The sequence below is a fragment of the Nocardioides sp. Z50_6 genome, assembly GCF_058215755.1.
The window spans coordinates 113,581-169,425 of sequence record NZ_JBZAJB010000001.1 but is presented as its reverse complement, the minus strand read 5'-3'; the positions used below and the strand labels follow the sequence as shown (position 1 = coordinate 169,425).

The following is a 55,845-nucleotide window of genomic DNA, read 5'->3' as shown; positions in this document are numbered from 1 at the left end:
TGGCTCTTCACCGACCTCCAGCTCCCGGGGCGCCCGATCGACGCCCTGCGGGAGAACCGCGGGTCGGAGGTCAAGCGGCGCGCCCAGGCGATGGCTCTCTAGGCCCTCGCCGGGGGCTCCGGGTTCGCGCGGGGCTGCGCCGAGGTCCGGCCGCCTCACACGGAGCGCTGGGTGACGGCCGTGGCCAGCTCACGCAGCACCTGCCGGGCGTCCGGGTCGAGGTCGGCGTCCTCCAGGGCGGCGAGCGCCTCCTCGACGAGCCGCTCGATCAGCGTCTCCACCTCGGCCCGCGCCCCGGAGGTGTCGATGGCCTCCCGGAGCCGGTCCACCGTGGCCGGGTCGAGCGGGGTGCCCAGGGCCGCGTCCAGCTCGGCCGCGGCGTCACCGCCGGCGGCCAGGGCCTTGGCCACCAGCACCGTGCGCTTGCCCTCGACCAGGTCGTCGCCGGCCGGCTTCCCGGTGACCTCGGGGTCGCCGAAGACCCCGAGGACGTCGTCGCGGAGCTGGAACGCCTCGCCCAGCGGCAGGCCGAACGAGGTCAGCTGCTCCAGCACCTCCGCGGTGGCGCCGCCCAGGGCGGCCCCCACGTGCAGCGGCCGCTCCACCGAGTACTTCGCCGACTTGTAGCGCAGCACGGTCATCGCCGTCGCCTCGTCGGCGTGGGCGCGGGCCTGCACGGAGACGTCGAGGAACTGTCCCGCGATCACCTCCGAGCGGCACAGGTCCAGCACGCCGAGCGCGGGGACGACCCGGTCCAGCGGCAGGCCGCAGCGGCGCAGCAGCTCGTCGGACCAGGACAGGAGCAGGTCGCCGAGGAGGATCGCGGCCGCGGCGCCGTACTGCTCGGGGTCGCCGCCCCAGCCCGCAGCCCGGTGCTCGGCCTCGAAGCCGCGGTGCGTGGCGGGGCGTCCGCGCCGGGTGTCGGAGGCGTCCATCAGGTCGTCGTGGACCAGGGCGCTGGCGTGCAGCAGCTCGAGGGCGGCAGCGGCGCGGGCCAGGGCACGCTCGTCGGGCACCTCGGGCTCCAGCGCCCGGTAGCCCCACCAGCAGAAGGCCGCCCGGAACCTCTTGCCGCCGCCGGTGGCCGCGCGGGCCTCGGCGACCAGTCGGGCAGCGTCGGGGCCCAGGGGGGCCAGCCGCGCCTCCTGGAGGGTGAGGAACTCGTCGAGCTCGTGCTGGACGCGGGCGCGGAAGTCGGTGGGGTCCCAGGCCTCACGCACGCTCGCGGGCGGACGGGGCGAGGAGGATGGCTCGGGCACGCGGCCAGACTAGCCAGTGGACCGTCCCCGAGCCGGGCACGGTCTCCTCCCTAGGATCGCGGCATGACTGCTCCGCGTCCGGCACGGATCGGCGACCTCCTGCGTCAGGGGGAGCGCTCGTTCTCCTTCGAGTTCTTCCCGCCCAAGGACGCGGCGGGGGAGCAGGTGCTCTGGGACTCCATCAGCGACCTCGAGCCGCTGCGTCCCACCTTCGTCTCCGTCACCTACGGCGCCGGCGGCTCCACCCGCGACCGGACGGTCGCGATCACCGGCCGGATGGCGCGGGAGACGAGCCTGCTGCCGATGGCGCACCTGACCTGCGTGGGCCACACCCGCGCGGAGATCGGCACCGTCCTGGCCGCCCTCCAGGAGGCCGGGGTGCGCAACGTGCTGGCCCTGCGCGGTGACCCGCCTGCCGGTCCGGGGACCCCGTGGACCGCCACCGAGGGCGGGGTCGACCACGCCTGTGACCTGGTCACCCTGGTCCGGGAGCACGGGGACCTCTGTGTCGGGGTGGCGGCCTTCCCCGAGGGCCACCGCGATGCGGAGAGCCTCGAGGCCGACGCCCAGGTGCTGCGGGCCAAGTACGACGCGGGCGCTGAGTTCGCGATCACCGACATGGTGCTCCGGGCCTCGGACTACTTCGGCCTGGTGCAGCGGGCCCGGGAGCTCGGCGTCGACTTCCCGATCATCCCGGGCATCATGCCCATCCTGGGCCTGGCCTCCATGCGACGGATGGTCGAGATGTCGGGCCGCCAGATGCCCGTCGAGGTCGAGGCCCGGATCCGGCCGCTGGCCGAGGACCCGGCCGCGGTCCGCGGCGAGGGGATCCGGATCGCCACCGAGCTGTGCGACGACCTGCTCGCCGGCGGCGCACCGGGCCTGCACTTCTACACGCTGAACCGCTCCCGGGCCACCCGGGAGATCTGGAAGGCGCTCCGGCTCGCCGTCTGAGTCGGCCTGAGGGGCCCGAGCGGGTGAGCGGGCCCCGGGCCGGGCTCGGCCGGGCCCCGAGGGGGCTACTGTCTGGCCATGCCTCGCACAGTGTCGGTCGTCGGTCACGGCGGCGTCCGCGCCGTCCCCGACTCGGCGGTGGTGCGCGTCGCCGCGACCCACCGGGCGCGCACCGTGGCCGAGGCGGTGGCAGGGGTGGACTCGGCCGTCACCGCCATCGGACGGGTCGCCCGCGGCCTGGCGGAGGTGACGGTCTCCACCACGGGGCTGACCCTGTGGCCGCTGCGGGACCCGGACGGGGCCCTCGAGGCGTTCGAGGCCACCCACCAGCTGACGATCGGCTGCCCCAACCTGCCGGTGGCCTCCGCCCTGGTGGTCGGGCTGGCCGAGGAGGTGGGCGAGGCGCTGCGGATCGAGGGAGTCCAGCTGGAGGTCGCGGAGCAGTCCTCGCTGCAGGACGAGGCCAGGGAGGCCGCCTACCTCGACGCCCGGCGCCGTGCCGCCCATCTCGCCGGCCTCGAGGGGCTCTCCCTCGGCGACCTGCTCGAGGTGGCCGAGGAGCCGGGCGAGGGAGCGGGCCCGGGCCTGATGCGGGCCGCGACGTTGGAGCCGGGCGAGACCATCCTCACGGCCCGGGTGCGGGGCACCTGGCAGGTCGTCTGACCCGCGGGCACTGCGAGGTCCTCCGCCGGAGGTCTGGGGCGGGGGCTCAGGCCGGCCCGACGACCTGCGCGACCAGGGCGGCGGAGAGTCCCACGAAGGGGATCCCGGCGCCCGGGACGGCGTGGGCCCCGGCCGCGTAGACGCCCGGGACCGGTGTCGTGGGACCAGGGCGGCGGCGTACGGTGCGGCGGCCCTGCCACCGCGGGCCGAGCGGCGAGCCGCCCCACTGCTCCAGCAGGTCGCCGGGACGGCGGTCCACCCGGACCACGACGGAGCCGCGGACGTCGAGGCCGCGCCGGGCCAGCACCTCCAGCACGTCCTCGCCGGCGACGCCCCGGTGCGAGACCGTCCAGGAGACGGCGCCCTCGGGGGCGCTGCCCCCCGGGCGGACCACGAGGTCCGGGTCGCCGTGCAGCACCAGGTCGTGGCCGAGCGGCGGCACGTCGCCGGCGAGGCCGAGGTGGACCACGGTGGGTGGCGCGGCGACCCGGGCCCGGGCGACCCGGCTGCGCAGGGCCGGGAGGTGGCCGGGATCGATCGCGCACACCACGGCGTCCGCGTCCAGGTCGCCGGCGGAGGTGGCCACCGCGACCGGCCGGCCGCCGCGCAGGACGACGTCGTGCGCGGTGGTGCCGAGCAGGACCTCGACCTTGCGGGTCGCCAGCCGGCGGGCCAGGGCCTCGCCCACGGCCGCGAGGCCGCCGGGGACGGTCCAGGCGCCGAACTTGTGCTCCACGTAGGAGACGGTGCCCAGCCAGCTCGGCACCCGGCGCAGGGCGTGCCCGTCGGCGGTGAACGGGTGCCCGGCGACCAGCCGCAGCCGCTGCTCGCCCAGCACGGCGCGCAGTCGCCGGTCCAGCGACTCTCGCCGGCGCAGCAGGCGGACCGTCTCGCGCTCAGCCAGGGCGGGGTCCCACGGACGTTCGAGGTAGTCGCGGCGCAGCAGCTCCCACTCGCGGCCCAGCATGTCGACGTAGGCCGTCCACCGGCTGCCGAGGCCCGGGCCCAGCCGGTCGAAGGCCGCCTTCTGCTCGGCCCTCGAGCCCGCGGTGACCAGGACGCTGGTGCCGTCGGTGAAGCGGTGCTCGCGGACGGCCTCGACCGGGACGAGGTCCAGCTCTCGTTCCAGGGGGCGTCCGGTCTTGCGGAAGAGGTCGCGCAGCACAGCGGGCAGCAGGGTGGTGCTGGGGCCGGCATCCCAGGTGTGGTCGCCGGCCCGCACCGTGGCGAGGGCGCCGCCCACGGCCTGGGACCGTTCCACCACCACCACCTGGTGGCCGAGCTTGGCCAGCCGGGCTGCGGTGGCGGCGCCCCCGAGGCCACCGCCGATCACGACCACGCGCATGGCCGCGAGGCTAGCTGTTCGGGACCCGGCGACCGGCGGGCGGCTCCTCCGCGGCGATCACCCGGGCCAGGGACTCGGGGTCGCGGCCCACCACCGTGGTCCCGTCGGCGGCGGTCAGGATCGGGCGCTGGATCGCCTGCGGGTGGGCGGCGAGCGCGGCCAGCCACCGCTCGCGGTGCTCGGGGTCGCGGGGAAGGTCGATGCCCGCCTCCCGCGCCTCACGGGGCCGGGCCAGGTGCCACGGCTCGACCCCGAGGCGCGCCGTCACGTCGGCGATCTCCTCGGCGGTGGGGGGCTGGTCCAGGTAGCGCCGGACGGTTGCCTCGATGCCGGCCTCGTCGAGCGCCGCGGCCGCGGTCCGGCACTTGCTGCAGGCGGGGTTGAGCCAGATCTCCATCAGAGGACCCCGGCCCGCCGGGCGCCGACGGCCTCGGGGAGGAGGGCGTCGGCGCCCGCCCCTGCCCCGCCGGTACGGTTGCGGCGCGCGTGCTCGTCCCGGAACGCCGTGATGGATGCGTGCTCGGTCGCCATGACCGCGACCTTAGCCAGTGCCGTCCTCCCGGCTCGCCCGGCGGGGGCGGTGCGTCCCGTCCAGCCCGACCCTTGCAGGGAGTCACATGATCGTCCGGCCTACCTCGGTGGTCCTCGCCACCCGCGTCGCCCTGGCCCTGCTGGTGATGGCGGGGATCACCACCGTGCTGACCTGGTGGCGGCGCGAGGACCTGCTCACCTCCTGGGCCGAGGGCAACGCCGGGGCCCGGGTGATCCTCCGCCAGGGCGGCCTGGAGGCGGTGGAGGCCTCGCTGGCGGTGCCGGCCCTCGTGCCGGTGGCGGTCACCTCCTTCGTCGTCCTGGCCATGCTGGTGGGCGTGCTGCTCGCCTTCTTCGTCGAGGGCTTCGGCTGGGCCCGGCTCTCGCTCGCGGTGATCGCCCTCTTCGGGATCTTCCTCGCGGTGCTGTGCGTGGCCAGCGGGATCCCGACCCTCTTCGTGGTGATGTCGGTGCTGATGATCGGGCTCTGCCTGGCCCTGCTGGTCCTCCTCTTCCACAAGGACACCAACCGGTTCATCCGGGAGGTCTGAGCCTCCTCGGCCCCGGACGTCGAGCCTCTCGGGTCCAGACGTTGACCCGTTGTCGGGGGAGAGGTGTACCTTGGTCCCGTTCGAACAAATGTTCGAAGGCGGACCCGGTGGCGGTGCCTCGACCCCACCGGCACCGGGTCCGGCAGGTGGGTCGAGCGACGCTTCCGAGGAGGAGCCATGAGGCGGTACGACGATCCCGTGGACGTGCGCAGGGGCCCGGTGCCCGGCAGTGGTGAGGAGGCCCCGGAGCAGTTCCTGTGGCGGGGGAGGCTGTGGAAGGTCCGGGCCGTGGTGGCCCACTGGGTGGAGACGCCGCCCTGGTGGCACTCCGCGACCGCCACCGTCCTGGCGGCGGGAGGCGCGCCGGCTCCGGGTGCCCCGCAGGCCGACCTGCTGACGGAGCGCCAGATCTGGCGCGTCGAGGCCGGTCGCGGCCCCCTCGGCGAGGGATCGGCCGGGGGAGTCTTCGACCTCTCCTTCGACGGCAGCGACGGCCGCTGGCAGCTCGTCGGGTGCGTGGACTGAGATGACGGATCCCACGAGGCCCACCAACCCCTACCTGCTGCCCGCCACCACCCACTCCTACCTCGCCCGAGCGGCGGAGTCGCTGCAGGAGGCGATGCTCGCCCGCGACGTGCCGAGCCGCTACGCCTGCGCCCACGTCGCCGCCCTCCGGGCGGCGGCCGCCCTGCTGGCCGCCCGCGCCCACCCCGCCGCTGGGGCCCGGCGCCGCCAGAAGAACGCGTGGGTGCTGCTCAGCGAGGTGGCACCGGAGCTCACGGAGTGGGCGACCTTCTTCGCCGCGGGTGCCGGCAAGCGGGCGGCGGCCGAGGCGGGCTCCGCCCGCGCGGTGAGCGAGCGGGAGGCGGACGACCTGGTGCGCGACGCGGACCGCTTCCTGGCGGTCGTCGAGTCGACGCTGGGCCTGGTGCCGCACACCGCGGCCCCGGGGCGTCTGCTGGCTGCGACAGGGCCGGGCGGTCGGGCCGGTGTCGCCTGATCCCTTCGCCCACCTCCACGTCGCCTCCGGGTACTCCCTCCAGTACGGCGCCTCGCACCCCGGTGGGCTGGTCGAGCGGGCCGCCGACCACGGGATGGACCTGCTGGCCCTCACCGACCGCGACGGCACCTACGGGGCGGTGAAGTTCGCCAAGGCGTGCGCGGCGGCGGGCATCAGCCCGGTGCTGGGCGTCGACCTGGCGGTGGAGCCACCCGGCGTCCCCGGGCGCCCCACCGGTCCGCGCCGCCGCACGCCGGTACGGGGCGGAGCCTTCCGGGAGGAGGGGCGGCCTCGCGTCACCCTGCTCGCCGAGGGCCGGGCCGGCTGGACGGCGTTGTGCCGCCTGGTCTCCTCGGTCCACCTCGCCGGCGAGCGCGGGCGGCCGGTGGCGACCCCCGACCTGCTGGCGCCCCACCTCGCCGAGGGGCGGCTGCTGGTGCTGCTGGGGCCCACCTCCGAGCTGGGCCTCGAGGTGGCCCGGCACCGCGACGACCTGGCCCGCGAGGTCGTGGCCTCCTGGCTGCGGCTGGTGCCCCGGGAGAACCTGCTGGTCGAGCTGGTCTCCCACCGCCTCCCCGGCTCCGGGGGCGGGTGGGGGCCCGGGTCGACCCCGCACGCGGCCCGGATGGCCGGGCTCTCCCGGGAGCTGGGCCTGGGTGCCGTCCTCACCAACGCGGTCCGCTACGCCGACCGCGCCGACGCCCCGACCGTGGATGTCCTCGACGCGGCCCGGCGGCTGGTGCCGCTGGACCGCCGGCACGTCGACCGGGGCAACGCCGAGGGCTTCCTCAAGTCCGGCCGGCAGATGCGGGAGGTGGCCGAGGAGGTCTGCCGGAACGCCGGCCTGGGGCCGCGCGAGGTCGACCGGCTGCTCGCCGGGACCCGTGCCGTGGCCGAGCGCTGTGCGCTCGACCCGGGCGCCGACCTGGGGATCGGGGAGGTCCACTTCCCCGAGCTGGAGACGGCGGCCGGGGCCGGCGAGCCGGTGGCCCGGCTCGCCGGAGAGACCCGGGCCGACGCCGCGCTCCGGGTCCGGTGCGAGTCCGCGATCGGGTGGCGCTACGGCAGCTCCCCGCGGCAACGGATCTGGAAGCGCCTCGACGACGAGCTGCGGGTCATCGCCTCGCTCGGCTACGCCTCCTACTTCCTCACCGTCGGGGACGTCACCGACCTGGTCCGGGAGATGGGGGTGAGGTGCGCGGCGCGCGGGTCCGGGGCCGGGAGCCTGGTCAACTACCTCCTCGGCATCTCCGGGGTCGACCCGCTGCGGCACGGCCTGCTGATGGAGCGGTTCCTGTCCCCGCTGCGTCAGTCGCTGCCCGACATCGACATCGACGTGGAGTCGGCCCGCCGGCTGGAGGTCTACGAGGCGATCCTGGACCGCTACGGCGCGGAGCGCTGCGTCTGCGTCTCGATGATGGAGACCTACCGGGTCCGGCATGCGGTGCGTGACGTGGGAGCGGCCCTGGGGATGCCTCCCGGCGAGGTCGACTCGATCGCCAAGGCGTTCCCGCACGTGCGGGCCCGGGACGCCCGGCGGGCGCTGCAGGACCTCCCCGAGCTGCGGGCCAGCGGGCTGGCCGAGGAGCGGCTCGACCTGATGTTCTCCCTGGTGGAGCGGCTGGACGGCCTGCCCCGCCACATCGCGGTGCATCCCTGCGGGGTGCTGCTCTCCGACGCCACGCTGCTCGACCGGACCCCGGTCGAGGCCAGTCATGCCGGCTTTCCGATGAGCCAGTTCGACAAGGACGACGTGGAGGACCTGGGCCTGCTCAAGCTGGACGTGCTGGGCATCCGGATGCAGTCGGCCATGGCCCACGCGGTGGCCGAGATCCAGCGGGTCGACGGGGTCGCGGTCGATCTCGACGACGAGGGGCAGGTCCCCTTCGACGACCCCGAGACCTTCGAGCTGGTCAGCTCAGCCAAGACCCTGGGCGTCTTCCAGATCGAGTCGCCGGGGCAGCGCGAGCTGGTGGGGAAGTCAGGGATCGAGACCTTCGAGGAGATCGTCACCGACATCTCCCTCTTCCGGCCCGGACCGGTCAAGAGCGACATGATCACCCCCTACCTGGAGGTGAAGCAGGGGTGGCGCCCCGCCTCCTACCTCCACCCCGACCTGGTCCCCATCCTGGCCTCGACCCACGGGGTCGTGGTCTTCCACGAGCAGGTCATCGAGATCATCGCCTGCTTCGGCGGGGTCTCGTTCGCCGAGGCCGACGAGAGGCGTCGCGCGCTCGGCGACGTGGAGGGGATGGCGCGGACGCGCGAGTGGTTCGAGCCGACGGCGATCGCTCGCGGCTACCCGCCCGAGGTGGTCGCGCAGGTGTGGAAGGTGCTCGAGGCCTTCGCCTCCTTCGGCTTCTGCAAGGCGCACGCGGCCGCTTTCGCGCTGCCCACGTTCCAGTCCGCCTGGCTGAAGACGCACTGGCCGGCCCACTTCCTCGCCGGGGTGCTGACCCACGATCCGGGCATGTACCCCAAGCGGTTCATCCTCGACGACGCCCGCCGGTTCGGGATCGGGATCAGGGGGCTCGACGTCGACCGCTCCGAGGGTCACTACGCCGTGGAGTCCTCGCCGGACGATCCGGCCGGCTACGCGATCCGGCTGGCACTGAGCGAGGTGAAGGGGATCAGCGAGGCGGAGACGGCCCGCATCGTCGCGGCTCGTCCCTTCGCCTCGATCAGCGACTTCTGGCATCGGGCCGCGGTCTCGCGGCCCGTGGTGGAGCGCCTGGTGCTGGCCGGTGGCTTCGACCGGGTCCACCGGATCGGCGGCTCCGAGCAGACCGTGCGGTTGCGGACCGGACCGACCCGTCGCGACCTGCTGCTGCAGGTCGCCGAGCTCGACCGGCACAGCCGGGTGCTGCAGAGATCGGCCCGAGGGCGCGGGCTCGGGGCGCGCCCGGCGGTCGACCGGGCGGCGGGGAGGGCGGCCCAGGCGACCTCGCGCAACAGCAGCGACCAGGTCACCCGCAGCGGGGTGTGGGGCCAGGCCTCGGCCCAGGCCAGGTCCTCACGGCCCGTCCACGTGGAGTCGGTCCAGCTCGCCCTCGGGCTCGGCGACGAGCCCGTCGAGGACCAGCCCTCGGGGCTGCCGGAGCTCACGCCGGCCGAGCGGGTGGCGGCCGAGCTGGAGATCCTCGGCCTCGACGTCAGCCGGCACGTCGTCGACGGCTACGCCGACCTCCTCCGGGCCCTGGACGTGGTCCGCAGCCAGGACCTGCTGCGGTGCCGCAGCAAGGCCGAGATCCTGGTGGCGGGGGTCAAGGTGGCCACCCAGACCCCTCCGGTCCGCTCGGGCCGACGGGTGATCTTCCTGACCCTCGACGACTCGACCGGTCCGGTCGACGCCACCTTCTTCGAGGACGCCCAAGGGCCCTACGCGGCCACCGTCTTCGGGTCCTGGCTGCTGCTCGTCCGCGGCGAGCTGCGCCGCACGGGCCGGCGCGGGGTCTCGCTCCGGGCCACCGGGGCCTGGTCCCTGCCCGAGCTGCGCGCCCTCTGGGAAGGCGCGCCCTCCCTCGAGGAGGGCCTGGGCGCGGTCCGCTCGGTGCTGGCGGGCCGCCCGGCGACCGGGCCGGATCCCGCCCGGCGCCGGGTGCTGGTGCACAGCAGCGGGTTCCGGATGTCCCCCTATGCCGACATCAGGCCCGCCGGTGAGGACGCCGCGAGCGCGGGGGCGCTCAGCCGGGCCCTGGAGGGTGAGGCGCACGGTCAGGGGCAGGCGCCTTCGCGCGCCCTGTGGCACCGGAGCCCGGGGAGCCCGGGGTGAGCGCGATGGCATCCGTCCACGTCCTAGGGTGTTCCTCATGCCAGCGAGTGAGCGGACCGACCGACCCAGCGAACGACGCAGCGCAGCCCGCTCCTCGGTGGTCTGGGACGCACTGGAGCCCCTCTTCGCCGGAGGCGGAGGGCTGGAGGTCCTCGACATCGGAGGCGGGACAGGGGGCTTCGCGGTCCGAGTGGCCGAGCTGGGCCACCGGGTCACCGTCGTCGACCCCAGCCCGGATGCACTGGCGGCCCTGGACCGACGGGCCCGGGAGCGTGCGGTCGACGTCACCGGCCGCCAGGGGGACCTCTCCGACCTGCTGGCGACCCTCGGGCCGGACACGGCCGACGTGGTGCTCTGTCACGGGGTGCTGGAGGTCGTGGACGACGCCGCCGCCGGCCTGGGCGTCCTGGCGGAGGTGCTGCGTCCCGGTGGCACGCTCAGCCTCCTGGTCGCCCAGCGCCACGCGGCCGTGGTGGCGCGTGCGATGGCGGGCCACTTCCAGCAGGCCCGCGACCTCCTCGAGGGCGCCGATCCCGTGCGTGGAGGCCACCGGTTCACCCATGAGGAGCTCCTCGAGCTGCTGGCCGAGGCGGGCTTCGAGCCCTCGATGGTGCACGCGGTCCGGGTCTTCGCCGACCTGGTCCCCGGCACCCTCCTCGACCTCGAGCCCGGCGCCACCGCCGCGCTGGTGGAGCTCGAGCGGGCCGTGGCGGAGCGCCCCGAGTACCGACCCCTCGCAGCGCAGCTGCACGTGCTGGCCTCTCGCTGACCCCGGCGCCCGGGCGGTGGCCCGGTGAGCCGTGCCCCGCAGTCGCCGTCCCGTCCGGCGATCCTGCACGTCGACATGGACGCGTTCTACGCGTCCGTGGCGGTGCGCGACCGCCCGGACCTGGCTGACGTGCCGGTGATCGTGGGGGGTGGGAGCCGCGGGGTGGTCCTCTCGGCCAACTACCTCGCGCGCGCCTACGGCGTGCGGTCGGCGCTGCCCATGACGCGGGCCCGGCGGATGTGCCCCGACGCCGTGGTCCTGGCGCCCGACTTCGAGACCTTCGGCCGGGTCTCGGCGGCCGTGATGGAGAACTTCCGCAGCATCACCCCGGTGGTGGAGGTGATGTCGCTGGACGAGGCGTTCCTCGACGTCTCGGGTGCAGCTCGGCGGCTGGGGTCCCCCCGGGAGGTCGCCGAGCGGCTGAGGGCGACCATCCACGACGAGCAGCGCATCACCTGCTCGGTGGGGATCGCCGCCACGCCCACCCTGGCCAAGCTGGCCAGCCGACGGGCCAAGCCCGACGGCGTGGTGGTGGTCCCGCCCGACGAGGCGATCTCCTTCCTGCACCCGCTCGACGTGGGTGAGCTGTGGGGGGTGGGGGAGAAGACCCGGGCCCTGCTGCACCGGCTCGGTCTCAGGACGGTGGCCGACCTGGCCCACACGCCCCTGCGCACCCTCCAGCGGGCGCTGGGTCCCGCACTGGGCACCCAGCTGCACGAGATGGCCTGGGGGGTGGACCGGCGACAGGTCGTGGTGCGCCGGGGGCCCGACGAGCCGGATCGGTCGATGGGGGCGGACGAGACCTTCGCCCGGGACACCGACGACCGGGAGCGGGTCCTGCGCGAGCTGCTGCGGCTCTCGACCCGGGTGACCGGCCGGATGCGGACCGCCGGCGTGGCCGGGCGGACCGTGACGCTGCGGGTCCGGTTCGCCGACTTCACCACGCTCACCAGGTCCCGCACCCTGCCGGAGGCCACCGACGTCACGGTGGAGGTCTACCGCACCGCGGTGCGCCTCTTCGACGCGCTGGGGCTCCAGCGCGCGCGGCTGCGACTGGTCGGGGTCAGGGTCGAAGGACTCGTCCCGGTCGAGCGCGTCCAGAGGCAGCTGGTGCTGGGGGAGCCGAGCCATGGCTGGGAGGCCGCCGACCGGGCCGTCGACGCAGCCACCCGGAGATTCGGATCCGGCGCGGTGCGTCCAGCCACCCTGCTCGGGTGAACGACGACCGGGAACCGGTGGTGATCATTTTTTCCCCTGCGGCTACCGTGGTGGGAAACCGCTGCCTAGACTTCACCTTGCGGATGTGCCGCGCATCACACCGGTCGGGAGGAAACGTGCCGCTCTCGGAAGAAGAGCTCCGACTGCTCGAGCAGATGGAACGTGCTCTCGTCGAGGAAGACCCCAAGTTCGCCCACACGTTGCGGGGGACGGCCTTCCAACGAGCCGCCCGCCGACGTGCCGTTCTCGGCGGCGTCGTCTTCGTCACCGGCATCGCGATCATGATGACGGGCGCCATCGCCTCCATGCCCGTCGTCGGGGTCGTCGGCTTCGTGGTGATGCTGGCCTCCGCCACCGTGGTCGTCACCTCGCTCCGCAACCCGGGCCGCGCCGCGCAGCCCATCCCGTTCAAGGACGCCCCCCAGGGCTTCAGCGTGATCGAGGGCGGGCGCAGCCGTCGCCGGTCCCGCTCCGGGCAGTCCTCGCAGGCTCGCTCCTCCCACTCCTTCATGGAGCGGATGGAGGAGCGGTGGCGCCGTCGCCGCGAGTCCGGCGGCTACTGAGCCTGCGCAGCACCCGACGAGAGTGCTGTCTCTCGGCCCGGTCAGTCGACGTGGTCGACCAGGTCGGTACGCCCGCTCGAGACGAGTGACGCCGGGCCCTTCGCGGGCTGCCGGACGAGCGAGAGGGGCCACCACCCGGCCAGTCGCGCCCGGCGCGGGCCCACCCCGGCCCTGACCGCGGCCACGCACGTGGCCAGGTCCCTGGCCCAGCTCCGCTCCGCGGGCTGGAGCGCACCGGGGCGGCCGAAGCGCGAGCGCTCCAGTGCGTCGACCAACCGGCCCAGGGCGGCCTCGGCCGCGACGGTCGGCGCGGGACCGCCCTCCGGCCACCCCGCCGAGGGGCCGGGCGCGGTGGCACCGAACCAGCCGGTCACGACCTCGGACGTCACTCGCGGTGACCGCCCCACGGGCCAGGGCCGCCCCAGGTCGAGGCACTCGTCGCGCAGCTCCGCCCACACGCTCTCGATGTCGCCGCGACGCTGGCGAGCCTCGCGGCGCCGGGAGCGCACGAGCCGCGGCGCCAGGACGAGCGAGACCAGCAGGACCAGCAGCGCCAGCGAGGCCAGCAGGCCGGCCCAGGACCTCCCGCCGTCGTCCCCCTGCTCGCCCTCGTCCTCGGACGGGGCCAGGGCCTGGGTCCGGTCCTGCGGTGACTGGCCGGTGGTCTCGCGCGGCAGCGAGGGACGCTCCACCTCGTCGAGCACCGGGAGCTGGCCGGTGGTGTAGTCGGGCGCCAGGCGGGCCCGGTCGGGCGGGGTCGGCTCGAAGCGCACCCACCCCGAGCCGGGGAAGAAGAGCTCGGGCCAGGCGTGCAGGTCGTGCGAGGAGAACTCCCACCGGCCCTGCCCGACCTCGGTCGGCTCCAGGAAGCCGACGGCGACGCGGGAGGGGATGTCGAGGACACGCGCCATCACGGCCATCGCCGCCGCGAACTGCTCGCAGTAGCCCTCGCGGCCGCCCTCGGCGAGGAAGGCCCCCAGCTCGTTGCTGCCCACCGCGTCCACCTGGGCCAGGCTGTAGGAGAACTCGGTGCGGAACCAGTCCTGCAGGGCGCGGGCCTTGCGGAAGCGACTGGTCTCCTCACTCGTCACGCTCTGGGCGAGCGCGCGCACCACGCCGGGCAGGTCGGCCGGGAGCTGGACCATGTCGCTGCCGACCTGGGAGACCCCGGAGGAGGCCTCGTCGAGGGAGTCGATGTCGTACTCGAGCTGCACGCCGCGCATGGACCACGCCAGGCCGGCGACGGTCGCCTCGTCGTCGCCGGCGATGAAGTCCATCGTCTCCCGGTCGTAGCGCCAGTCGCCCGGCGCGTCGATCCGCGAGACGTGGGAGACGGTGGGCAGCCACTGCGACTCCAGGCCCGCCCTCGCCACGAACTCGTGGCGGGCCTCGGTCCGGTCGAGCTCGGCGGCCACCCCCAGCAGGGGAGGCATGTCGCCCCGGGCCACCTGGTCCGACGGCACCTCGCGATCCCCGCTGCTCCACTCCTCGCCGTTGAAGCGGGTCAGCACCGAGAGCTTCACGTAGGTGGGCCGCGGGCCGTTCGTGGTGACCTCCAGCAGCGGGACGTCGGCCCCGCGGGAGAGGTCGCGGCGCATGTCGACCAGGGGGTTCTGGATCGAGATGCCGTCCCCGCCGTTGCCGCGGCCGGGGCCGTCCCACACTGCCAGGTCGAGGGTCGGCAGCAGGGCCGGCAGTGCCACCGCCAGTGCGGTGGTGCCGGTCCCGATGACCAGGGCCGAGGAGAACAGGGGACCTCGGCGCCCGCTCCTGGTGGTGAGCGCGTCGTCGCCGGGCCCGCCGGCTGCCCGCCCCCAGCGCAGGACCGCGTCCTCCTGCTGGAGGAAGAGCAGAGCCAGGAAGCCGGCCGCGACCGCGGCGAAGGACCACCACGCCACGCTCTGGTCGACGAAGGTCACCGGCACGCTGTAGAGGGCCAGCAGCAGCAGGCCCGAGGAGCCCACCAGGCGCAGGGAGACCGCCACCAGGTCCATCACGACCAGGGCCACGGCGCCGACGACCAGGACGAGCGGGGCCAGCGGTGCGCCGGTGGCAGGGATCGGGGCCACGTAGCGGTTGGCCGACGCCACGGAGTCCCGGACCGCCTCGGTGAGGGCGGCGACGCCCTCGCCGGTCGGCAGGGGCGAGCCGGTGACCTCGAGCAGGAGGAGTGATCCGAGGAGCAGGCACTGGGCGGCGGCGATCGCCAGGACCGGCAGCTCGAGCCGCCGCAGCACGGTGCCGAGGCCCGCGCTCGCGGCCGCGAGCAGGAGGAGCGGGCCGAGGAAGTCCCCGCGCACGGTGAGGGCGCCCCAGGTGGAGACGGCCAGCCAGACGGTGAGGGCGGCGACCGCGGAGACCAGCAGGCCGCGGCCCAGCGAGCCCTGCGAGCCCGTCACGGCGCGGTCCCGGCGGGCGCGGCCCGCACCGTCGCGGCGCCCCGGCCCGCCTGCCGGCCCAGCTCGGGCCAGACGCTCTCCAGACGGTCGTCGGGCCCCAGCGACGTCGCGCGCCAGCCGCAGGTGGTCAGCAGGTTCCGCGCCCCCTCGCCCGTGGCGGGCAGGTGGGGTGCCCACGCGTCCACGTCGAGAGCGAGCGCCAGGGCGGTCCCGGCGTGGTGGTGCAGGCGGGTCAGGAAGGGGCGGTCGACCGGGTCGAGGGCGCCGACGACGGCGACCACGAGGCCGTGGCCCGCCTCCGACATCCAGCCGCTCTCCATCAGGTGACGCGGCTCGAGGCCGACCACCGCCAGCGCCTCGAGCAGGGGCGCGGTGTTCGCCCGTGAGTCGCGGGCGTGCCAGGCCGTGCTCGGGTCCTCGCCGGCGGCGGTGACCAGGCGCACCGCGTAGCCCCGCTGGGCGAGGTGCACGGCGACCGACGCCGCGGCCGAGACGGCCGTCTCCAGCGACGAGGCGGCGCCGTGACCGCGGTGGGCGTTCAGGCGGTTGTCCAGGAGCACGGTGGCCCGGGACTGCCAGGGCTGCTCCTCGCGGCGCACCATGAGCTCGCCCATCCGTGCCGAGCTGGGCCAGTGGACGCGGCGCAGGTCGTCCCCGCGCCGGTAGTCGCGCACGGTGACGTCCTCGGCGCTGCCGGTGGCGAACGAGCGAGGACGGTTGTCGCCCGCGCCCGACCAGACGCCGTCGAGCGGGATCGCGGGCAGCGGGGCGACCCGGGGCGTCACCGTCAGGGAGGCAGTGGTGTGGAAGGCCCGGCCCAGCTCCACCAGGCCGAACGGGTCGGTGACGCGGATCGACATCGGGCCGACCTCGTAGTGGCCGCGCACCTCCGAGCGCAGCCGGTAGGTCACGTTCCGTCGCCACCCGTGGGTGATGCCCTCCAGGACGAAGCGCGGCCGGCCCCCCAGGACGTAGGGGATCTGCTCCTCGAGCAGCAGCACGCCGGTGGGGGTGCGCCCCTCGTTGGTCAGGGTCAGCGACACGGTGGCCGGCTGCCCGGCGGAGACCAGCCGGGGCGAGACCTCCCGCTCCAGGGCGAGCCGGTAGCGGGAACGGGCCAGGACCAGGGCGGAGACGAGGGGGAGCAGGGCCACCAGGATCCCCACCCGGACCAGCGAGGACTGGCCCAGCACGACGGCACAGGCGATCGCGGTCAGCCCGCCGGCGAGGAAGGCCCGTCCGCGCAGCGTCAGGGCGCCGAGGGCCTCACGCACGACCGGGGTCCGGGACCGGGACGGTCGCCACCAGCTCGGCCAGCACCGCCTGGCTGGTGCGGCCGCTCATGGTGGCCTCCACGGTGGGGATCAGTCGGTGCGCGAGGACCGGCTCGGTGAGGCGGTGGACGTCGTCGGGCAGCACGTAGTCGCGCCCGGCCAGGGCCGCCACGGCCTTGCTCGCCCGGACCAGGTGGAGGGTGGCGCGGGGAGAGGCGCCGAGGTTGAGCTCGCGGGAGTGCCGGGTCGCGGTGGTCAGGGCGACCGCGTAGTGGCGCACCGCGTCCGAGACGTGCACCTGGCCGACGATGTCGACCAGCTTGCGCACCGCCCCGGCGTCGGTCACCGCCTCGAGGTCGTCGAGCGGGTTGCGGCTGGTGTGGGAGTCGAGCATCGCGATCTCCGCGGCGGCGACCGGGTAGCCGACGGAGACCCGGGCCATGAAGCGGTCCCGCTGAGCCTCGGGGAGGGTGTAGGTGCCCTCCATCTCGATGGGGTTCTGGGTCGCGATCACCATGAACGGCGCCTCGAGGTGGTAGGTGGTGTTGTCCACGGTCACCTGGCGCTCCTCCATGCACTCCAGCAGCGCCGACTGCGTCTTGGGCGAGGCGCGGTTGATCTCGTCTCCGACGACGATGTTGGCGAAGACGCCCCCGGGGCGGAACTCGAACTGCCGGGTGTCCTGGTTGAAGACCGAGACGCCGGTGACGTCGGAGGGCAGCAGGTCGGGGGTGAACTGGATCCGCCGCACCGTGCAGTCGATGCTGCGGGCCAGCGCCTTGCTCAGCATGGTCTTCCCGACCCCGGGGACGTCCTCGATGAGGAGGTGGCCCTCGGCCAGGAGGACGACGAGGGCGGCGGTGACCACGTCCGGCTTCCCCTCGATGACCCGCTCGACGTTCTCCCGCACCCGGGTGGTGACCCGCTGCAGGGTGTCGAGATCTGCGCCGCCGGCAGCAGGCACGCTCACGCTCGTCTTCCCCTCGTCGCGACGCGGGCTGCGCGCCGGTCTTCCCTGGAGCCGTCCACGGTAGTCGAACGGTGGGGGAGCGGGCATGGGCCTGCTCCCGGGGCCTTCTTCCCCTCCACTTCGCCCCACCGGTTTTCCCTCCACTTCGCCCCACCGGCGCGGCCACGTCCCCCACCCACGCTCCACCGCGACCTCTCCAGCGGCACCGGACCCCGCCGTACGCGCCCCTGACCTGCACGTTTCCTCCACTTCGGGCCTCCGAGCCGTCCCGGCCCGGGGTGTTCGTCCGGCGGCCGCCCGGCCGGCCGCCCGCGGAAGACCCACCGGAGAACTCACCAAAATTGGTTCAAAGTGGGGGATCGTGGGGTAGTGTGGTGGAAAGTGGTGGAGGGTCGACTTGCAGGGGGGTGCCCGGATGTTTTTCGGGACCTACACGCCCAAGCTCGACGACAAGGGCCGGCTCTTCCTCCCCGCGAAGTTCAGGGACCAGCTGACGGAGGGACTCGTCGTGACCAGAGGGCAGGAGCGTTGCCTCACCATCTGGTCGCTCGAGGACTTCGGTCGGCTCACCGAGCGCCTGGCCCAGGCCCCGGTGACCAACAAGGGCACGCGCGACTACGTCCGCATGCTGTTCGCCGCCGCCAGCCAGGAGGTGCCGGACAAGCAGGGGCGGATCTCGATCCCCCCGGTGCTGCGGGAGTACGCCTCCCTCAGCAAGGACGTCGTGGTGATCGGGTCCATGAACCGGATCGAGATCTGGGATCCGGCCTCGTGGGCCAGCTACAGCGAGGAGCAGGAGCAGGTCTTCTCCGAGCTGAGCGACGAGGTCTTCCCCGGCATCTGAGCACGACCGCCTGCCCCACCAGTGACACAACTCCACAGCGACAGCGCAGGGCCAGGTCTCGTGCCCGCTCCCACCGAACCTTCTGGGGTCACTTCCCCGGCACCAGACGGTCTTCCCATCGAGGGGAGCGGGCAGGGACCTGACCACTGCGACGTCGCAGCACGCGAAGCACACCATCCGGGAACCAGCCGGACCAGCACGTGAAGGGTCGAGATCATGCACAAGACGTATGCCGCCGCCACGGCCGGCCCGGCCCGGCCGGGCCGGGTGCGCGACCAGGCCCGTGAGGCCCTGGCCGTGATGGCCTTCTCGTTCCTCGCCTCGGCGTCCGTCGTGGTCGCCGTCCTGCTGCTGACCACGCTGGGCGAGTAGGACCGGACATGGAGGGCTCCCGACACGTCCCGGTCCTGCTGGACCGGGTCGTCGCGCTTCTGGCGCCTGCGCTCGGCGGCGAGGGCGCCGTCCTGGTCGACTGCACGCTGGGCCTGGGCGGGCACACCGAGGCCGTCCTGGAGAGGTTCCCCTCCGTGCGGGTGATCGGCATCGACCGGGACACCGAGGCCCTCGCGATGGCGGGGGAGCGGCTCGCCCCCTTCGCCGACCGGTTCACCGGCGTGCACGCGGTCTACGACCAGATCGGGGAGGTGGTCGCGGACCAGGGCCTCGACCACGTCGACGGCGTCCTGTTCGACCTCGGTGTCTCCTCGATGCAGCTCGACGTGCGGGAGCGGGGCTTCGCCTACGCCCAGGACGCGCCGCTGGACATGCGGATGGACGGCAGCGCCGGCCTCACCGCGGCCGACGTGCTCAACACCTACTCGGCCGCCGAGCTGACCCGGGTGCTCAAGGAGTACGGCGAGGAGAAGTTCGCCCGCAAGATCGCCGGCGCGGTGGTCCGGGAGCGGGAGAAGGAGCCCTTCACCCGGTCGGGGCGCCTCGTCGAGCTCCTCTACGACGAGATCCCGGCACCCGCGCGACGCACCGGTGGCCACCCCGCCAAGCGCACCTTCCAGGCGTTGCGGATGGAGGTCAACGACGAGCTCGGCGTCCTGCGCCGGGCCCTGCCCGCGGCCCTGGCCGTGGTCGGGGTCGGCGGGCGGGTGGTCGTGGAGTCCTACCACTCGCTGGAGGACCGCATGGTCAAGCGCGCCTTCGTCGAGGTCACCCGGCTCGACGTCCCCGAGGACCTCCCCTTCGTCCCGGAGGGCAGCGAGCCCGCCATGCGGCTGGTCACCCGGGGTGCCGAGGTGGCCGACGAGCACGAGATCGCCCAGAACCCCCGCGCGGCCTCGGTCCGCCTGCGCGCCGTCGAACGTGTCCGACCCGACCGAGGAGCAGTCAGATGAGCAGTCCCGCAGTGCAGATCCGCTCCCGCGTCGCCTCGATCGGCGAGGCCGCGGTCTCGCGGGCCCGCCTCACCGTGGTGCCGCCCACCCGCCGGGAGGCGCCCCGGGTCCCGTTCGTGTTCCTGGTCTCGGTGATCCTGCTGACCGGGGTGATCGGGCTCCTGATGTTCAACACCTCCATGCAGCAGGCCTCGTTCACCGCGACCCGCCTCGACGAGCAGGCGGCCACGATGGCCGCCCGGGAGCAGTCCCTGCGGATGGAGCTCGACGACCTGCGCGACCCCCAGCGGGTGGCGCTGCAGGCTCAGCGGATGGGGATGGTGATCCCCAGCACCCCGGTCTTCCTCTCCCTGGACGGCGAGATCGTCGGCACCCCCGGCCCCGCGACCCCCGAGGACGGGCTGCGCCTGACCCCGCGGCCGCCGGGGCTGCCCGCCGGCCTGCGTCCCTCGGTCGAGTTCGTCGAGGCGCCGCCCGCTCCGTGAGCCCTGCCCGCCGTGGTGGCCTACGGCTGTGGTGCGACTCCCACAAGGAAAGAGCCGACACGGCCGCCGCCTGAGCGCCACGGCGTCCCGGGCCGGGTATCAATGAGCAGCAGTCGTTCGAAGGAGAGCTCCCGTGTCCAGCACCCCCGGTCCGCCCCCGGCTCCGCGGAGTCGACGGTCGGGTCGGCTGAGCCGCCGCGGCTCGCCGATGTTCCGCCTGCGGTTCGGCTTCGTGCTCATCGCCATGGTGCTCTCGGTCTTCGGCGGGCGGCTGGTCCAGCTCCAGGGCATCGACCCCCGCTCGTACGCGCAGATGGCCGCCGCGGAGGGCGTCATCGACGTCACGCTGCCCGCCGCCCGTGGCCAGATCCTCGACCGCCGCGGCGAGCCGCTGGCCGGGTCGGTCACCGGTCGCATGGTCGTGGCCGACCCGAAGATGACCGCCGAGGACGCCCCGGCGCTGGCCACCCTGCTGAGCAACGAGCTGGGGGTCGACTACTTCACCGTCCTGGAGCGCCTGCGCGAGGAGGGCAGCCGCTTCGAGTACATCGACCGGCGGGTGCCCGCCACCGAGGCCGACCGGGTCGTGGCACTGGTCAAGGCGCAGGGCTTCAAGGGGATCAGCCTGCGTGACGACCCGGTCCGCGACTACCCCGCGGGCGACGTGGCCGCCAACCTGGTCGGCTTCATGGGCGTGGACGAGCCGCTCGGCGGCCTGGAGCGGACCTTCGACGCCCAGCTCTCCGGCACCGACGGCAAGGCGCGCTACACCGTCGGGAGCGGTCACCGGGTGCCGCTGGGGGAGCGCTCGGTCACCAAGCCCGACAACGGCGAGCCGCTGCGCACCACCCTGGACCGCGACCTGTCGTGGTTCGTCCAGAAGGTGCTGGGCGAGCAGCTGGAGGCCTACCAGGCCGAGAGTGCGGCCGCGGTGGTCATGGACACCCGCAGCGGCCACCTGCTCGCCGTGGCCGACGTCCCCACCTTCGACGCCAACGCCCCGACCGAGAGCGACGAGGCCGACCTGGGCTCCCGGGCCTTCAGCGACGTCTACGAGCCGGGCTCGGTGCAGAAGGTCCTCACCGCGGCGGCCCTGGTGGACGCCGGCAAGGTCACCGCCCGCACCCGGATCAAGGTGCCCTCCAGCCTGGCCCGGCAGGACCGCGTGATCAACGACTGGTTCGACCACGGCACCATCAAGCTGACCATGGCCGGGGTCATCGCCAAGTCCTCCAACATCGGCACCGTGCTCGCTGCCGACCAGTTCACCCCGGCCGAGCTGGCCGGCTACCTGACCCGCTTCGGCCTCGGCGCCAAGACCGGGGTGGGCGTCCGCGGCGAGACCCGCGGGCTGCTCCCGTCCGGTGACGTGATGACCTCCCAGACCAAGGACCGCATCGCCTTCGGGCAGTCGCTCTCGGTCAACGCCGTGCAGATGACGGCGGCGGTCAACACCATCGCCAACGACGGGGTGCGCGTGTCTCCCAGCCTGGTCCAGGGCACCGCCACCGCCGACGACGGCACCGTGGTCGGCACCGACGTGGCCACGCGCGAGCGGGTGGTCTCCCGCCGGGCCGCCCGGCAGACCGCCAAGATGATGGAGCGGGTGGTCGACCCCGAGGCCGGCGTGGCGCCGCGGGCCCAGGTCCCGGGCTACCGGGTGGCCGGCAAGACGGGCACCGCCCAGCGGGTCGACCCCGAGTGCGGCTGCTACGACGGCTCGTTCTCGCTGTCCTTCGGCGGCTTCGCCCCGGCCGACGACCCGCGCTTCACCGTCTACGTTGTCATCCACAACCCGGCCGTCGACGGCGGCGGCGGCTCGGTGGCCGGCCCGGTCTTCTCCCGCATCATGGGCTACCTGCTCTCCCGCTACCGGGTGCCGCCCACGGGCTCGAAGCCGTCGCAGCTCCCGGTGGAGTGGTGACCCCGGACCACGTCGGCGCTAGTGTCCCCGTGATGGGCAGTGAGACGACGAGACCCCTGCGGCCCGAGAGCTCGACCCTGGCCGAGCTCGCCGAGTGGCTCGGCACCCATGTCGCGGCGCGGGTGCTGGGCGAGGGACGCACCACGGTGACCGGGCTGACCCTGAGCACGGCCCGGGTCCGGCCGGGCGACCTCTACGCCGCGCTGCCGGGATCCCGGGTGCACGGTGCCCGGTACGCCGCCGCGGCCGTGGCGTCCGGGGCCGTGGCGGTGCTCACCGACGCCGAGGGCGTCGGCCTGATGGAGGTCGACGTGCCGACCCTCGTGGTGGAGCAGCCGCGTCGCGTCCTGGGGGAGCTCTCCGCCCACGTCTACGGCGACCCCGCCGCGGGGCTGCGGATGATCGGGGTCACCGGCACCCAGGGCAAGACCACCACCACCCGCCTGGCCGAGGGCGCCCTGCACGCCGCCGGGGTGGGTGCCGCCGTGATCGGCACCGTCGGCACCCGCATCGCCGGCCACGACGTCGCGACCACGCTGACCACTCCCGAGGCACCGGACCTGCAGGCACTGCTGGCCCTGATGCGGGAGCGGGAGGTGGAGGTCTGCGCCATGGAGGTCTCCAGCCACGCGCTGGTGATGGGCCGGGTCGACGGGTTGGTCTTCGACGTGGCCACCTTCCTCAACCTGGGCCGCGACCACCTCGACTTCCACCACGACCTCGAGGACTACTTCGCCGCCAAGGCCGCGCTCTTCACCCCCGAGCGGGCCCGGCTGGCCCTGGTCAACGTCGACGACGCCCACGGCCGCCGGCTGGCCGGGACGGTCGAGATCCCGCTGCGCACCTTCTCCGCCGCCGGGGCCGAGGCCGACTGGCGGGCGGTGGACGTGACGACCACGGCCCACGGCTCCACCTTCACGGTGCTGGGACCGGGCGGGGTGGAGGTGGCCGCCGGGGTGCCGCTGGCGGGCGACTTCAACGTGAGCAACGCGCTGGCCGCTCTCGCCTCCTGCGCCGAGGCGGGCTACGACCCGGCCCTCGTCGCCGGCGCCCTGCTCTCCGGACCGGGGGTCCCGGGCCGCCTGGAGGGCATCGAGGAGGGGCAGGACTTCGCCGTGGTCGTCGACTACGCGCACAAGCCGGACGCCGTCGAGGCCACGCTGCGCACGCTGAGGCCGCTGACCGACGGGCGGGTCCTGGTGGTGCTCGGCGCCGGCGGGGACCGTGACCCGGGCAAGCGCCCGCTGATGGGGGAGATCGCGGCCCGCCTGGCCGACGTGCTCGTGGTGACCGACGACAACCCGCGCAGCGAGGACCCGGCGGCGATCCGCCGCGCCGTCCTGGCCGGGGTGCCGGACGGGGCGCGCGCCGAGGTGCTCGAGGTCGGCGACCGGCGCCGCGCGATCCGGGAGGTCCTGCGTCGCGCCGCTCCCGGCGACATCGTGCTGGTGGCCGGCAAGGGGCACGAGACCGGCCAGGAGGTCGACGGCGTGGTCCATCCCTTCGACGATCGTGTCGTGGTCCGTGAGGAGCTGGCAGCACTGTGATCGAGATGACTCTGCGGGAGATCGCGGCGGTGCTCGACGGGCGGGTCGTGGGGCCCGCGGACCCCTCCGCCACCGTGGTGACGGGGGAGGCCTTCCTGGACAGCCGGTCGCCGGCGCCGGGCGGCCTCTTCGTCGCCGTCGCGGGGGAGCGCTCCGACGGCCACGACCACGCGGCCGCCGCCGTCGCCGCCGGTGCGGCCGCCTACCTGGGCACCCGCGACGTCGGCGTGCCGGGGGTCGTCGTCCCCGACTCGGTGGTGGCGCTCGGCCGGCTGGCGCGCCACCTGGTCGACCGGCTGCCCGGCACGACCGTGCTCGCGCTGACCGGCTCCCAGGGCAAGACAGGCACCAAGGACTACCTGGCCCAGGTGCTGGCCGGCGAGGGCGCCACGGTGGCCACCGCCGGGAACTTCAACAACGAGCTGGGCGTGCCGCTCACGGTGCTGCGGGCCACGCCCGCGACCCGGTTCCTGGTGGTGGAGATGGGCGCCCGCGGTGTCGGTCACATCGCCACCCTGTGCGCCATCGCCCCGCCGCGGGTGGCGGCGGTCCTCAACGTGGGCACCGCCCACCTGGGCGAGTTCGGGAGCCGGGAACGGATCGCGCTGGCCAAGGGCGAGATCGTCGAGGCGCTGCCCCCCGACGGGACGGCGGTGCTCAACGCCGGCGACGAGCTGGTGGCGGCCATGGCGCCGCGGACCCGCGCCCGGGTGCTGACCTTCGGGGTCGAGGGCGACGTGGGGGTGCGCGGGCTCACCTTCGACGAGCTCGGCCGCGCCTCCTTCGAGATCGGCCACCAGGGTCGGTGGCGCCCCGTCAGGCTCTCCCAGCTGGGGCCGCACCAGGTCGACAACGCCCTCGCCGCCGGCGCCATGGCGCTGGCGGTCGGGGTGGGGCTCGACGACGTGGCCGAGCGGCTCAGCGCCTCGGTCGCGGCCTCGCGGTGGCGGATGGAGCTGCACCGCCGCTCCGACGGCCTGCTGGTGGTCAACGACGCCTACAACGCCAACCCGGAGTCGATGGAGGCCGCGCTGGAGTCCCTGCGCCACCTCGGGGCCGCCCGGACGGGGCGGACGGTCGCGGTGCTGGGGGAGATGCGCGAGCTGGGCGACGACGCCGTGGCCCAGCACCAGCGGGTCGGGGCCGCCGCCGCGGCCGCCGGCGTCGACGTGCTCGTCACGGTGGGTGCCGCGGCCGCGGCGATCGCCGAGGGTGCCCGGCGCGACCCCGGCTGGCGGGGCGCGGCGGTGACGACCCAGACCCGTGACGAGGCGCTGGCCTGGGTGCGGGAGAATGTGGGGACCGCGGATGCGGTCCTGATCAAGGCATCACGCGGTGCGGAGCTCGAGCACATCGCGGACGGACTTCTCGAGGAAGGGAACGCTGCTCGATGAGAGCCATCCTGTTCGCAGGCGGACTCGCCCTCATCTTCTCGCTGCTCGGCACCCGGGTGGCGATCACCGTGCTGTCCAAGCGCGGCTACGGTCAGGAGATCCGCGACGACGGGCCCACGACCCACCACACCAAGCGCGGCACGCCCACCATGGGCGGCATCGTCATCATCGGGGCCTCGGTGGTGGCCTACTTCCTCGCCAAGCTGATCACCGGCCAGGTGCCGACCGCCTCCGCGCTGCTGCTGCTCTTCCTCTTCGTCGGGCTCGGGACGGTGGGGTTCCTCGACGACTTCATCAAGATCGTCAAGCAACGCAGCCTGGGCCTGCGCAGCAAGGCCAAGATGATCGGGCAGACGGTCGTCGCGCTGGTCTTCGGATGGCTCGCGCTCTCCCCGATGCTGGAGGACGAGCGGGGGGAGACACCCGCCTCGCGGCACATCTCCTTCATCCGGGACTTCGACTCCTGGGTGGTCCCGACCGCCCTGCTGCTGGTCTTCATCTGGTTCCTGATCACCGGCTTCAGCAACGCCGTCAACCTGACCGACGGGCTCGACGGGCTGGCCACCGGGGCCTGCACGGTGGTCTTCGCCGCCTACACGCTGGTCAACATCTGGCAGAACAACCAGTCCTGCTCGATCCAGCAGGGCAGCACCTGCTACGAGGTCCGAGATCCGCTCGACCTGGCGGTGGTCTCGGCGGCGATCATGGGAGCCTGCTTCGGGTTCTTGTGGTGGAACGCCTCGCCGGCCCAGATCTTCATGGGCGACACCGGCTCCCTGGCGCTCGGCGGCGCCCTCGCCGGCCTGGCGATCCTCACCCGGACCGAGTTGCTGCTCGTGGTCATCGGCGGCCTGTTCGTGATCGAGACGCTCTCGGTGATGCTCCAGGTGGGCTTCTTCAAGATCACCAAGGGGCGGCGGATCTTCCGGATGGCGCCGTTGCACCACCACTTCGAGATGCTCGGGTGGGAGCAGGTCACGGTGGTGATCCGCTTCTGGATCATCACCGGCCTGGCCGTGGCCGCCGGCCTCGGCATCTTCTACGCCGAGTGGGTGGCGGGCATCGGATGAGCGGCCACGACCCGACCTCTCTCGGACGCACCGACTCCTGGGACGGCGTCCGCGCCGTCGTCGCCGGCTTCGGCGTCTCCGGCTTCGCCGCCGCGGACAACCTCAACCACCTCGGCGCGGGCGTCGTCGCCCTCGACGAGACCTCGTCGGCCGAGAAGGAGGAGCGGGCCGAGCTGCTCGAGGTCCTCGGCGCCGACGTCCGCCTGGGCGAGGGGAGCACCGACCGGCTGCCCGCCGACGCCGACCTCCTGGTCGTCTCGCCCGGCTGGCGCCCCGACGCCCCCCTGATCGTGCAGGCGCACGCGCGCGGCATCCCGGTCTGGGGCGAGGTCGAGCTCGCCTGGCGGCTGCGGCACCCCGAGGCCCCGGCGCCGTGGCTCGCTGTCACCGGCACCAACGGCAAGACGACCACCGTCCAGATGCTCGACTCGATCCTGCGCGCCGCCGGGCTGCGCTCGGTCGCCGCCGGCAACGTCGGCCTCCCGCTGGTCGAGGTGGTCATGGACCCCGAGCCCTACGACGTGATCGCGGTCGAGCTCTCCAGCTTCCAGCTGCACTACACCTCCTCGGTGCGCGCCGAGTCGGCCGCGGTCCTCAACCTCGCCGAGGACCACCTCGACTGGTACTCCTCCATGGAGGACTACGCCGCCGACAAGGCGAAGATCTACGACCAGGTCCAGCGCGCCTGCGTCTACAACGTGGCCGACGAGCGGACCCGGCGGATGGTCGAGGAGGCCGACGTCGTCGAGGGGGCGCGGGCGATCGGCTTCACCCTCGGGGTGCCCGGGGTCGGCATGCTCGGGCTCGTCGACGAGATCCTCGCCGACCGGGCGTTCATCGCCGAGCGCGGCTCCAGCGCGGCCGAGCTGTGCACCCTCGACGACCTGGCCTCCCGGGCGCCGCACTTCGTCGCCGACGCCCTGGCCGCCGCCGCGCTGGCCCGCGCCCACGGGGTCTCCCAGGCCGCGGTCCGCGACGGGCTGCGCGCCTTCCGCCCGGACGGCCACCGCATCGAGCACGTCGCGACCCTCGACTCCGTCACCTGGGTCGACGACTCCAAGGCCACCAACCCGCACGCCGCCCTGTCCTCGCTCCAGGCCTACGACCCGGTGGTGTGGGTCGCCGGCGGGCTGGCCAAGGGGGCCCACTTCGACGACCTGGTGCGCTCGGTCGCGGGCCGGCTGCGGGGCGTGGTGCTGCTCGGCCGGGACCGTCGGGTGATCGCGGACGCGCTTTCGCGACACGCGCCCGATGTGCCTGTCATCGAGATAGGGGACGGGGAGACTGGAGATCCCATGGAGCGTGTCGTCGACGCGGCAGCCGGACTCGCCCGCCCGGGCGACACCGTCCTGCTGGCGCCGGGATGCGCGTCCATGGACATGTTCCCCGGCTACGGAGCCCGGGGCGATGCCTTCGCCGCGGCCGTGCGGCGCAGAGGCGGGCACGAGGACTGAGACGGACCGGTGAGAGGGGAACGCAGATGACCACCGCGAACCCCGACCACGTCGCCTCGCGCAGCCTCACGTCGTGGGGGAGGACCCTGCGGCACGCGATGGACCGGCCCCTCACCTCCTACTACCTGCTGCTGGGGGCCTCGGCGCTGCTGCTGACCATCGGCCTGATCATGGTGCTCAGCGCCTCCAGCGTGCGCTCCTTCAAGTTCTACGACGACTCCTACGCCATCGTGAAGCGACAGCTGCTGTGGGTCGCCATCGGCATCCCCGCCGCCTGGGTGGCCTCGCGGATGCCGTACGCCGCGATCAGGCGCCTGGCCTGGCCCGGGCTCGGTGTCTCGGTGGTGCTGCTCGGCCTGGTGCAGGTGCCGGGCCTGGGCATCACCGTCAACGGCAACACCAACTGGCTCGGCGTCGGACCCTTCTCCGTGCAGCCCTCCGAGATCGCCAAGCTGACGATCGTGCTGTGGGCGGCCCACGTGTACGCCCACAAGGAACGGCGCCTCGACCAGCTCCACCACGTCATGGTCCCGGTCGTGCCCGGCATCCTGGCCGTCATCGTGCTGGTCGTCATCGGGCGGGACCTCGGCACGGCGCTGGTCCTCTTCGCGATCCTGCTGGCCATGCTGTGGATCGTGGGGGCGCCCAGCCGGCTCTTCGTCTTCTCCAGCTCGGTGGTCGGGGTGGTCGCCCTCTACCTGGCCTCCACGAGTGTGGAGCGCCGCGAGCGGCTGACCAACTTCGTCGACCCGTTCAAGGACTACCACGACACCGGGTGGCAGCCCGCCCACGGCCTCTACGCCCTCTCCACGGGCGGCTGGCTGGGGCAGGGGATCGGCGGCTCGACCCAGAAGTGGGGCGACCTGCCGGAGGCGCACACCGACTTCATCTTCGCGGTGCTCGGCGAGGAGCTCGGCCTGGTCGGGACGCTGCTGGTGATCCTGCTCTTCCTGACCATCGCCTACGCGGCGACCCGGGTCGCGGTGGCCACCGCCGACCCCTTCGTGCGCTACGCCACCTTCGGGATCGTGGTGTGGCTGCTGGGCCAGATGATCATCAACGTCGGGATGGTGCTGGCGCTGCTGCCGGTCATCGGGATCCCGCTGCCCCTCATCTCCTACGGCGGGTCGGCCCTGCTGCCGTCCCTGGTCGCCCTCGGCCTCCTCATCGGGTTCGCCCGCCGCGAGCCGGAGGCCGCCGCGGCCCTCGCGGCCCGCCGTCACTCTCCGACCACCGGGGTGGCGGCCGCGTCTCCGACCGGCCGCGGCACCGCCTAGTCTGGAACGGATATGCGCGTCCTGCTCGCCGGCGGGGGAACTGCCGGCCACACCTCGCCCCTGCTCGCCACCGCCGACGCCCTGCGGCGGCTCGAGCCCGCCACCCGGATCACCTGCCTGGGGACCAGCACGGGCCTCGAGGCCCGGCTGATCCCCGAGGCCGGCCTCCCCCTGGAGGTGGTGCCGCGGGTACCCCTGCCGCGCCGTCCGGGACCCGACCTGCTGCGCACGCCGGCGCGCCTGCTGGCCGCGCGCCGGGCCGCGGTGGAGATCGTCGACCGGGTGCGTCCCGACGTGGTGGTCGGGTTCGGCGGCTACGTCTCGGTCCCCGCCTACCTGGCCGCCAGGTCCCGTCGCCTCCCGCTGGTGGTGCACGAGGGCAACGCCCTGCCGGGGATCGCGAACCGCCTCGGGGCGCGGCTGACCCGCCACGTGGCGACCAGCTTCCCCGACACCGACCTCCCGCACGCCGTCCACACGGGCCTGCCGGTGCGCCGGATGATCTCGACCCTGGACCGGCCGGCCCTGCGGGCGCAGGCCCGCGCGGAGTTCGGGCTCCGGTCCGACCTCCCGGTGCTGCTGGTGACCGGCGGCTCCCAGGGGGCGGCCCGCATCAACGCGGCCGTGCTGAGCGCCGCCTCCGACCTCGCCGCGGCCGGCGTCCAGGTGCTCCACGTGGTCGGGCCCAAGCAGGAGGCGCTCGCCCCGGTGGGCGAGGTGCCCTACGTGGTGCGGCACTTCGTCGACCGGATGGACCTGGCCTACGCCGCCGCGGACGCCGTGCTGTGCCGCGCGGGCAGCAACACGGTCACCGAGGTCTCCGGCGTGGGCCTGCCGGCCGTCTTCGTCCCGCTGCCGATCGGCAACGGCGAGCAGGCGCTCAACGCCCGGCCCGTCGTCGACGCCGGCGGGGGGCTCCTGGTCGCCGACGCCGCTCTCACCCCCGAGTGGGTGCGCGCCACCCTGCCCGGGCTGCTCACCGACGCCGAGCGCCTGCACGACATGGGGATCGCAGCGGCGGCGGCCGTCACCCTGGACGCCGACGAGCGGCTCGCCCGGATGATCCTGGAGGCCGCAAGGTGAAGCTCCCCGTGCCCGATCAGCTGCTGCCCGCCGACGAGCTCGGCCGGGTGCACTTCGTCGGCATCGGCGGCGCCGGCCTCTCCGCCATCGCGCGGCTGATGCTGGCCCGCGGGATCCAGGTCTCCGGCAGCGACGGCTCCGCCTCCCCGACCCTGGACCGGCTCGCCGAGCTCGGTGCCGTGGTCCACGTGGGTCACGACGCCGCGCACCTGGGGGACGCCGACACCCTGGTGGTCTCCACCGCGGTCCGCGAGGACAACCCGGAGGTCGTGGCGGCGCTGGCCCGCGGGCTCCGGGTCCTGCCCCGTTCGGCCGGGCTCGCCTCGCTGATGGCCGGCCGGCGCACCATCGCGGTGGCCGGCACCCACGGCAAGACGACCACCACCTCGCTCCTGACCGTCGCCCTGCAGGCGGCCGGCGCCGACCCGACGTACGCCGTGGGGGGCGACCTGGCGGCCACCGGGACCAACGCCCAGCAGGGGTCCGGCGACCTCTTCGTCGCCGAGGCCGACGAGAGCGACGGCGCGTTCCTGGTCTACCGCCCCCACGGCGCGGTGGTGACCAACGTGGAGGCCGACCACCTCGACCACTTCGGCACCGAGGAGGCCTACCGCGCGGCGTTCTCCGACTTCCTGGACCGCCTGGACCCCGACGGGTTCCTGGTCTGCGTCGTCGACGACCCCGGCGCCGCCTCGCTCGCCCGGGAGGCCAGGGCTCGGGGGCTCGACGTCGTCGGCGTCGGCGAGTCCGAGGAGGCCGACCTGCGCCTGGTCGACGTGGGCTTCGAGGGCACGCGCTCCTCGGCGACGGTGGTGCGCGACGGCACCGAGCTCGGGCGGCTGCGGCTGCAGATCCCCGGGCGCCACTACGTGCTCGACGCCGCCGCGGCCCTGGGCGCGGGGCTGCGGCTCGGCTTCGCCTTCGACGACCTCGTCCGCGGGCTCTCGGGGTTCACCGGCACCCGCCGGCGGATGGAGCTCAAGGGCGAGGCGGGCGGTGTCCGCGTCTACGACAGCTACGCCCACCACCCCGTCGAGATCGCCGGCGACCTCCAGGCCGCCCGCGCGGTGGCCGGGGAAGGACGCGTGGTGGTCGCCTTCCAGCCCCACCTGGTCTCGCGGACCCGCATCTTCGGCCCGCAGATGGGTGAGGCGCTCGGGGCTGCGGACGAGGTGGTCGTCCTCGACGTCTACGTCGCGCGCGAGGACCCGGACCCCGAGGTCACCGGCGAGCTGGTGGCCCGGGCCTGCCCGCTGCCGGCCGACCGGGTCGCCTTCGTCCCCGGCTTCGACGACGTGCCGGCCGAGCTGGTGCGGCGCGCGCGTCCGGGCGACCTCGTGGTGACCCTGGGCGCCGGCTCGGTCACCGACCTGGGGCCGCGCGTCCTCGAGCTCCTGGCCGGGGCCGGGGACTGATGGTCCGGCTACTCGGCCGGGCCGGCGACCTGCCTCCCGCGGAGCGGACCCGCCGGCGCTTCCTGCGCCGTCAGTGGGCCCGCCGCTGGGGGGTGTGGCGGCGCCTGGGCGTGGCCCTGCTCGTGGTCGCGCTGCTGGCCACCGGGGCCTGGCTGGTGTGGTTCTCCGACGTGCTGGGCGTCGACCGGGTCGAGGTCACCGGCGAGGGGCTCCTCTCGGACGCGCAGGTGCGTGAGGCCGCGGGCATCGAGGCGGGTGCGCCGCTGGCCCGCCTGGATCTCGACGCGATCCGGCGCCGGGTCGAGACCCTGGCGGAGGTGCGTGGGGCCCGGGTGCGGCGCCAGTGGCCCGACGAGGTCCTCGTCGAGGTCGACGAGCGGGTGGCGATCGCCGTGGTCGACCTGGGCGGCACCCTGCGCGGGCTCGACCGCGAGGGCGTGGTCTTCACCCAGTACCGCAAGGCGCCCGCCGGACTCCCGCGGGTGCTGATGGTGGGGGAGCCGGGTCAGGACGCGCTCGAGGAGGGGGCCGAGGTGATCGCGGCGCTGCCGGCCGACATCGCCGGGCGGGTCGACCACGTCGACGTCGAGACCGTCGACCAGATCTCCCTGGTGCTGCGCGACGCGCGGGTGGTGCTCTGGGGCTCCGCGGAGGAGTCGGAGCAGAAGGCGGAGGTGCTGGCGGCGCTGCTGCGCGCCCGGGAGGCCCAGCGCTACGACGTCAGCGTGCCCGGCCAGCCCGTCACCTCCGGCTGAGCCCCGGCCTGCTCCCGGCGTCCGGCCCGCGGTGACCGAGACGTCATCGGTCCGTGTGCATTTCACGCGCGTCGGCGGCGTGTTGGTGCGTCGATCGGGGACGCGTCTGCTTAGTGTCTTCTCCAACGCGAGGTTGACATAACTATAACCCTCAGGCTCACGGTTAGGGTTCCGCACCCGATCCGAGCGAGGGCGATCTCGTTCCTCTCCACCACAGACCACCGAGGGCCCCCGGGAGGGGTCCGGACCAAGGAAGGCGTAGACCGTGGCAGCAGCCCAGAACTACCTGGCGATCATCAAGGTCGTGGGCATCGGTGGTGGTGGCGTCAACGCCGTCAACCGGATGATCGAGGTCGGCCTCAAGGGCGTCGAGTTCATCGCGATCAACACCGACGCCCAGGCCTTGCTCATGAGCGACGCCGACGTGAAGCTCGACATCGGCCGCGAGCTCACCCGCGGTCTCGGTGCCGGGGCGAACCCCGACGTGGGGGCCCGGGCCGCCGAGGACCACGCCGACGAGATCGAAGAGGTCATCAAGGGGGCCGACATGGTCTTCGTGACGGCCGGCGAGGGCGGCGGCACCGGCACCGGCGGCGCCCCCGTCGTGGCGCGCATCGCCCGCTCCCTGGGCGCCCTGACCATCGGGGTGGTGACCCGGCCGTTCGCGTTCGAGGGACGCCGGCGGGCCAACTCCGCGGAGGAGGGCATCAGCCAGCTGCGCGAAGAGGTCGACACCCTCATCGTGATCCCCAACGACCGCCTGCTCTCGATCAGCGACCGCAACGTCTCGATCCTCGACGCCTTCAAGCAGGCCGACCAGGTGCTGCTCCAGGGTGTCTCCGGGATCACCGACCTGATCACCACCCCCGGCCTGATCAACCTCGACTTCGCCGACGTCAAGTCCGTGATGGCCAACGCCGGCTCCGCGCTGATGGGGATCGGCTCGGCCCGTGGCGAGGACCGTGCCGTCGCGGCTGCCGAGATGGCCGTCTCCAGCCCGCTGCTGGAGGCCTCGATCGAGGGCGCCCACGGCGTGCTGCTCTCCATCGCGGGTGGGTCCGACCTGGGGCTCTTCGAGATCAACGAGGCCGCGGCCCTGGTCTCCGAGGCCGCCCACGCGGAGGCCAACATCATCTTCGGGGCCACCATCGACGACGCCCTCGGCGACGAGGTCCGGGTCACGGTGATCGCGGCCGGCTTCGACGGCGGGATGCCGAAGCGGCGGGAGAACAGCTCCGGCTTCAACCGTCCGTCGGTGCAGTCGCAGCAGTCCCAGGCCCGGCCCGCCGTCCCGGCCCCCCAGGGTCGCGACTCCGGTCGCCAGGCCGACGCCCCCGAGCGCCGGACGCCCAGCCCGGCGATGGCACAGGCCTCCGCCGAGGGCGAGGGCCGCGGCGCCGGTGAGTCCGGTGGGGCGCGCCAGTCCCCGGCGCGCGAGGCCGCTCCCGCCACCCGCCCCCGCCCGTCGCGGCAGGTCGAGTTCGAGGACGACGACCTCGACATCCCCGACTTCCTGAAGTAGGCCGTGTTCGTCTACCGCGACTCCCGTGAGGGCGACGTCACCCGCAAGCGGGTCGACGTCGCCTTCACCGGCGCGTCCCGCGACCTCCAGGGGTTGCGGCCCGGCTTCCCCGACGCCCTCGCCGAGGTGGAGGAGGCGGCGGGCGTGCCGTTCGCCCGGCTGACCCAGGTGCACGGCGCCGAGGTGGTCCGGGCCACCGGGCCGATGGTGCCCGACGAGGTCCCCACCGGGGACGCGCTGGTCTCCGACACACCCGGGCTCGGCCTGATGGTCCGCGTCGCCGACTGCGTCCCGGTGGTCCTGGCCGACCCGGACGCCGGTGTGGTGGGTGCCGTCCACGCCGGGCGCCCGGGCATGGTGCTCGAGGTGGTCGCCCGCGCGGTCGACGCGATGCGTGCGCTCGGCGCCGAGCGCCTGGTGGCGTGGCTGGGCCCCCACGTCTGCGGACGCTGCTACGAGGTCCCCGAGGCGATGCGCGACGAGGTCGCCCGGCGCGTCCCCGAGTCCTTCGCCGAGACCTCCTGGGGCACCCCCGCCCTCGACATCGGGGCGGGGGTGCGCGCCCAGCTCGTGCGGGCGGGCGCCGAGGTGGTGGAGGTCGGCCGGTGCACGCGCGAGGACCCGGAGCTGCACTCCTACCGACGCGACGGCGACCGCGCCGGCCGGTTCGCGGGCCTGGTGTGGTGCGCATGAGCCGGCGCGAGGAGCTGAGCGCCAACCTGGGCGTGGTGGGCGAGCGCATCGACCGCGCTCGCGCCGCGGCCGGCCGCGACGACCAGGTGACGCTCGTGGTGGTCACCAAGTTCTTCCCGGCCGCCGACGTGCGGCTGCTCCACGAGCTGGGGGTCCGGGAGGTGGGGGAGAACCGGCACCAGGAGGCGGCCGCCAAGTCGGCCGAGCTGGACGACCTGGACCTGAGGTGGCACTTCATCGGCGGGCTGCAGAGCAACAAGGCCGCGGCGGTGACCGCCTACGCCGACGTCGTGGAGTCCGTGGACCGCCCGCGGCTCCTCGGGCCGCTGGACCGCGGCGCCGAGCGCGCCGGCCGCCGGCTCGACGTGCTGCTGCAGGTCAGCCTCGACGGGCCCGGGGCAACCCACCGGTCCGGGGTCGCCCCCGACGAGCTCGCCGCCCTGGCCGACCGGGCAGCGGCCCACGACCACCTGCGGCTGGCCGGCCTGATGGCCGTCGCTCCGCTGGGCGAGGAGCCGGCCCGGGCGTTCGAGCGTCTCGCCCGGGTGAGGGAGTCCTTCCTCGCCGAGCACCCCGGCGCGACCCAGCTGTCGGCGGGGATGAGTGCCGACCTGGAGGCCGCCATCGCGCACGGGGCGACACACGTGCGTGTCGGCTCCGCGGTCCTGGGTCCCAGGCCGGAGGTCTTGTAATGTCCGAGAAGAGGATCGTGCCCCTGTGGGGCGCCACGACGTACCGGAGGAAATTGTCATGAGCGGCGCGATGCGCAGGATCGGCGAGTACCTCGGCCTGCTCGAGGACACCGGACGGTACGACGACTACGCCGCCGATGACCACGAAGCCCAGACCAGCACGGTCAACGGCCGGGTCGAGGAGCGGGTGCCCGCGCGCGAGCGCCAGCCCGCCCCGGTCGCCGACCTCACCGAGCGGCGCCGTCCGGCGCCGGTCCCCGACCCTGGAACGGTCCACGAGTTGAGTCGAATCACCACGCTGCACCCCCGTACCTACAACGAGGCGCGCACCGTCGGTGAGCAGTTCCGGGAGGGCATCCCGGTGATCATGAACCTCTCCGAGATGGACGACTCCGACGCCAAGCGCCTGGTCGACTTCGCGGCGGGGCTGGTCTTCGCCACCCGGGGGACCATCGAGAGGATCACCAACAAGGTCTTCCTCCTCTCGCCCCCCAACGTGACCGTCGCGGCCGAGGAGAAGGAACGCCTCGTCGAGGGCGGTTTCTTCAACCAGAGCTGAGGCGCCCCGGTGGTTGTCATCGGAACGGTCCTGTACGCCGTCCTGTGGTGTTTCCTGGCCCTGATGTTCGTCCGCTTCGTGGTCGACTGGGTCCAGGTCTTCGCGCGCCAGTGGTCCCCCAAGGGGCCCCTGCTGGTCGTGCTCGAGGTCGTGTACACCCTCACCGACCCGCCGATCAAGGCGGTGCGGCGCTTCGTGCCGCCCGTCCGGCTGGGCTCGGTGGCCCTCGACCTGAGCTTCATGCTCGTCCTGCTGGCCGCCTATCTGCTGCTCTGGGTGGTCGGCCGCACCTTCGGCGTCGTGGGTGCCTGACCGCCTGGGAACCACCAGCCACACGGGTCCCTGAACACGGTGGCCCCACGGGCGCTATTGTTCCAACAGCAGCACCACAAGTTTGCCGACGAAGAGATTGGGTGAGGTCATGCCGCTGACGCCTGAGGACGTGAGCAACAAGCGCTTTACTCCTGTCCGTCTCCGCGAGGGATACGACATGGGGGAGGTCGACCAGTTCCTGGACGAGGTCGAGGCAGAGCTTGCCCGGTTGACCAAGGAGAACGACGACCTGAGGGCCAAGCTCTCGGCCGCGCAGAAGGCCGGCGCCGGGGCCCCCGCCCCCTCGCCGTTCGCCGTCACCCCGGAGCCGGTCAGGGCGCCGGAGCCGGAGCCCGTGCCGGAGCCCGTGCGGGCCCCTGAGCCGGTGGCCGCCGCCCCGGCGCCCGCCGTGGAGACCATCAAGGTCGAGACGGTGCCCGACGCCTCCAACGCCGCCGCGCGGCTGCTGGAGATCGCCACCCGCAACGCCGACGAGCTCGTCGATGCCGCGAAGAACGAGGCGGACCGCATCGTGGGCGAGGCGCGCACCAAGGCCGAGCGCCTCGAGGCCGAGTCGAAGACCAACTCCGACCGCATGGAGGCCGAGGCCCGCCAGCGCGCGCAGATGCTCGACTCCGAGACCGCGGAGCGTCGCCAGCAGATGTTCGGCGACCTCGAGAAGGAGCGGGACAAGCTCAACGGCGAGGTGGAGACCCTCCGGTCCTTCGAGCGCGAGTACCGCTCGCGGCTCAAGACCTACTTCACCCAGCAGCTGGAGGCCCTCGAGGGCACCGGGAGCCTGGAGAACCCCTCGCCCGGAGAAGGCGTGGTGGCTCCCAAGCGCCTCCGCTCCATCCTGGGCGACGACGAGGGCTGAGACTCCCTCACCCGATCGGCAACGCAACGGCTGGCTCCCCCCGGGGAGCCAGCCGTTCTGCTTGCCGGTGAGACGCTGCGTCGGGCGGGTTGAGTGGCGACCCCCCAGGGGTTACTGTCCCTACCCAGCATGTGGCATCTGCCACATCCTTTTCTTGTCAAAGGGGCGTGCTCCATGGCTGGCAGTGCTCGGAAGTCCCTGGCCGGATCGGCCGCCGCCGTGGCGCGACGGGTCGTCGGGCTGTCCGGTGCGGGGGAGGCGCCCGTCGAGGTGAGCACCCCGCCTCCCGCCTCCCGGACCGCGCCTGCGAAGAAGGCGACCAAGAAGGCGGCCGCCGCCAAGAAGTCTGAGCCCGCCAAGAAGGCGGCTCCGGCCAAGAAGGCGGCTCCGGTGAAGAAGGCGGCTCCGGCGAAGAAGGCGGCTCCGGCGAAGAAGGCGGCTCTGGCCAAGAAGGCCCCGTCGGCCAAGAAGGCTGCGGCCGGCTCGGGTGCCCCGGCGAAGAAGACGTCCAGCCCGACGAGCGAGAGGTCGACCCCGGTGAAGAACGCGTCACCCAAGAACACGCCTGCCACGGCGCTCCGGGTCAAGGAGGGCGAGGACGCCTGGACGAAGGCCGAGCTCGACGAGGTCCTGGCCGACCTCCACGTGCACCGTGACCGCCTGGTCGAGATCATGGAGGCCCAGGAGCGCGAGCTCGACGGTCTGATGCGCGACGCCGGCGACGGCGCCGGCCACGACCAGGCCGACCTCGGGGCCACCAGCTTCGAGCGCGACCACGAGCTGACCCTGATGAACAGCGAGCGAGAGATGCTCGAGCAGATCGAGCGGGCGCTGGGCCGCATCGACGACGGCACCTACGGCGTCTGCGAGTCCTGTGATGAGGCGATCGGCAAGATGCGGGTCATGGCATTCCCGCGTGCCACACTGTGCCTGTCATGCAAGCAACGCGAGGAGCGTCGCTGAGTTCCAGCGACCAGGTCAACACGTCCGATCGGCGACGCCGAGCCCGCCGGGTCTTCCTGCTCCTGGCCGTTCTGGGCCTGGCGGTCGACCAAGGCTCGAAGGCGTGGGCCCTGTCCGCGCTGGAGGACGGCGACCGCCCCCTGCTGGGTGACTGGTTCACGCTGCACCTGGTGTTCAACCCGGGTGCCGCCTTCAGCATGGGCACCGAGTTCACCGTGGTGCTCACCTGCCTGGCGATCGTGGCCGTGCTGGTCATCGGCTTCCTGAGCCGCCGGATCGGGAGCGTCTTCTGGGCCGTCGGCATGGGACTGCTGCTGGCCGGCGTGGGTGGCAACCTCGTGGACCGGATCCTGCGCGACCCGTCGCCGTTCCGCGGCCACGTGATCGACTTCCTGGCCCTGCCCAACTGGCCGGTCTTCAACTTCGCCGACGTCTTCATCAACGTCGCGGCGGGCATCATCATCCTGCAGAGCTTCCGCGGCATCACCCTGAGCGGCGAGCGGGACACCGCCGCGGCGACGAAGGACGAGGCATGAGCGGCCACGCCGAGCACCGCACCGTCCTGGTGCCCGAGGGGCTCGCGGGCGAGCGGGTCGACGCGGCGATGGCCAGGATGTTCGGCTTCTCCCGGACCCGGGCCTCCGAGCTGATCGCCCAGGACCTGGTGCGGCTCGACGGGGTCGGGGTCGCCAAGAGCGAGCGGGTCCACCCGGGCTCCATGCTCGAGGTCTCGATCCCGGTGGAGAAGGACCCGCTGGCCGTCGTCCCGCAGGTGGTGGAGGGCATCAAGATCGTCCACGACGACGACTCCATCGTGGTGATCGACAAGCCGGTGGGAGTGGCGGTCCACCCGAGCCCGGGCTGGAACGGCCCGACCGTCGTCGGCCACCTGGCCGCCGCGGGGTTCCGGATCGCCACCTCCGGCGCCTCCGAGCGCCAGGGGATCGTGCAGCGCCTCGACGTGGGCACCTCGGGCGTCATGGTGATCACCAAGTCCGAGCGGGCCTACTCGGTGCTCAAGGACGCCTTCCGCCAGCGCATCGTGGACAAGACCTACCACGCGCTGGTGCAGGGTCATCCCGACCCGCTGGAGGGCACGATCGACGCCCCCATCGGGCGGCACCCCAGGTTCGACTACAAGTTCGCGGTGATGGCCGACGGCCGGCACAGCGTCACCCACTACGAGACCCTCGAGGCACACCGTTTCGCCAGCCTGCTGGAGGTCCACCTCGAGACGGGGCGCACCCACCAGATCCGGGTCCACATGGCCGCGCTGAAGCACCCGTGCGTCGGGGACATCACCTACGGCGCCGACCCGGTGCTGGCCAAGCGGGTGGGCCTGGAGCGGCAGTGGCTGCACGCGGTCAAGCTCGGCTTCGTGCACCCGGACAGCGGCGAGTACGTCGAGTTCGAGACCGACTACCCCGACGACCTGGCCCAGGCCCTGGAGACCATCCGGGACGAGCGCTGACCGGCTCCGACGAGCTCGTCCTCCGGCCGGGTGCCTCGGTCGACCTGCCGGCGGTGGCCGAGCTCTTCCTGGCCGCGCGGGCGGCCGCCGTGCCGGCGATCCCGCCCCTGGTGCACACCGCCGACGAGGTGCGTGCCTGGGTGTCGGACTGGGACCTGACCGACCACGAGCTGTGGCTGGCCGAGGCGGCGTCGCCGGCCGGGCCCGAGGAGGGCGGGGCCGCGCTGCTGGGCTTCGCGCTCGTCACCGCCACCTGGATCGACCACCTCTACGTCGCCCCGCACGCCCAGAACCGCGGGGCGGGCACCGCCCTGCTCCAGCTGGTCCAGACGCTGCGCCCCGACGGCGTCGGGCTGTGGGTCTTCGAGTCCAACCACGCCGCGCGTCGGTTCTACGCCCGCCACGGGTTCGTCGAGGTGGCCCGCACGGACGGGTCGGAGAACGAGGAGCAGGCGCCCGACATCCACCTCTCCTGGCCGGGCTGGTCGGGCTGACCAGCGGTTGGTCTCGGCCATGATGGCCCGATGGAGATGCGCGGCAGCCTGACCCACCGGTACCTCACGTTCGCGACGGAGGCGGCGGACTCGCCGTGCTTCGCCGACTGGGCACTCGGGGTGGCGGACGACCCCGAGGTGCTCGACTGGTTGGCCGACCTGCCCCCGGTCAAGCAGCAGCCCAACCTGGTCTTCGCCGCCGCACGGTGGCACGGAGCCCTGGCGCCCGGCCACTACGAGGGGTTCCGCGAGACGCTCCTCTCCCGTCCGGACCAGGTCCGGGCGACGATCCTGGCACGAGCCACCCAGACCAACGAGGTGGGCAGGCTGGCGACGCTGGTGCCGCTGTTCGCGCGGATCGAGCAGGAGGCGGGGGAGCCGCTGGCCCTGGTGGAGGCGGGGGCCAGCGCCGGGCTCTGTCTCTTCCCGGACCGCTACGACTACCGGTGGCCGGGCGCCGGGAACCTGCAGGACGGGCGAGGACCCGTGCTCACCGCGGAGGTGGAGGGCCCGGTGCCGGTCCCGTCCCGGCACCCCGTGGTCGCCTGGCGTGCGGGGTGCGACCTGTCGCCCGTGGACGTCTCGGACCCCGACCAGCGGGCCTGGCTCGAGGTGCTGGTCTGGCCGGAGCAGCAGGAGCGGCGTGAGCGGCTGCGGGCGGCGATGGAGGTGGCGCGCCTGGACCCGCCCCAGGTGCGAGGCGGGGACCTGCTCGAGCTGCTGCCCGGGCTGGTCGAGGACGCCGGTCGGCACGGCGTCCCGGTCCTCTTCCACAGCGCGGTGATCGCCTACCTGGACGACGCCGACCGGGCCCGGTTCGCCGAGCTCGCGGCGGACCTGGTGGCCCGCGGTCGCTGCCGTTGGGTGAGCAACGAGGGGGCCACGGTGCTGCCTGAGGTCTCCGCCACCGGCCCGCTCCCGCCCCCGGGCCACCCCGGTTTCGTGCTGGCGCTGGACGGCCGCAGCGTCGCCTGGACCCATGGCCACGGCCAGGCGATCCGGTGGTGGTGAGCGGGCGTCGGGGTCCGCCGTACCTCGGTGCCCGTGTCCTGTCGGAGGGGTCTGAGAGGCTGTCGTAGGCTGGCTTCCTTCCCCAGGACGCGCCAGCCGCGCGTGCTCCAGCAACCCCCTCGGAAGGTGTGGAAGAACCACTCATGTCGGCCGGTTCCAACGACAACTTCGTGCACCTGCACGTCCACACCGAGTACTCGATGCTCGACGGCGCCGCGCGCCTGCAGGACATGGCCGAGCGGACGGCCGAGCTCGGCATGCCGGCCATCGCCATGACCGACCACGGCAACGTCTTCGGCGCCTACGAGTTCTACAAGAAGGCCAAGAACGCCGGGATCAAGCCGATCATCGGGATCGAGGCGTACTTCACCCCCAACATCTCCCGGTTCGAGCGCAAGCGGGTGAACTTCTACCAGGGCGGGCCCGACGACGTCTCCAGCCGTGGTGCGTACACCCACATGACCCTGCTCTCGGAGACCACGGAGGGGATGCACAACCTCTTCCGGCTCTCCACCGGCGCCTGGCGCGACGGCTTTTTCCAGCACCCGCGCGCCGACCGCGAGCTGCTGAGCCAGTACGGCAAGGGCCTGATCGGCACCACCGGCTGCCCCTCGGGCGAGATCCAGGTCCACCTGCGGCACGGCAACTACGAGGCGGCCCGGCAGACGGCCGGTGACTTCCAGGAGATCCTGGGGCGCGACAACTACTTCCTCGAGCTGATGGACCACGGCCTCTCCATCGAGACCCGGGTCCGCGACGGGCTGCTCCGCCTCGCCAAGGACCTCAACATCCCGCTGCTGGCGACCAACGACTCCCACTACGTGCGCCAGGAGGACGCCGCCAGCCAGGAGCACCTGCTGTGCATCAACTCCGGCTCGACGATGGACATCCCGGCCGGCGACGGCCCCGGCCAGCGGTTCGCCTTCTCCGGCAACGGCTACTACATCAAGAGCCCGGCCGAGATGCGCTCCCTGTGGGTCGACAAGTACGACCTGCGCGAGGCGTGCGACAACACCCTGTGGATCGCGGAGCGGTGCGACGTCGAGTTCACCGAGGGCAACGGCACCTACATGCCGCGCTTCCCCTGCCCCCCGGGCGAGGACGAGAACTCCTGGCTGGTCAAGGAGGTCGAGCGCGGTCTGAGGGTGCGCTACCCCGAGGGCATCCCCGACAAGGTGCGCAAGCAGGCCGACTTCGAGGTCGGCGTCATCACCCAGATGGGCTTCCCCGGCTACTTCCTCGTGGTCGCCGACTTCATCAACTGGGCCAAGGACAACGGCATCCGGGTCGGTCCCGGGCGCGGCTCGGGTGCGGGCTCGATGGTCGCCTACGCGATGCGGATCACCGACCTCGACCCGCTCGAGCACGGCCTGATCTTCGAGCGGTTCCTCAACCCCGACCGCATCTCCATGCCCGACTTCGACATCGACTTCGACGAGCGCCGGCGCGGCGAGGTCATCAAGTACGTCACCGACAAGTACGGCGACGACCGCGTCTCCTACATCATCACCTACGGCACGATCAAGGCGAAGCAGGCCGTCAAGGACTCCTCGCGGATCCTGGCCTACCCCTTCTCCATGGGTGACCGGATCACCAAGGCGATGCCGGCCGCGGTGATGGGCAAGGACGTCCCGCTCAAGGAGATCTTCAACCCCGACCACAAGCGCTACGGCGAGGGCGGCGAGTTCCGCGCCCTCTACGAGGCGGAGCCCGACGTCAAGCGCGTCGTCGACACCGCCATGGGCATCGAGGGCCTGAAGCGTCAGTGGGGCGTCCACGCCGCCGGCATCATCATGTCCAGCGAGCCGCTGCTCGACGTGATCCCGCTGCTCAAGCGCCCCTCCGACGGGGCGATGATCACCCAGTTCGACTACCCGACGTGCGAGTCGCTGGGCCTGATCAAGATGGACTTCCTGGGGCTGCGCAACCTCACGGTCCTCGACGACGCGGTCAAGAACATCAAGGCCAACCGGGGCGAGGACGTGGTCCTGGAGGACCTCACCCTCGACGACCCCGCCACCTACGGCCTGCTCCAGCGCGGAGACACCCTGGGCGTCTTCCAGCTGGACGGCGGCCCGATGCGGGCGCTCCTGCGCTCGATGCGGCCCGACACCTTCGAGGACATCTCGGCGGTCGGCGCCCTCTACCGGCCCGGACCGATGGGGGCCGACTCCCACAACAAGTACGCGCGCCGCAAGACCGGCCGCGAGCCGGTCGAGCCGATCCACCCCGAGCTCGCCGAGGCGCTCGAGGACATCCTGGGCGAGACCTACGGGTTGATCGTCTACCAGGAGCAGGTGATGGCGATCGCCCAGCAGCTCGCCGGCTACACGCTGGGCCAGGCCGACCTGCTGCGCCGCGCCATGGGCAAGAAGAAGAAGGAGGAGCTGGACAAGCAGTTCGCCACCTTCTCCGGCGGCATGCAGGAGCGCGGCTACTCGATGGCCGCGATCAAGACCCTGTGGGACATCCTCCTGCCGTTCTCCGACTACGCCTTCAACAAGGCCCACTCGGCCGCCTACGGCCTCGTCTCCTACTGGACCGCGTACCTCAAGGCCAACTTCCCGGCCGAGTACATGGCCGCGCTCCTGACCTCGGTCAAGGACGACAAGGACAAGATGGCGATCTACCTCAACGAGTGTCGCCGGATGAAGATCTCGGTGCTGCCGCCCGACGTCAACGAGTCCGCGGCCAACTTCACCCCGGTCGGCACCGACATCCGGTTCGGGCTCACCGCGGTGCGCAACGTCGGCGCCAACGTCGTGGACGGCATCGTGGCCGCGCGGGAGGAGAAGGGGCGCTTCACCGACTTCAACGACTTCATGGGCAAGGTGCCCGCCCTGGTCTGCAACAAGCGGGTGATCGAGTCCCTGATCAAGGCCGGCGCCTTCGACGAGATGAAGCACCGCCGCCGGGCCCTGGTGACGATCCACGAGAGCGCGGTCGACCAGTACGTCGACATCAAGAAGAACGAGGCGATCGGGCAGGACTCGCTCTTCGGCGGGCTCGACGAGGCCGACCAGGGGTTCGGCATCTCGGTGACCGTCCCCGACATCGACGAGTGGGACAAGATGACGCTGCTGGGCCACGAGCGCGAGATGCTCGGCCTCTACGTCTCCGACCACCCGCTGATGGGGCTCGAGCACGTCCTCTCCGCCGGCACCGACTGCACCATCGGCCAGCTCATGCTCGACGAGGACCGGCCGCACGGCAGCACCCTCACCGTCAGCGGCCTGGTCACCGCGGTCAACCGCAAGATCACCAAGCGCGGCGACGCCTGGGCCACCCTCACCCTGGAGGACCTCGACGGCGCCATCGAGGTGCTGCTCTTCCCCAGCTCCTACCAGCTGGCCGCGCCCTACCTCTCCCAGGACGCCATCCTGCGCGTCAAGGGCCAGCTCTCCCGCGACAAGGACCAGCCCGAGCTGCGCGGCCAGGAGGTCACGGTGCCCGACCTGACCGACGGACCCAGCGGTCCGGTGGTCATCTCGTTGCCCTCCACCCGGTGCACCGCACCCGTGGTCGAGCAGCTGCGCGACGTGCTCTCCACCCACCCGGGGATGACCGAGGTGCAGCTGCGCCTGCTCACCCGCACCTCCACGACCGTGATGAAGCTCGACAACCGGTTGCGGGTCACCGCCAGCCCGGCGCTGTTCGCCGACCTCAAGCAGCTGCTCGGTCCCGGATGCCTGACGAGCTGAGTCCGCCGTCGGGTCCGCCGCGCCGCGTCCTGCTGCGCCGCTTCCTGGTGCTCCTGCTGGCCTGGGCGGTCTGGGGGGCGGTGCTCGGCGTGGTCTGGGTGGCGGTGTGGCAGCCGCCGGAGGGCATGGTCTTCGAGGGCGAGTGGTTCCTCACCCGGGCGGGCCTGGCCCAGGAGGTCTCGGCCACCGCGCTCTTCGCCGTCATCGGCGTGGCCGGTGGGCTGGTGCTGGGGGTGGTCCTCGCCCTGTGGTCCCGCGGCACCGAGCTCGTCGCGCTGGCCGGCGCCTGCGTGGGCTCGCTCCTCGCGGCCTGGGTGATGTTCCAGGTGGGCCACGCCCTCGGCCCGCCCGACCCGGCCACGGTGGCCGCCACTGCCGCCGACATGACGTCGGTGCCCGCGGACCTCACGCTGGCGGGGGCCGGCGACCACCCGTGGCCCTTGTGGTTCGAGTCGAGCGCGTTCTGTGCGTTGCCGGCCGGCGCGCTCCTGGGCCTGGTGGGGGTGTTCCTCTCGGGCTCCCGCGCCCCCGCCGACCCCGACGAGTGACGGCGGGCGGCACTCAGTTGGGGGACCAGCGGGTGCGGGCCACCTCGGTCGCGGGCAGCGACGGGATGACGTTCATCGCACGCAGCTCCTCGCGCAGCAGCCGCGTCACCAGCTCCAGCCGCTCAGCGGTGTCGTCGGCCTCGAGCAGCGACTGCCGCTCGGCCATCGGCAGCGGCACCAGCGCCGAGAGGGTCCACGACAGGTAGTGCGGGTCCCGCGGCAGGGCGCCCGAGAAGGGGTCCTCGCGGAACTGGGCGAGGGCGGCCCGATAGGCGGTGAAGGTGGCCCGGGCCCGGGCCACCAGCGCGTCGGGGACCGGCACCTCGCCGTCGGCGAGCGTGGTGACCTGGGCGGCGGGATAGTCCTGGGTGGTGACCAGCCGGTCGAGCCGGAAGCGTCCCCGACCCACCGCGACGATGTCGAACCCCCCGTCGGCCAGCGGCTCGATGTCGGAGAGCTGGAGCAGGCAGCCCACCCGGTAGAGGGACTGGGAGCCGTGGTCCCCGACCTCGTAGCCCTCGCGGATCGCCACCGTGCCGAAGAGGCGCTTGGCGGGGTCCGGCTCGGCGGCGAGGTGGCGCACCAGGGCGCGGTAGCGGTCCTCGAAGACGTGGAGCGGCACCGAGACCCCCGGGAACAGCACGGTGCTGAGCGGGAACATCGGCAGCACCTCGGGCGGGGTCTGGCTCACCCGCCCAACGTAGTTTGTCCACCGCGGGTCCGGGCAAGGGGCACGCAGAGGTGCAGACCTACAATTGGCCCCATGATCCGCCGCCTCGACCTCCGGGACGCCGACGCGTCCGTCGACTACCGCGCCGCCGTGCCGCGCGCCGATTTCGACGTCGAGTCCGCGGTCCATGTCGTGCAGCCGATCTGCGAGGACGTGCGCACCAGGGGAGTGGAGGCCGTCCGCGAGCTCTCCGAGCGCTTCGACGGCGTCCGCCTCGACGACATCCGGGTGCCGGTCGAGGCGCTGGGCGAGGCCCTGGAGAAGCTCGACCCGACGGTGCGTGCGGGGCTGGAGGAGTCGATCCGTCGGCTCCGGGCCACCTGCGAGGCCGAGCTCGAGCACGACGTGGTCACCGAGCTGGCCCCGGGCGCCGTGGTCACCCACCGCAAGGTGCCGGTCGACCGGGTCGGCCTCTACGTGCCCGGCGGGCTGGCCCCGCTCGTCTCCTCGGTCGTGATGAACGTGGTGCCCGCGCAGGTCGCCGGGGTCGGCTCGATCGCCCTGACCAGCCCGCCGCAGAAGCACAACGGCGGCCTGCCGGAGTCCACCATCCTGGCGGCGTGCGCGCTGCTCGGCGTCGACGAGGTCTACGCCGTGGGCGGTGCCCAGGCGATCGCGATGCTCGCCTACGGCGCCGGGCCGTGCGCCCGCGTCGACCTGGTGACCGGCCCGGGCAACATCTACACCGTGGCCGCCAAGCGGCTGCTCAAGGGAGTCGTGGGCATCGACTCCGAGGCCGGACCGACCGAGATCGCGATCCTCGCCGACGACTCCGCCGACGCCGCCCACGTCGCCGCCGACCTGATCTCCCAGGCCGAGCACGACCCGATGGCCGCCTCGGTCCTGGTCACCGACTCCGAGCGTCTCGCAGGCGAGGTGGAGGCCGAGCTGGACAAGCAGGTCGCCGTCACCCGGCACGTCGAGCGGGTGCGGACCGCCCTGACCGGCGAGCAGTCGGGCATCGTGCTGGTCCGCGACCTCGAGCAGGGGCTCGAGGTGGTCAACGCCTACGCCGCCGAGCACCTCGAGATCCACACCGTCGACGCCTCGGCCGTGGCGGCCCGGGTCCGCAACGCCGGGGCCGTCTTCGTCGGCACCTGGGCGCCTGTCTCGCTGGGCGACTACTGCGCCGGCTCCAACCACGTGCTGCCCACCGCGGGCTGCGCCTGCCACTCCTCGGGGCTCTCGGTACGCGCCTTCACCCGGTCGGTGCACGTCGTGGACTACTCCCGCGAGGCGCTCGAGCAGGTCGCCGGCCACGTGGTGGCCCTGGCCGAGGCGGAGGACCTGCCCGGCCACGGCGAGGCAGTGAAGGTCCGCCTCCGGTGACTTTCCCACCCCTGCGCGAGGCGCTCGTCGGCCTCGAGCCCTACGGCGCGCCCCAGCTCGACGTCCCCGTCCAGCTCAACGTCAACGAGAACCCCTACCCGCCCTCGCCTGCCGTCGTCGCCGACATCGCGGCGTCGGTGGCCGAGGCGGCCACGACCCTCAACCGCTACCCCGACCGCGAGCTCGTCGAGCTGCGCGCCCGGCTCGCCGACTACCTCAACTCCTCCGGCGGCTCGGGGATCACTCCCGCGCAGGTGTGGGCGGCGAACGGCTCCAACGAGGTGATGCTCCAGCTGCTCCAGGCCTTCGGCGGCCCGGGGCGGTGCGCGCTCAGCTTCGCGCCCACCTACGCGATGTACCCGGAGTACGCCCGCGACTCCGTGACCGAGTGGGTCCAGGGGCGGCGGGCGGAGGACTTCTCCCTCGACCTGGCCGCCGCGCGCGAGCTGGTGCTCGAGCACCGGCCGAGCGTGGTGCTGCTGCCCTCGCCCAACAACCCCACCGGGACGGCGCTGCCACCCGAGGCGATCACCACCCTGTGCGAGGCCGCCGGGGACGGCGTGGTGGTGGTGGACGAGGCCTACGGCGAGTTCCGGCGTACCGGCACGCCCAGCGCGCTGGAGCTGCTGCCGCGGCACCGCAACCTGGTGGTCACCCGCACCATGAGCAAGGCGTTCGCGCTGGCCGGGGCCCGGCTGGGCTACCTCGCCGCCGACCCTGCGATCTGCGACGCGATCCGGGTGGTGCGCCTGCCCTACCACCTCTCGGCGGTCACCCAGGCCACCGCGCTGGCGGCGCTGCGGCACGCCGGCGAGCTGCTCGGCCGGGTCGACGACCTGCGGCGCGAACGCGACGAGCTGGTCGACTGGCTGCGTGGCCGGGGGCACGAGGTGGCCGACAGTGACGCCAACTTCGTCTACTTCGGCCGGTTCGCCGACCGGCACGCGGTCTGGCAGGGTCTGCTCGACCGGGGGGTGCTGATCCGCGAGGTCGGCCCCGACGGCTGGCTGCGGGTCTCGGTCGGGACGCCTCAGGAGATGGCAGCATTCAGGCAGGCCCTGGTGGACGTGACCACCCGGGGCACGAGCGAGGAGCAGGGATGAACGAGCAGCAGGGCCTCCAGCGCCGCCGTACCGCGGTGGTCGACCGCCAGACCCGGGAGACCAAGGTCCACCTCGAGCTCGACCTCGACGGCACCGGCCGCACCGACGTCAGCACCGGGGTCGGCTTCTACGACCACATGCTCACCGCCTTCGGCCGGCACGCCCTGGTCGACCTCGTGGTCCACGTCGAGGGCGACACCCACATCGATGCCCACCACACGGTCGAGGACACCGCCATCGCCCTGGGCGAGGCGATCCGCACCGCCCTGGGCGACAAGGTCGGGATCCGCCGCTTCGGCGACGCCACGGTGCCGCTCGACGAGGCGCTCGTGCAGGCCGTGGTGGACGTCTCCGGACGCCCCTACTGCGTGCACGACGGCGAGCCGGAAGGGCAGCAGTACGTGCTGATCGGCGGCACCGGCGCCGGCTACGTCGGCTCGCTGACCCGGCACGTCTTCGAGTCGGTGGCCCACCACGCCCAGATGGCGATCCACGTCCGGGTGCTCGGCGGCCGGGACCCGCACCACATCGTCGAGACCCAGTTCAAGGCGTTCGCCCGGGCCCTGCGCGACGCGGTGGCCCTCGACCCCCGCGAGACCGGGGTGCCCTCCACCAAGGGCGCCCTGTGACCGCGAGCCCGGCCCAGCCCGCCGAGGAGTCCGTGGACCCCGTGGACCCCGTGGACCCCGTGGACCCCGTGGACCCCGTGGACAAGGACGTCGTGGTGCTCGACTACGGCTCGGGCAACCTGCGCTCGGTGGTGCGGGCGATGGAGCGCACCGGCGCCCGGGTCACGTTGACCGCCGACCGGCGGGTGGCCGAGGACGCCGACGGCCTGGTCGTGCCGGGCGTGGGGGCGTTCGCCGCCTGCATGGAGGGGCTGCGCTCCGTGCGCGGGCACGAGGTGATCGGCCGGCGGCTGGCCGGCGGACGCCCGGTGCTCGGCATCTGCGTGGGCATGCAGATCCTCTTCGCCAAGGGCGTGGAGCACGGCGTGGAGGCCGAGGGCTGCGACGAGTGGCCCGGCGTCGTCGAGCGGCTGCAGGCCGACGTGGTGCCCCACATGGGCTGGAACACCGTCGAGGCCCCGGCCGAGAGCAAGCTCTTCGAGGGGCTGGGCGACGAGCGCTTCTACTTCGTCCACTCCTACGGCGTGCGGTCCTGGGACCTGGTGACCAACGACCGCACCCGTGCGCCGCTGGTGACCTGGGCCGAGCACGGCGGGGACAGGTTCGTCGCCGCCGTGGAGAACGGCCCGCTGAGCGCCACCCAGTTCCATCCCGAGAAGTCCGGCGACGCGGGAGCCGGGCTCCTGCGCAACTGGGTCTCGACCTTGTGATCCGGCGGGCGCGCCGGCAGGCCGCCGCGGCTGCGCCGCGACACCTACCTGCGCCCCGTCCCATGCCTCCCATCCCCCCGGTCGGCGAGCTGCCGCCGTCCCTCACCACCTTTCCGAGGAGCACTCCCGTGTCCGAACCCACCACCTCCGGCTCCGCCGCCCCCCGCTACCTCGAGCTGCTGCCCGCCGTCGACATCGCCGGCGGCCAGGCCGTCCAGCTGGTGCAGGGGGTGGCCGGCTCGGAGAAGCGCTTCGGCGACCCGGTCGAGGCCGCCCTGCGCTGGCAGGAGGCGGGTGCGGAGTGGCTGCACCTGGTCGACCTCGACGCGGCGTTCGGTCGTGGCCACAACCGCGACCTGCAGGCGGAGATCGTCGGCCGGCTCGACATCAAGGTGGAGATGAGCGGCGGCATCCGCGACGACGAGTCGCTGGCCGCGGCCATGGCGACCGGCTGCCGGCGGGTCAACATCGGCACCGCGGCGCTGGAGCAGCCGCAGTGGTGCGCGCGGGCGATCGCGACGTACGGCGACCGGGTGGCCATCGGCCTGGACGTGCGCGGCACCACCCTCGCGGCCCGCGGCTGGACCCAGGAGGGCGGCGACCTCTACGAGGTGCTGGCCCGGCTGGACTCCGAGGGCTGCGCCCGGTACGTCGTGACCGACGTCGACAAGGACGGGATGCTCCAGGGCCCCAACCTGGAGCTGCTGCGCTCGGTCTGCTCGCGGACCGACCGTCCGGTGGTCGCCTCGGGCGGCGTCACCGAGCTGGCCGACCTCGAGGCGCTGCAGGGCCTGGTCCCCGTGGGGGTCGAGGGGGCCATCATCGGGACCGCGCTCTACGAGGGTCGGTTCACCCTCGAGGAGGCGCTCGCGCTGACCCTGCCCTCGCCGGCATGACCCTCGCGATCAGGGTGATCCCCTGCCTGGACGTGGACGGTGGCCGGGTGGTCAAGGGCGTCAACTTCGAGGGTCTGCGTGACGCGGGCGACCCCGTCGAGCTGGCGCGGGCCTACGACGCCCAGGGCGCCGACGAGCTGACCTTCCTCGACATCTCCGCCTCCCACGAGGGACGGGCCACCACCATGGAGGTCGTCTCGCGCACCGCCGAGGAGGTCTTCATCCCGCTCACCGTGGGCGGCGGCGTCGGCTCGGTCTCCGACGTCGACCAGCTGCTGCGGGCGGGGGCCGACAAGGTGGCGGTCAACACCGCCGCGATCCGCCGTCCCGAGCTGGTGGCCGAGATCGCGGACCGGTTCGGCAACCAGGTCCTGGTCCTCTCCGTCGACGCCCGGCGGGCCGAGGGCACCGGCTCGGGCTTCGAGGTCACCACCCACGGCGGACGGCGCTCGGCCGGGCTGGACGCCCTGGAGTGGGCGGCGCGGGCCGCCGAGCTCGGCGCCGGGGAGATCCTGCTCAACGCGATGGACGCCGACGGCACCCAGGACGGGTTCGACCTCGACCTGATCGCCGCGGTCCGCCGCGAGGTGTCGGTCCCGGTGATCGCCAGCGGGGGAGCGGGTCGCCGCGAGCACTTCGCCCCGGCGGTGGCCGCCGGCGCGGACGCCGTGCTGGCGGCGTCGGTCTTCCACTTCGGCACCCTGACGGTGCCGGAGGTCAAGGAGGCGATGGCGGCGGCCGGGTACCCCGTGCGGCAGCCGCCCTCCGCGGGTTAGGACCCGAGCCGGTCGAAGGCCGCCCGGAACCGGTGCACCGGTTCCTCCAGGCCCTCCACGGCGACGTCCACGCTGGGCCGGTCGAAGAGCAGCAGCACCAGCTCCGAGGCGCGCCCGGTGAGGACCACCGGGTCCTCGCCGCGGCGCAGCACCGTCTGCTGCCCGTCGTCGCGGACCGCCACCACGGGCACGCCGGCGGGGCGGACCAGGGCCCGGCCGGCCAGCGAGAGGTGGCGCCACAGGGTGTCCTCGTCGGCCCCCGCCAGCGCCCGCGGCTCCCAGCCCGGCTGCGCCCGACGCAGGTCCTCGTGGTGCACGAAGAACTCGGTGGTGTTCAGCGCGTTGTCCACCGGCCCCACCAGCCAGGGTGCGGGCCGGCGGAGCCGGTCGACGAGGTCGGGGAGGTCGCGCTGGACCAGCCCGTCCATCGCCCGCTCGGTGCGCCCCGCCAGCGGGGGAACCGCCAGGCCCACCGCCGCGGCCGAGCGCTCCCGGACCAGGAGGTGGGCGATCAGGCGCCGGGCGTCCCAGCCCTCGCAGCAGGTGGGCGCGCCTGCGCCCACGGCCAGCGCGGTGTCGCACAGGCCCTGTCGTTCCCGGCGGGCCAGGGAGTCGCTCATGGACCCACCCTAGGGGGGTGACCCCCGGCCGGTCACGGTTTGCGAGGGCCCCGGGGGGATGCGCCCGTCGCGGCCCGGAGGGCCCGCACAGCGGGAATAGCCTGGGCGGCCGCGGGGGTTGCCCCCAGGAACCGCCGCGACCGGCGGTGGCGCCGCGCCCGCCCGGGCCCGGGCGGGGACGACGAGGAGGCGCAGCGCACGTGGTGCAGGAGCAGGACCCGTTGCGGGCCACGACCACCCGGGAGGGCTTCGCGGTCCTGGGCGTGGCGATCCGGCGAGAGCCGTTCATCTTCGCCGTCTCCACCCTGGGCAGCGTCCTCTTCGCGGTCCTCACGGTCGCCGACGCGTGGGTGCTGGGCTGGGCCACCGACCACGTGGTGATCCCGGCCTTCGAGGACGGCGAGATCGGGACCGGACTGCTGTGGGCGGTTGTCGGGCTCTTCCTCGGCGTGGCGGTGCTGCGGGCGGTGGGGATCGTGGCCCGCCGGCTCGGCGCGGGGCTCATGCAGTACCGGATGCAGGCGCACACCAGGCGGGCGGTGACCCGGCAGTACCTCTCCCTGCCGATGTCCTGGCACCAGCGGCACCCCACCGGTCAGCTGCTCTCCAACGCCTACTCCGACGTGGAGGCGGCCTGGGGGCCGATCGCGCCGCTCCCGATGGCGCTCGGCACCGTGGTGATGATGGTGATCGCGGTCGCCCAGATGCTCGCCGCGGACGTCGTGATGGCGGCGGTGGGCATGCTGGTCTTCCCGGCCGTGGTGCTGGCCAACCTGGTCTACCAGAAGCTCTCCTCGCCGCTGATGACGAAGGCCCAGGGGCTGCGGGCCGAGCTGAGCGCGGTGGCCCACGAGTCCTTCGACGGCGCGATGGTGGTCAAGACCCTGGGCCGGGAGACCGAGGAGACCCGCCGGTTCGAGGCGAAGGCGCACCAGCTGCGCGACGTGCTGATCCGGGCCGGCCGGATCCGGGCCGTCTTCGACCCCGTGCTCGCGGCCCTGCCCAGCCTCGGGGTGCTCGTGGTGCTGGCGGTCGGCGTCTCGCGGGTGCTCTCCGGCGCCACGGAGGCCGGAGACGTGGTCACGGTCGCCTACCTGCTGACCATCGTGGCGTTCCCGATCCGGGCGATCGGGTGGCTGCTCGGTGAGTTCCCCCGCAGCGTGGTGGGCTTCCGCCGCACCAACGCGGTGCTGGAGGCGACCGGGTCGATGCCGTTCGGCGAGGAGGCGCTGCGCGCCTCCACCCGGGGGGCGACGCTGCGGGTCGAGGAGGTCGGCTACGCCTACGACCCCGCCTCGCCGGTGCTGCGCGAGGTCACCTTCGACGTCCCCGCCGGGCGCACCGTCGCCCTGGTGGGCCCGACCGCGTCGGGCAAGAGCACGCTCACCGCGCTGCTGGCCCGGCTGCTGGACCCGGACCGAGGCCGGGTGCTGGTCGACGGCACCGACCTGCGCGACCTGCGGCAGGGCGAGCTGGCCGGCGCGCTGGCGCTGGTGCCGCAGACCGCCTTCCTCTTCGACGACACCCTGCGGGGCAACGTCACCCTCGGTGGTGACTTCAGCGACGAGGAGGTCTGGGACGCGCTGCGGGCCGCCCAGGCCGACGGCTTCGTGGCCGCGCTGCCCGAGGGACTGGACACCCAGCTGGGCGAGCGCGGCACCTCCCTCTCCGGCGGCCAGCGTCAGCGGGTCTCGCTGGCGCGTGCCCTGGTCCGCCGGCCGCGCCTGCTGGTGCTGGACGACGCGACCTCCGCGGTCGACCCCGAGGTGGAGGCGCGGATCCTGGCCGCGCTGCGCCAGGGGGCCGGCGGCGCCGACCGGGAGGCGACCCTGGTGGTCGTGGCCTACCGGAAGGCCACCATCGCCCTGGCCGACGAGGTGATCCACCTCGACGAGGGCCGGGTCGTCGACCGGGGCACGCACGCCGAGCTGCTGGCCCGCGACCTCGACTACGCGCGCCTGGTCAACGCCTACGAGCACGAGCACGACCACGACCACGCGCAGGGGGCGGCGCCCGACCCGGACGCGCCCGACCCGGACGCGCCCGGCGCCGGTCGGCAGGAGACGGTGGGGGAGCGGGCATGAGCGACGTGAGCCGGCCCGCCGGCCGTTCCGGCACCCGGGTGACCACCGGCGAGGAGATCGGTGCGCTCGCGACCATCCGTCGCGGCCTGGCCCACTCCCCGGAGATCCTCAACGGCATCCGGGTGACCTTCCTGCTCGCCGTGCTGGCCTCGGCGGGGCAGGTGATCGTGCCGGTGGCGGTCCAGCAGACCCTGGACCGCGGCCTCGACGGCCCGGGCGGCCCCGACGTCGCCCTGGTGGTCCGGATCGGCCTGGTCTGCGCCCTCGGCGTCCTGGTCACCGGCGTCGCCTCCTCGCTGATGACCAGCCGGCTCTTCGCCGCGGCCGAGCGCGGGCTGGCCACGCTGCGGGTCAAGGCCTTCCGGCACGTCCACGACCTGCCGATGCTCACCCAGAGCACCGAGCGGCGCGGCGCCCTGGTCTCCCGGGTGACCACCGACGTCGACCAGGTCAGCCAGTTCCTGGTCTTCGGCGGCCTGCTGCTGGTGGTCAGCGTGGGGCAGGTGCTGGTCGCGACCGTGGTGATGGTCGTCTACAGCTGGCAGCTGGCCCTGGTGGTCTGGCTCTGCTTCGCCCCGCTCTTCGTCTCCATCCGGTACTTCCAGCGCAAGCTCTCCGAGGCCTACGGGATCGTCCGCCGCCACGTCGGCACCCTGCTCTCGGCGATCGCCGAGCCGGTCGTCGGTGCGCCGGTCGTCCGCTCCTACGCGGTGGAGGACAGGACCCAGGAGCGCATCGACCACGCGATCGACGACTTCAAGACCGCCAGCACCAAGGCCCAGATGTACACGGTGGTCTCGTTCTCCCTGGGCGGGCTCTCGGCCGGGCTGGCGAACGCCGGCGTGCTGGTGGTGGGCGTGCTGCTCGGCTTCACCGGGGACATGACCGCCGGCCAGGTGCTGGCCTTCGCCTTCCTGGTGACCCTCTTCGTGGGCCCGGTGCAGATGGGCACCCAGATCCTCACCGACGCCCAGAACGCGATCGCCAGCTGGCGCCGGGTGATCGGCATCCTGGAGACGCCGGCCGACCTCGTCGACCCGGGGGAGAGCGGCCGGGTGCTGCCCCGGGGGCCGATCGACGTCCGGTTCGAGGACGTGACGTTCGCCTACCCGGGCGGCCCGCCGGTGCTGCACGACGTCGACCTGGCGATCGCCGCCGGCACCCGGGTCGCGATCGTGGGCGAGACCGGGTCGGGCAAGTCCACCTTCGCCAAGCTGCTGGCCCGTCTGATGGACCCGACCGGCGGCGCGGTCCTGCTGGACGGCATCGACGTGCGCGACATCCGTCAGGAGAGCCTGCGCCGCAGCGTCGTGCTGGTGCCCCAGGAGGGTTTCCTCTTCGACGACACGGTTGCGGCCAACGTGCGCTACGGCCGGCTCGAGGCCACCGAGGAGGAGATCATGGCCTCCGCCCGCGAGCTCGGCCTGGCCGACTGGATCGACGCGCTCCCCGACCGTCTCGCGACCCGGGTGGGCCAGCGGGGGGAGTCGCTCTCGGCCGGCGAGCGCCAGCTCGTCGCCCTGCTGCGGGCGCACCTGGCCGACCCCGACCTGCTGGTGCTCGACGAGGCGACCAGCGCCGTGGACCCCGAGCTGGAGATGCGGATCGGCCGCGCCCTGGAGCGGCTGATGTCGGGCCGGACCTCGGTGACGATCGCGCACCGGCTCTCCACCGCCGAGCAGGCCGACGAGGTCGTGGTGGTCGACGGCGGCCGGGTGGTCCAGCGCGGGCCGCACGCGGTGCTGGCGGCCCAGCGGGGCTCGGTCTATGCGGGGCTGCACGACTCCTGGGTCGCGCAGCAGGGCCGCTGAGCGGATACTGGACGCCGTGAGCACCTTGGATCCCGCCGTCGCCGAACGTCTCAAGCACACCGCGGAGGGCCTGGTCCCGGCGGTCGTGCAGCAGTACGACACCGGGGAGGTGCTGATGCTGGGCTGGATGGACGACGAGGCCCTGGCCCGGACGATGGCCACCGGCCGGGCGACGTACTGGTCGCGCAGCCGTCGCGAGTACTGGGTCAAGGGTGAGACGTCGGGCCACCGGCAGTGGGTCAAGGAGGTCCGCCTGGACTGCGACAAGGACACGCTGCTGGTCAAGGTCGACCAGGAGGGCGCCGCCTGCCACACCGGCGACCGGACCTGCTTCGACGCCGACCTCCTCTGGGAGGGCCCCGCCGGTGCGTGAGCGCACCTTCGCCCCCACCGTGCTCGCGGGGCTGGCGGGTGGCGGACTGGCCGCCCTGAGCGGCAGCCGCGACTGGGTG

55 protein-coding genes (2 of these 55 cut by a window edge) are annotated in these 55,845 nt (G+C 73.6%); 46 read left to right on the top strand and 9 right to left on the bottom strand.

Translation table 11 applies throughout. The features are described from left to right. Nucleotides 1-102: the end of an Rv2175c family DNA-binding protein gene (locus tag AC4BGE_RS00775; RefSeq protein ID WP_490569998.1), read on the top strand. The gene continues 270 nt to the left of window position 1, outside the view; the window shows 102 of its 372 coding nt (coding positions 271-372); the start codon falls outside the window, past its left edge; its stop codon occupies nt 100-102. Nucleotides 103-155: 53 nt separating this feature from the next. Here AC4BGE_RS00775 and AC4BGE_RS00770 read toward each other — a convergent pair whose 3' ends face one another. Further along, on the bottom strand, nt 156-1,259 hold the full coding sequence (locus AC4BGE_RS00770) for a polyprenyl synthetase family protein (protein ID WP_490574059.1): 1,104 nt from the start codon (nt 1,257-1,259) through the stop codon (nt 156-158). 63 nt (nt 1,260-1,322) lie between these two features. Between AC4BGE_RS00770 and metF the strand changes: the two genes are divergently transcribed. After that, on the top strand, nt 1,323-2,213 hold the full coding sequence (gene metF, locus AC4BGE_RS00765) for a methylenetetrahydrofolate reductase [NAD(P)H] (RefSeq protein ID WP_490570000.1): 891 nt from the start codon (nt 1,323-1,325) through the stop codon (nt 2,211-2,213). Between the two features lie 78 nt (nt 2,214-2,291). After that, nucleotides 2,292-2,876, top strand: a complete 585-nt coding sequence (locus AC4BGE_RS00760) for an SIMPL domain-containing protein (protein ID WP_490574058.1) — start codon at nt 2,292-2,294, stop codon at nt 2,874-2,876. A 46-nt stretch (nt 2,877-2,922) separates the two neighbouring features. On the opposite strand, the gene AC4BGE_RS00755 is transcribed toward AC4BGE_RS00760, so the two are convergent. Genes AC4BGE_RS00755 through AC4BGE_RS00745 form a run of 3 tightly spaced genes read right to left on the bottom strand, consistent with a single transcriptional unit; the run spans nt 2,923 to nt 4,752 of the window. After that, nucleotides 2,923-4,221 carry a phytoene desaturase family protein gene (locus AC4BGE_RS00755; RefSeq protein ID WP_490574057.1) on the bottom strand — a complete coding sequence of 433 codons (1,299 nt, stop codon included), beginning with the start codon at nt 4,219-4,221 and terminating at the stop codon, nt 2,923-2,925. Nucleotides 4,222-4,231: 10 nt separating this feature from the next. Next, nucleotides 4,232-4,618: an ArsC/Spx/MgsR family protein gene (locus tag AC4BGE_RS00750; RefSeq protein ID WP_490570003.1), complete on the bottom strand. Its 387-nt coding sequence runs from the start codon at nt 4,616-4,618 to the stop codon at nt 4,232-4,234. Then, nucleotides 4,618-4,752, bottom strand: a complete 135-nt coding sequence (locus tag AC4BGE_RS00745) for a hypothetical protein (RefSeq protein WP_490574056.1) — start codon at nt 4,750-4,752, stop codon at nt 4,618-4,620. The genes AC4BGE_RS00750 and AC4BGE_RS00745 overlap by 1 nt, the downstream gene beginning before the upstream one ends. A gap of 86 nt (nt 4,753-4,838) precedes the next feature. Between AC4BGE_RS00745 and AC4BGE_RS00740 the strand changes: the two genes are divergently transcribed. The 7 genes from AC4BGE_RS00740 (at nt 4,839) to AC4BGE_RS00710 (ending at nt 12,625) form a co-directional block, all read left to right on the top strand. After that, nucleotides 4,839-5,303, top strand: a complete 465-nt coding sequence (locus tag AC4BGE_RS00740; RefSeq protein ID WP_490574055.1) for a hypothetical protein — start codon at nt 4,839-4,841, stop codon at nt 5,301-5,303. Between the two features lie 177 nt (nt 5,304-5,480). Beyond that, nucleotides 5,481-5,828 (top strand): DUF6504 family protein, encoded by a 348-nt coding sequence (locus AC4BGE_RS00735; protein WP_490570006.1) that lies wholly within the window; start codon nt 5,481-5,483, stop codon nt 5,826-5,828. Nucleotide 5,829: 1 nt separating this feature from the next. Further along, entirely contained in the window at nt 5,830-6,303 is a 474-nt protein-coding gene (locus tag AC4BGE_RS00730) for an SAV_6107 family HEPN domain-containing protein (protein WP_490570007.1), read from the top strand. Further along, complete coding sequence (locus tag AC4BGE_RS00725) at nt 6,293-10,075, top strand: DNA polymerase III subunit alpha (RefSeq protein ID WP_490574054.1); 3,783 nt, start codon at nt 6,293-6,295, stop codon at nt 10,073-10,075. Before AC4BGE_RS00730 ends, AC4BGE_RS00725 begins: the two co-directional genes overlap by 11 nt. A 37-nt stretch (nt 10,076-10,112) precedes the next feature. Next, nucleotides 10,113-10,844, top strand: a complete 732-nt coding sequence (locus AC4BGE_RS00720; RefSeq protein WP_490570009.1) for a class I SAM-dependent methyltransferase — start codon at nt 10,113-10,115, stop codon at nt 10,842-10,844. 24 nt (nt 10,845-10,868) lie between these two features. Further along, entirely contained in the window at nt 10,869-12,062 is a 1,194-nt protein-coding gene (gene dinB / locus AC4BGE_RS00715) for a DNA polymerase IV (RefSeq protein ID WP_490574053.1), read from the top strand. Between the two features lie 83 nt (nt 12,063-12,145). Then, on the top strand, nt 12,146-12,625 hold the full coding sequence (locus AC4BGE_RS00710; protein ID WP_490574052.1) for an SCO2097 family morphological protein: 480 nt from the start codon (nt 12,146-12,148) through the stop codon (nt 12,623-12,625). Nucleotides 12,626-12,666: 41 nt separating this feature from the next. Here the strand turns inward: AC4BGE_RS00710 and AC4BGE_RS00705 are convergent, their stop codons facing one another. From AC4BGE_RS00705 to AC4BGE_RS00695, 3 genes are read right to left on the bottom strand one after another with little or no spacing between them, the layout of a single operon-like run. Further along, complete coding sequence (locus tag AC4BGE_RS00705) at nt 12,667-15,024, bottom strand: transglutaminase TgpA family protein (protein WP_490574051.1); 2,358 nt, start codon at nt 15,022-15,024, stop codon at nt 12,667-12,669. Then, a complete protein-coding gene (locus AC4BGE_RS00700) occupies nt 15,021-16,298 on the bottom strand; it encodes a DUF58 domain-containing protein (protein WP_490574050.1) in 1,278 nt (425 codons plus the stop codon). The genes AC4BGE_RS00705 and AC4BGE_RS00700 overlap by 4 nt, the downstream gene beginning before the upstream one ends. After that, on the bottom strand, nt 16,291-17,268 hold the full coding sequence (locus tag AC4BGE_RS00695; RefSeq protein ID WP_490574049.1) for an AAA family ATPase: 978 nt from the start codon (nt 17,266-17,268) through the stop codon (nt 16,291-16,293). The genes AC4BGE_RS00700 and AC4BGE_RS00695 overlap by 8 nt, the downstream gene beginning before the upstream one ends. A 415-nt stretch (nt 17,269-17,683) precedes the next feature. Between AC4BGE_RS00695 and mraZ the strand changes: the two genes are divergently transcribed. The 26 genes from mraZ to AC4BGE_RS00565 all read left to right on the top strand — a co-directional run bounded on the left by mraZ (nt 17,684) and on the right by AC4BGE_RS00565 (nt 44,705). After that, nucleotides 17,684-18,112: a division/cell wall cluster transcriptional repressor MraZ gene (gene mraZ, locus AC4BGE_RS00690; RefSeq protein ID WP_490570015.1), complete on the top strand. Its 429-nt coding sequence runs from the start codon at nt 17,684-17,686 to the stop codon at nt 18,110-18,112. Nucleotides 18,113-18,328: 216 nt separating this feature from the next. After that, on the top strand, nt 18,329-18,484 hold the full coding sequence (locus tag AC4BGE_RS00685) for a hypothetical protein (protein WP_490570016.1): 156 nt from the start codon (nt 18,329-18,331) through the stop codon (nt 18,482-18,484). An 8-nt stretch (nt 18,485-18,492) separates the two neighbouring features. Continuing rightward, nucleotides 18,493-19,458: a 16S rRNA (cytosine(1402)-N(4))-methyltransferase RsmH gene (gene rsmH / locus AC4BGE_RS00680; protein WP_490570017.1), complete on the top strand. Its 966-nt coding sequence runs from the start codon at nt 18,493-18,495 to the stop codon at nt 19,456-19,458. Further along, nucleotides 19,455-19,943, top strand: coding sequence for a cell division protein FtsL (gene ftsL, locus AC4BGE_RS00675; protein ID WP_490570018.1), 489 nt, complete (start codon nt 19,455-19,457; stop codon nt 19,941-19,943). Before rsmH ends, ftsL begins: the two co-directional genes overlap by 4 nt. 133 nt (nt 19,944-20,076) lie before the next feature. Then, nucleotides 20,077-21,867 (top strand): peptidoglycan D,D-transpeptidase FtsI family protein, encoded by a 1,791-nt coding sequence (locus AC4BGE_RS00670; protein ID WP_490574048.1) that lies wholly within the window; start codon nt 20,077-20,079, stop codon nt 21,865-21,867. Nucleotides 21,868-21,899: 32 nt separating this feature from the next. Then, entirely contained in the window at nt 21,900-23,414 is a 1,515-nt protein-coding gene (locus AC4BGE_RS00665; protein ID WP_490574047.1) for a UDP-N-acetylmuramoyl-L-alanyl-D-glutamate--2,6-diaminopimelate ligase, read from the top strand. Nucleotides 23,415-23,419: 5 nt separating this feature from the next. Then, complete coding sequence (locus AC4BGE_RS00660; protein ID WP_490574519.1) at nt 23,420-24,808, top strand: UDP-N-acetylmuramoyl-tripeptide--D-alanyl-D-alanine ligase; 1,389 nt, start codon at nt 23,420-23,422, stop codon at nt 24,806-24,808. Next, nucleotides 24,805-25,878 carry a phospho-N-acetylmuramoyl-pentapeptide-transferase gene (mraY, locus tag AC4BGE_RS00655; protein WP_490570022.1) on the top strand — a complete coding sequence of 358 codons (1,074 nt, stop codon included), beginning with the start codon at nt 24,805-24,807 and terminating at the stop codon, nt 25,876-25,878. The genes AC4BGE_RS00660 and mraY overlap by 4 nt, the downstream gene beginning before the upstream one ends. Further along, entirely contained in the window at nt 25,875-27,332 is a 1,458-nt protein-coding gene (gene murD / locus AC4BGE_RS00650) for a UDP-N-acetylmuramoyl-L-alanine--D-glutamate ligase (RefSeq protein WP_490574046.1), read from the top strand. The genes mraY and murD overlap by 4 nt, the downstream gene beginning before the upstream one ends. A gap of 26 nt (nt 27,333-27,358) precedes the next feature. After that, complete coding sequence (ftsW, locus tag AC4BGE_RS00645) at nt 27,359-28,609, top strand: putative lipid II flippase FtsW (protein WP_490574045.1); 1,251 nt, start codon at nt 27,359-27,361, stop codon at nt 28,607-28,609. Nucleotides 28,610-28,621: 12 nt separating this feature from the next. Further along, complete coding sequence (gene murG / locus AC4BGE_RS00640; RefSeq protein ID WP_490574044.1) at nt 28,622-29,692, top strand: undecaprenyldiphospho-muramoylpentapeptide beta-N-acetylglucosaminyltransferase; 1,071 nt, start codon at nt 28,622-28,624, stop codon at nt 29,690-29,692. Beyond that, on the top strand, nt 29,689-31,107 hold the full coding sequence (gene murC / locus AC4BGE_RS00635) for a UDP-N-acetylmuramate--L-alanine ligase (protein ID WP_490574043.1): 1,419 nt from the start codon (nt 29,689-29,691) through the stop codon (nt 31,105-31,107). The genes murG and murC overlap by 4 nt, the downstream gene beginning before the upstream one ends. Next, nucleotides 31,107-31,862: a cell division protein FtsQ/DivIB gene (locus tag AC4BGE_RS00630; protein WP_490574042.1), complete on the top strand. Its 756-nt coding sequence runs from the start codon at nt 31,107-31,109 to the stop codon at nt 31,860-31,862. The genes murC and AC4BGE_RS00630 overlap by 1 nt, the downstream gene beginning before the upstream one ends. Nucleotides 31,863-32,127: 265 nt before the next feature. Then, complete coding sequence (gene ftsZ / locus AC4BGE_RS00625; RefSeq protein WP_490574041.1) at nt 32,128-33,384, top strand: cell division protein FtsZ; 1,257 nt, start codon at nt 32,128-32,130, stop codon at nt 33,382-33,384. Between the two features lie 3 nt (nt 33,385-33,387). Next, nucleotides 33,388-34,077 (top strand): purine nucleoside phosphorylase YfiH/LACC1 family protein, encoded by a 690-nt coding sequence (locus AC4BGE_RS00620; RefSeq protein ID WP_490574040.1) that lies wholly within the window; start codon nt 33,388-33,390, stop codon nt 34,075-34,077. Then, the gene (locus AC4BGE_RS00615; protein ID WP_490570030.1) at nt 34,074-34,769 is read left to right on the top strand and encodes a YggS family pyridoxal phosphate-dependent enzyme; all 696 of its coding nucleotides are present in this window, start codon (nt 34,074-34,076) and stop codon (nt 34,767-34,769) included. The genes AC4BGE_RS00620 and AC4BGE_RS00615 overlap by 4 nt, the downstream gene beginning before the upstream one ends. Before the next feature lie 58 nt (nt 34,770-34,827). Next, nucleotides 34,828-35,328, top strand: a complete 501-nt coding sequence (locus AC4BGE_RS00610) for a cell division protein SepF (RefSeq protein ID WP_490570031.1) — start codon at nt 34,828-34,830, stop codon at nt 35,326-35,328. A 9-nt stretch (nt 35,329-35,337) separates the two neighbouring features. Next, nucleotides 35,338-35,640, top strand: coding sequence for a YggT family protein (locus AC4BGE_RS00605; RefSeq protein WP_490570032.1), 303 nt, complete (start codon nt 35,338-35,340; stop codon nt 35,638-35,640). Between the two features lie 109 nt (nt 35,641-35,749). After that, on the top strand, nt 35,750-36,517 hold the full coding sequence (locus tag AC4BGE_RS00600) for a DivIVA domain-containing protein (protein WP_490570033.1): 768 nt from the start codon (nt 35,750-35,752) through the stop codon (nt 36,515-36,517). A gap of 174 nt (nt 36,518-36,691) precedes the next feature. Further along, entirely contained in the window at nt 36,692-37,480 is a 789-nt protein-coding gene (locus AC4BGE_RS00595) for a TraR/DksA family transcriptional regulator (RefSeq protein ID WP_490574039.1), read from the top strand. Further along, entirely contained in the window at nt 37,453-38,016 is a 564-nt protein-coding gene (gene lspA / locus AC4BGE_RS00590) for a signal peptidase II (RefSeq protein WP_490570035.1), read from the top strand. The genes AC4BGE_RS00595 and lspA overlap by 28 nt, the downstream gene beginning before the upstream one ends. Beyond that, nucleotides 38,013-38,951, top strand: a complete 939-nt coding sequence (locus AC4BGE_RS00585; protein WP_490570036.1) for an RluA family pseudouridine synthase — start codon at nt 38,013-38,015, stop codon at nt 38,949-38,951. Before lspA ends, AC4BGE_RS00585 begins: the two co-directional genes overlap by 4 nt. 53 nt (nt 38,952-39,004) lie before the next feature. After that, the gene (locus tag AC4BGE_RS00580) at nt 39,005-39,445 is read left to right on the top strand and encodes a GNAT family N-acetyltransferase (RefSeq protein ID WP_490574038.1); all 441 of its coding nucleotides are present in this window, start codon (nt 39,005-39,007) and stop codon (nt 39,443-39,445) included. A 30-nt stretch (nt 39,446-39,475) separates the two neighbouring features. Next, nucleotides 39,476-40,456: a DUF2332 domain-containing protein gene (locus tag AC4BGE_RS00575; protein WP_490574037.1), complete on the top strand. Its 981-nt coding sequence runs from the start codon at nt 39,476-39,478 to the stop codon at nt 40,454-40,456. Nucleotides 40,457-40,599: 143 nt separating this feature from the next. Continuing rightward, the gene (dnaE, locus tag AC4BGE_RS00570) at nt 40,600-44,157 is read left to right on the top strand and encodes a DNA polymerase III subunit alpha (RefSeq protein WP_490570039.1); all 3,558 of its coding nucleotides are present in this window, start codon (nt 40,600-40,602) and stop codon (nt 44,155-44,157) included. Beyond that, complete coding sequence (locus AC4BGE_RS00565; RefSeq protein WP_490574036.1) at nt 44,142-44,705, top strand: hypothetical protein; 564 nt, start codon at nt 44,142-44,144, stop codon at nt 44,703-44,705. The genes dnaE and AC4BGE_RS00565 overlap by 16 nt, the downstream gene beginning before the upstream one ends. 13 nt (nt 44,706-44,718) lie before the next feature. Here AC4BGE_RS00565 and AC4BGE_RS00560 read toward each other — a convergent pair whose 3' ends face one another. Beyond that, nucleotides 44,719-45,396, bottom strand: coding sequence for an LON peptidase substrate-binding domain-containing protein (locus tag AC4BGE_RS00560; protein ID WP_490570041.1), 678 nt, complete (start codon nt 45,394-45,396; stop codon nt 44,719-44,721). Nucleotides 45,397-45,468: 72 nt separating this feature from the next. On the opposite strand from AC4BGE_RS00560, the gene hisD reads away from it, so the two are divergent. From hisD to hisF, 6 genes are all read left to right on the top strand, one after another. Next, nucleotides 45,469-46,764, top strand: coding sequence for a histidinol dehydrogenase (gene hisD / locus AC4BGE_RS00555; RefSeq protein WP_490574035.1), 1,296 nt, complete (start codon nt 45,469-45,471; stop codon nt 46,762-46,764). Continuing rightward, nucleotides 46,761-47,867, top strand: coding sequence for a histidinol-phosphate transaminase (locus tag AC4BGE_RS00550; RefSeq protein ID WP_490570043.1), 1,107 nt, complete (start codon nt 46,761-46,763; stop codon nt 47,865-47,867). Before hisD ends, AC4BGE_RS00550 begins: the two co-directional genes overlap by 4 nt. Next, nucleotides 47,864-48,496, top strand: coding sequence for an imidazoleglycerol-phosphate dehydratase HisB (gene hisB, locus AC4BGE_RS00545; protein WP_490570044.1), 633 nt, complete (start codon nt 47,864-47,866; stop codon nt 48,494-48,496). Before AC4BGE_RS00550 ends, hisB begins: the two co-directional genes overlap by 4 nt. 77 nt (nt 48,497-48,573) lie before the next feature. Then, on the top strand, nt 48,574-49,206 hold the full coding sequence (gene hisH, locus AC4BGE_RS00540) for an imidazole glycerol phosphate synthase subunit HisH (protein ID WP_490570219.1): 633 nt from the start codon (nt 48,574-48,576) through the stop codon (nt 49,204-49,206). Between the two features lie 128 nt (nt 49,207-49,334). Continuing rightward, nucleotides 49,335-50,102, top strand: a complete 768-nt coding sequence (gene priA, locus AC4BGE_RS00535; RefSeq protein ID WP_490574034.1) for a bifunctional 1-(5-phosphoribosyl)-5-((5-phosphoribosylamino)methylideneamino)imidazole-4-carboxamide isomerase/phosphoribosylanthranilate isomerase PriA — start codon at nt 49,335-49,337, stop codon at nt 50,100-50,102. After that, the gene (gene hisF, locus AC4BGE_RS00530) at nt 50,099-50,878 is read left to right on the top strand and encodes an imidazole glycerol phosphate synthase subunit HisF (protein WP_490570046.1); all 780 of its coding nucleotides are present in this window, start codon (nt 50,099-50,101) and stop codon (nt 50,876-50,878) included. Before priA ends, hisF begins: the two co-directional genes overlap by 4 nt. Here hisF and AC4BGE_RS00525 read toward each other — a convergent pair. Beyond that, nucleotides 50,875-51,498, bottom strand: a complete 624-nt coding sequence (locus AC4BGE_RS00525) for a TIGR03085 family metal-binding protein (protein ID WP_490574033.1) — start codon at nt 51,496-51,498, stop codon at nt 50,875-50,877. The genes hisF and AC4BGE_RS00525 overlap by 4 nt on opposite strands. Before the next feature lie 200 nt (nt 51,499-51,698). Between AC4BGE_RS00525 and AC4BGE_RS00520 the strand changes: the two genes are divergently transcribed. The 4 genes in view from AC4BGE_RS00520 to AC4BGE_RS00505 are tightly spaced (at most 16 nt apart) and all read left to right on the top strand, a layout consistent with a single transcriptional unit that may run on beyond the window. Then, nucleotides 51,699-53,582 (top strand): ABC transporter ATP-binding protein, encoded by a 1,884-nt coding sequence (locus tag AC4BGE_RS00520; RefSeq protein ID WP_490574032.1) that lies wholly within the window; start codon nt 51,699-51,701, stop codon nt 53,580-53,582. Then, the gene (locus tag AC4BGE_RS00515) at nt 53,579-55,393 is read left to right on the top strand and encodes an ABC transporter ATP-binding protein (RefSeq protein ID WP_490574031.1); all 1,815 of its coding nucleotides are present in this window, start codon (nt 53,579-53,581) and stop codon (nt 55,391-55,393) included. Before AC4BGE_RS00520 ends, AC4BGE_RS00515 begins: the two co-directional genes overlap by 4 nt. Before the next feature lie 16 nt (nt 55,394-55,409). Continuing rightward, a complete protein-coding gene (gene hisI, locus AC4BGE_RS00510) occupies nt 55,410-55,766 on the top strand; it encodes a phosphoribosyl-AMP cyclohydrolase (RefSeq protein WP_490570050.1) in 357 nt (118 codons plus the stop codon). Then, on the top strand, nt 55,759-55,845 hold the 5' portion of the coding sequence (locus AC4BGE_RS00505) for a Trp biosynthesis-associated membrane protein (RefSeq protein WP_490574030.1). 534 nt of this gene lie beyond the right edge of the window; 87 of the gene's 621 nt are visible here — the first part of the coding sequence; the start codon lies at nt 55,759-55,761; its stop codon lies beyond the right edge, outside the window. Before hisI ends, AC4BGE_RS00505 begins: the two co-directional genes overlap by 8 nt.

Coding starts and splice junctions, on each gene's coding strand:
- metF (WP_490570000.1), top strand. CDS start 1,323: ATGACTGCTCCGCGTCCGGCACGGATCGGCGACCTCCTGCGTCAGGGG.
- AC4BGE_RS00760 (WP_490574058.1), top strand. CDS start 2,292: ATGCCTCGCACAGTGTCGGTCGTCGGTCACGGCGGCGTCCGCGCCGTC.
- AC4BGE_RS00755 (WP_490574057.1), bottom strand. CDS start 4,221: ATGCGCGTGGTCGTGATCGGCGGTGGCCTCGGGGGCGCCGCCACCGCA.
- AC4BGE_RS00750 (WP_490570003.1), bottom strand. CDS start 4,618: ATGGAGATCTGGCTCAACCCCGCCTGCAGCAAGTGCCGGACCGCGGCC.
- AC4BGE_RS00745 (WP_490574056.1), bottom strand. CDS start 4,752: ATGGCGACCGAGCACGCATCCATCACGGCGTTCCGGGACGAGCACGCG.
- AC4BGE_RS00740 (WP_490574055.1), top strand. CDS start 4,839: ATGATCGTCCGGCCTACCTCGGTGGTCCTCGCCACCCGCGTCGCCCTG.
- AC4BGE_RS00735 (WP_490570006.1), top strand. CDS start 5,481: ATGAGGCGGTACGACGATCCCGTGGACGTGCGCAGGGGCCCGGTGCCC.
- AC4BGE_RS00730 (WP_490570007.1), top strand. CDS start 5,830: ATGACGGATCCCACGAGGCCCACCAACCCCTACCTGCTGCCCGCCACC.
- AC4BGE_RS00720 (WP_490570009.1), top strand. CDS start 10,113: ATGCCAGCGAGTGAGCGGACCGACCGACCCAGCGAACGACGCAGCGCA.
- AC4BGE_RS00710 (WP_490574052.1), top strand. CDS start 12,146: ATGTGCCGCGCATCACACCGGTCGGGAGGAAACGTGCCGCTCTCGGAA.
- mraZ (WP_490570015.1), top strand. CDS start 17,684: ATGTTTTTCGGGACCTACACGCCCAAGCTCGACGACAAGGGCCGGCTC.
- AC4BGE_RS00685 (WP_490570016.1), top strand. CDS start 18,329: ATGCACAAGACGTATGCCGCCGCCACGGCCGGCCCGGCCCGGCCGGGC.
- rsmH (WP_490570017.1), top strand. CDS start 18,493: ATGGAGGGCTCCCGACACGTCCCGGTCCTGCTGGACCGGGTCGTCGCG.
- ftsL (WP_490570018.1), top strand. CDS start 19,455: ATGAGCAGTCCCGCAGTGCAGATCCGCTCCCGCGTCGCCTCGATCGGC.
- AC4BGE_RS00665 (WP_490574047.1), top strand. CDS start 21,900: ATGGGCAGTGAGACGACGAGACCCCTGCGGCCCGAGAGCTCGACCCTG.
- AC4BGE_RS00660 (WP_490574519.1), top strand. CDS start 23,420: ATGACTCTGCGGGAGATCGCGGCGGTGCTCGACGGGCGGGTCGTGGGG.
- mraY (WP_490570022.1), top strand. CDS start 24,805: ATGAGAGCCATCCTGTTCGCAGGCGGACTCGCCCTCATCTTCTCGCTG.
- murD (WP_490574046.1), top strand. CDS start 25,875: ATGAGCGGCCACGACCCGACCTCTCTCGGACGCACCGACTCCTGGGAC.
- ftsW (WP_490574045.1), top strand. CDS start 27,359: ATGACCACCGCGAACCCCGACCACGTCGCCTCGCGCAGCCTCACGTCG.
- murG (WP_490574044.1), top strand. CDS start 28,622: ATGCGCGTCCTGCTCGCCGGCGGGGGAACTGCCGGCCACACCTCGCCC.
- AC4BGE_RS00630 (WP_490574042.1), top strand. CDS start 31,107: ATGGTCCGGCTACTCGGCCGGGCCGGCGACCTGCCTCCCGCGGAGCGG.
- AC4BGE_RS00615 (WP_490570030.1), top strand. CDS start 34,074: ATGAGCCGGCGCGAGGAGCTGAGCGCCAACCTGGGCGTGGTGGGCGAG.
- AC4BGE_RS00610 (WP_490570031.1), top strand. CDS start 34,828: ATGAGCGGCGCGATGCGCAGGATCGGCGAGTACCTCGGCCTGCTCGAG.
- AC4BGE_RS00600 (WP_490570033.1), top strand. CDS start 35,750: ATGCCGCTGACGCCTGAGGACGTGAGCAACAAGCGCTTTACTCCTGTC.
- AC4BGE_RS00595 (WP_490574039.1), top strand. CDS start 36,692: ATGGCTGGCAGTGCTCGGAAGTCCCTGGCCGGATCGGCCGCCGCCGTG.
- lspA (WP_490570035.1), top strand. CDS start 37,453: ATGCAAGCAACGCGAGGAGCGTCGCTGAGTTCCAGCGACCAGGTCAAC.
- AC4BGE_RS00585 (WP_490570036.1), top strand. CDS start 38,013: ATGAGCGGCCACGCCGAGCACCGCACCGTCCTGGTGCCCGAGGGGCTC.
- AC4BGE_RS00575 (WP_490574037.1), top strand. CDS start 39,476: ATGGAGATGCGCGGCAGCCTGACCCACCGGTACCTCACGTTCGCGACG.
- dnaE (WP_490570039.1), top strand. CDS start 40,600: ATGTCGGCCGGTTCCAACGACAACTTCGTGCACCTGCACGTCCACACC.
- AC4BGE_RS00565 (WP_490574036.1), top strand. CDS start 44,142: ATGCCTGACGAGCTGAGTCCGCCGTCGGGTCCGCCGCGCCGCGTCCTG.
- hisD (WP_490574035.1), top strand. CDS start 45,469: ATGATCCGCCGCCTCGACCTCCGGGACGCCGACGCGTCCGTCGACTAC.
- hisB (WP_490570044.1), top strand. CDS start 47,864: ATGAACGAGCAGCAGGGCCTCCAGCGCCGCCGTACCGCGGTGGTCGAC.
- hisF (WP_490570046.1), top strand. CDS start 50,099: ATGACCCTCGCGATCAGGGTGATCCCCTGCCTGGACGTGGACGGTGGC.
- AC4BGE_RS00525 (WP_490574033.1), bottom strand. CDS start 51,498: ATGAGCGACTCCCTGGCCCGCCGGGAACGACAGGGCCTGTGCGACACC.
- AC4BGE_RS00515 (WP_490574031.1), top strand. CDS start 53,579: ATGAGCGACGTGAGCCGGCCCGCCGGCCGTTCCGGCACCCGGGTGACC.